Consider the following 52,729-nt stretch of genomic DNA (forward strand, 5'->3'; position numbering starts at 1 on the left):
GGCCCCAGGTGCGACGGCCGTTCTCGTGGCGGCCGCCCTGCGCCGGCGCCAGCACGACGCACTGGTTCTCGACCGCGCGGGCGCGCAGCAGCAGCTCCCAGTGCGCCTGCCCGGTCGGGTGGGTGAAGGCGGCCGGCACGAGCAGCAGGTCGCAGGGCGGGGTCATCAGCGCGCGGTAGAGCTCGGGGAAGCGCAGGTCGTAGCAGATGCTCAGACCGACGCGCCAGCTGCGGCCGCTCCGGTCGGTGAGCGCAAAGGCCACGGGCTCGCTGCCGGCCTGCAGCGTGGCCGCCTCGTCGTAGCGCCGCTCGCCGTCGTCGAAGCGAAAGAGGTGGACCTTGTCGTAGCGCGCGACGCGGCCGCCGTGCGGCCCGAACACCAGCGTGGTGTTCAGCACGCGGTCGCTGCGGCCGGCGATGCGCAGCGGCAGCGTGCCGCCGGCCAGCCAGACGCGGTGCTCGCGCGCCATCGCGGCGAGCGCCTGCTGGATCGGGCCGTCGCCCTCGGCTTCGGCGTGGGCCAGCTTGTCGGTGTCGCGCAGGCCCATCAGGCAAAAGTACTCGGGCAGCGCGACCAGCTCCGCGCCGCCGGCGGCGGCCTCGCCGACCAGCGCGCGGGCGCGCGCCAGGTTCTGCGCCACCTCGGGCGTGGACACCATCTGCACGGCGGCGATCTTCATCGGTTCTCCTTCACGGGCGCGGCGGGCGCGGCGCTGGCCGCATCCGCGTTCGGCATCGCGTCGCCGAGTTTGCGCTCGACCCGGTCGACCTTGGGGTGCGCCCAGGGGCCGGTGACGCGGAACTCGCGCGTCCCGGCCTCGATCAGCGGCCGGCGCAGGAACAGCTGCGCGAGGAAGGAGCCGATGCCGACCGCCGGGTTGATCGCGGCCACGGCCAGCGAGGCAGTGCCGGCATTGATCTCCGGCACGACCCAGACGCGCAGGTCCTGGGTCTCGCGGGCGATGTCGGCGCTGCCTTCCATCAGGACGACCGCCTGCACGCCGCGCATGCGCAGGTGGCGGGTGCTGGCCACGCCATCGGCGATGGCGACGTCGCCGCCGATGCCGTCGAACACGAAGCCCTGCTCGAACACGTCGCGGAAGTCCAGCAGCAGCCGGCGCGGCAGCGCCTGCAGGCTCAGCACGCCCAGCAGCTTGGCGATGCCCGGCTCGGCCTGCAGGAACTGCCCGCCCTCGAGCTCCACGTTGACCTGCCCGCCCAGGCTGGGCAGGTCGATCGACAGCGGCGATCCCAGCCAGCCGATCTGCCCGGACAGCCGCCCCTTGCCGCCGCGCACCACGCCGGCGTAGCCCAGCCGCGTCAGCAGCGCACCGCTGTCGGCGATGTCGAGGCCGAAGTCCATCACCGCGCGGCGACGCGCGCCGCCGCCGGCCGTCGCCGGCGCCCATTGGCCGGTGGCGTTGAACTGGGCCTCGGGCGTGACGAGCCGGAACTTGCCGAGTCGCCACTCGCGCGCCGACTCCGCACCCGGATCGGCCGCGCGGTTCTGCGCCTCGATCTCGACGCGGCCCAGGCGCTTGCCGTTCAGGTCGAGGTCCTCGACGACGATGTCGAGCGCCGGCACGCTGGTCGGCGAGGCCTGCTCGAGCAGGCTGCTGACCGCGTCGGCCTCGCTCTTGGGCAGCGACAGCCGCGCGAGCCGCGCATAGACGCGGCCGGCCGCCTCGCCGCTGCGCGTGCCGGGCGGCCGGTATTCGGCATAGCCGTTCAGCTCCGCGGCGTCGAGGTTGGCGCGCCACAGGCCTTCGTCGCCGGGACCGCCGCGCGACAGGCCGACCACGACCCGGTTCAGGCGCCGCCCGCCGCCGATGAACTCCTGCACGCGCAGCGCCAGCGTGCCCGGCGCGTAGCCGCTGTCGCCGCCGGGCCCGCCCCAGCTTTCGGCGATGCGCTGCCAGGCATCGACGTCGAGCCGGGCGAGATTGACGTTCGCCGCGACGCCCTCGGCGGGCTGCGGCATGCTGTCCTGCACGCCGATGCCGCCGCGGAGCACGCGCGCACCGTCGGCGGTCAGCTCGCGCGTCCATGTGGCCTGCAGCAGGCGAGCGCCGTCGGCGCCGAGCTCGACGCGCAGCTGGTCGCGCGCCGGCCCGACGCCCCCGTCGGCCAGCAGGCTGGCCTGCACGCGCAGCGGCAGCGGCTGCTCGGCGGTCTTGCGCAGCGGTGCCGGCAGGTCGAGCCCCAGGCCGACGAGGTTGCTGCTGAACTGCCACTCGGCCTGGCCACGCACGAAGCCGAGCGCGAGCCGGTAGGTCGTCTGTCCGCTGAACTGCGCGGCCGCCCGCGACAGCGCGCCCAGCTCGCCGGCACGGCGCAGGCCCTCGGCGCTGGCGCTGCCCTGCACGTTGAAGCGCAGGTTGCCGTCGGCCTGGCTGCCGCCGTCGAAGGCGGCCTCGCCGCCCAGCACGCGGGCGCTGCCGCCGGCGAGCGTGAAGCTGCGCTCGGTGAAGGCGATGCGCGCCTTCGCGCCCGCGAGCATCGGCAGCTCCGGCCGCAGCTTCAGGTCGTTGCCGGCCAACGCCAGGCTGCCGCGCACTGTGGTGTCGCGGCTGTGGTGCAGAGGGATGCTCAGGGCCAGCTGCAGGTCGACCGGCGCCTGGGCCGGGCCCGTGCCGACCTGGGACAGTGCGCCGCCGATCCAGCCGCCGATCGGCGTGGCGTCGACGAAGCGCAGCGCATCGGCCAGCGGGCCGCGGCCCCCGCCCTCGATCGTCAGCGCGGCCTCGTGCCCCAGCTCGCGGATCCCGCCCTGCACGCGCTGGACCTCGAAGCTGCCGCTGCCGACGCTGCCGAGCCGCCCCTGGACCTTGTTGAGCGCCATCGAGCGCCGGTCGAACACCAGCTCGCCCTTGACGTCGGTGAAGGCCGGCCAGGGGCGCCCGCGCGCCTCGGGCTCGCCGTTCCAGTCGGGGTCGCCCGGCACGAAGGCGAAGCGCACGCCTTCCAGCTGCGCGGCGATGCGGAACTCGCCCGAGGGCGGCGGCTTGAGGCCGGGCTTGGCATTCGCCTTTGGGTCGCCGGCCTTGTCGCCCGCCTTGTCACCGAACGGAAAGTCGCGCAGGTTGCCCCGCACCTTGAAGTCGACCGCGCTCGCGTGGCCGGCCTGCACGGCACGCTCCACGTAGCGACGCGCGTCGGCCGACACGCCCAGCGGCAGGTAGCGCGCGACGCGGGTCGCCTCGGCGCGGTCGAGCCGGCCGCTCAGGTCCAGCGTGCCGGGCAGGCGGCCGCTGCCATCGGCGCGCGGCGGCGCGGTCGACCAGGTGGCGTCGAACTGGCCGGCCGTGTCGGCGTTGGCGAAGCGCAGCTCCCGGGCGCGCAGCTCGACCCGCGGCGGCGCACCGTCGCCGCCGGCGTCGATGCGCCAGGCCAGGTTGCCGCCCAGGCTGTCGAGCGCGATGCGCGGCAGCTCGAACACGCCGGGGAAGTCGAGGGCCCCGTCCTTCATCGCGACGCGGGCTTCGCCACCGGCCTCGGTCGCGTTGAAGTCGATGTCGACGCCCTGCACGCCCGGGCGACCGATCGGCGGCGACGAGGCCGTGGCCTCGGGCGCACTCGCCGCCGCGGACTGCGGCGCGAGGCTGAGGCCGCGCAGGCTCGCCTGCACGCGATAGCGCCGCGGCTGCGCCGGCGGGCCCTCCCAGCGCGCCTCGACCTGGCTGGCGATGCCGCCCGGGGCCAGGTCCGCGACCCGCGTCCTCAACGGCGCGCCGATCCAGGCCGCCGGCAGTCGTTCGGTCACCTGGGCCAGCAAGGCGAGGTCGAGCCGCCCGGCCTTGAACTCGCCGCCCGCCGCCGCGCCGTCGGCGCCGACGCGCCAGCGCAGGTCGGCGTCGCCGGCCGGCCAGCCGAGGCCATCGGCGGTGGTGAAGCTGAAGCCGCGGGCCTGCAGTTCGCCGCCGTCGCGGGCGTCGAAGCGGCCGCTGAGGCGACCGCCGATCTGCGAGAACGCGAGCGGCTCGGTGTCCGCGGCCAGCTTGAGAACGACGTCGCGCAGCGCCATGTCCACCGTCGCGGCGACCGGCTCGGCGTCGCGGACCTCGACCCAGGCACGCAGCGCGCCGGCGCCGCGGCTCAGGTCATAGGGCAGGTCGATCGCCTGGCGCAGGGGTTCGATGTCGGTGTCCGGCAAGTCGGCGTAGAGCGTGCCGCGCCAGCGCCGCCACTCGCCCGGCCGGGCCAGCAGGCCGCTGGCGCGCTCGCCGGCCGCGCCCAGCAGCGGCTGCACGAAGCGACCGCGCAGCGAGATGCGCTCGCCCCAGGCCGCCGGCGGCGTGGCGTCGAGCCGCAGCTCGTGCCGGCGCACGCCGTTGCGCACGACCAGGTCGACGGCGCTCAGCGCCAGCGGCGGCGCGCCGCGCAACTCGTCGGTCCACACCAGCGTGCCGTTGCGGATCGCGAACTCGTGCTGGCTGAAGAACCAGTCGGCCGCACTGCCGTCGCCGGGCCCGGCCGAGGTCGCGAGGCCCGCGACCCAGATCCGGCCGGCCGCGTCGCGGCGCAGCTCGAGCCGCGCGCCGTCGATCAGCAGCTGCTCGAAGCGCAGGCGCCAGCGACCGTCCCAGCCGGGCAGCAGCGACGCCGGCGACAACGCCACCTGAACGGTGGGCAGGCGCAGCGCTTCGCGCGCTGCGGCGTCGGCGGGTTCGCCAGGCCGCGGCGCCTCGAGCAGCACCACGTCGTGCAGGGTCAGCCCGCGCGCCCAGTGCCACGCAGCGCCGCCGTTCGTGACTTCGATCGCACCGATGCGCACCGGCACCCCCAATGCCTGAGTGGCGCGCTTCTCCAAGTCGGGGCGCCAGTGCTCGATCCGCGGCAGAATCGCGGCCACGAGAAGGAGCCAGGCCGCGACCACGATGCTCGCGACGAGCAGCAGACCCGCCAGGGACCACCGCCACACCCTGCCCCAGCCGCTGCGTCGGCGCGGCATGCCGGCGGCCAGGCCGGCGGGGGCCACGGTGACTGGAGGTGGGATGGACGGCATCGGTCGGTGGGATATCGGTAACGCAGCGCAGCCGCAGGCGCCGGGAGAACGCCGGCCCGGGCCGCAGGGTCGAGCGCTCGGCGTCGACTCGCAGCGTCGGCGCGCGGCACCCTAGCACAGACTGGAACGGCCGCGATGCGTTCCCCCGTTGACACGGCCTGCACGAACGGCGCGCTGCACTCGCGCTTCGTGCAGCGCATCCGCCGCCGCTATGCCGATGCGCTGACGCTGCTCGGGCCCGGCGTGCCGGCCCGCGAAGCGATCGACGCGCTGATCGACGCGCTGGTCGCCGGCGGCCAGCCACTGCCGGCCGCGCTGCGCGTCGCGCGGCACGTGGTGATCGAGCGCCTGGCGGTGCTGGACGTTGAGCAGCAGGCGCCGCTCGAGGCCGTGACGCGCACGATGAGCGAGCTGGCCGAAGTGACGCTCGACCGCGCCCTGGCCGCCGCCTTCGCCGAGCAGGACGCGAGGCACGGCGCTCCCTTGAAGCCGGACGGACGGCGCTCGGCCTTCTGGGTCGTCGGCATGGGCAAGCTGGGCGCGCACGAGCTCAACGTGTCGTCCGACATCGACCTGATCTACGTCTACGAGGACGACGTGCCGACCGCCGGTCGCGCCGACGGCCAGGGCGTGATCAGCGCGCACGAGTACTTCAGCCAGGTCGCGCGCTCGCTGTACGCGCTGATCGGCGACGTCACCGACGACGGCCAGGTGTTCCGCGTCGACCTGGCGCTGCGACCCAACGGCAACTCCGGGCCGGCGGTCGTGAGCCTGGCGATGCTCGAGGAGTACTTCCTCGTGCAGGGCCGCGAGTGGGAACGCTTCGCATGGCTCAAGAGCCGCGTCGTCGCGCCCGCCGCGGCGATGACCAGCGGCGAGGCGCTGCCGCTGCGCGACCTCGTCGTTGCCTTCGTTTACCGCCGTTACCTCGACTACGGCGTGTTCGAGGGCCTGCGTCAGCTGCACCGCAAGATCCGCGAAGAGGCGGCGAAGCGCGCCGCCGGGCGGCCCGAGCGCGCCAACGACGTGAAGCTCTCGCGCGGCGGCATCCGCGAGATCGAGTTCATCGTGCAGCTGCTGCAGGTCGTGCGGGGCGGCCAGTTCCCCGAGCTGCGCACGCGCTCGACGCTGAAGGCGCTGGACCGGCTCGTCGCCGTCGGCGTGATGAAGCCCGAGACCGCCGTGCGGCTGGCCGAGGCCTACCGCTTCCTGCGCCAGGTCGAGCACCGCATCCAGTACCTCGACGACCGCCAGACCCACCTGCTGCCGACCGAGGACGCCGACCTGGCGTGGATCGGCCGGTCGATGCGTCTGGAATGCAACGCCGACGCCTGCGAGCTGCTGGACCGCCTGTGCGGGCACCGCGAGTTCGTCGCCACCGAGTTCGACGCGCTGCTCCACGACGGCCGCAGTGGCAGTGCCCCCGAGGGTTGCCGCAACTGCGGCGGGCCGCCGCCGGCACTGGACAGCGAAGCCTTCCTCGAGCGGCTGCCGCCCGAAGTCGCCGAACGCGTGCGCCACTTCGCGGCCGGCCCCAAGGTGGCGATGCTGCGCGACGAGACGCGCACGCGGCTGGCCAAGCTGATCGGTCGCGCGGCGATGCTGTCGGACGAGCTGCCGGCCGGGCCGGCCGAGCCGCAGCAGGCGGTGCTGCGCTTCATCGACTGGATCGAGCCGCTGCTGCGCCGCGAGAGCTACCTCGCGCTGCTGGCCGAGCGGCCCGAGGTGCTGGGGCGCCTGCTGCGTCTGCTGGGGCTGGCCAAGTGGCCGATGCGCTACCTGATGCGCCACCCCGGCGTGATCGACGAACTGGCCGACGCCCGCGCGCTGCAGGGCCGCTTCGACCGCGTCGCCTTCCTGCGCGACCTGAACGAGCGCCACAGCGCCTGGACGCGCGGCGGCCAGGCCGACGAGGAGGCGCTGCTCGACACGCTGCGCCGCGCCCACCACGCCGAGGTCTTCCGCACGCTGGTGCGCGACGTCGAGGGCCAGCTGACGGTCGAGCAGGTCGCCGACGACCTGTCGGCGCTGGCCGACGCCACGCTGGACTGCACGATCCGCTGGGCGTGGCAGCACCTGAAGCAGCGCCACCGCGAGGCCCCGCGCCTGGCCGTCGTGGCCTACGGCAAGCTGGGCGGCAAGGAACTGGGCTACGGCTCGGACCTGGACGTCGTCTTCCTCTACGACGATGCCGACGAGGCCGATCCCGACAAGGCGGCCGAGGTCTATGCCGCCTTCGTACGCAAGCTGATCACCTGGCTGACCCTGCGCACGGCCGCGGGCGACCTGTTCGACATCGACACGGCGCTGCGACCCAACGGCAACTCGGGGCTGCTGGTCACCTCGATCGGCGCGTTCGAGCGCTACCAGGCCGGCCGCGGCAGCAACACGGCGTGGACCTGGGAGCACCAGGCCATCACGCGGGCCCGCTGGTGCGCGGGCGATGCCACGCTGGCGCCGCGCGTCGAGGCGGCGCGCCGCGGCGTACTGGCGGCGGTGCGGGATCCCGATGCACTGCGCCAGGAAGTGAGCGCGATGCGCGAGCGCGTCCGCGCGGCGCACCCCGCGCCGCGTCGCGACGGGCAGCTGCTGTTCGACGTGAAGCACGGCGAGGGCGGCATGATGGATGTCGAGTTCGCGGTGCAGGTCCTGGTGCTGGCGCACAGCGCACGGCACGCCGGGCTGCGCGACGACATCGGCAACATCGCGCTGCTGCGCCTGGCCGAGCAGCTGTCGCTGCTGCCGGCGGGCGTCGGCAATGCCGCCGCCGACGCCTACCGCGAGCTGCGCCGGGCCCAGCACCGCGCACGGCTCGACGAGGCGCCGACGCAGTTCGACGTGCAGGCCTTCGCCGCCGAGCGCGCGGCGGTGCAGGCGCTGAGCCGTGCCGTCTTCGGCTGAGTCGCGACGGCTCGGAAGCATCGCCTGGTGCGCGGTCGGCGCCCTGCTGGCACTGCCGGCCCTGGGGGTCTTCGACAGCGCGACCGCGGCCCGCACGCTGTCTTGGGATCCGGCGCTCTGGTGGGATCAGCCGTGGCGCTGGTGGAGTGCCGCCTGGGTGCACCTGAGCAGGTTGCACCTGCTGGCCAACCTGAGCGGTGCGGTGCTGGTGGTCGCACTCGGCGTGACCGCCCGGCTGCCGGTGCGCGCCGCGGTCGCCTGGGCGCTGGCCTGGCCGGCGACGCACCTGGGCCTGCTGGCGATGCCGGAGCTGACGCGCTACGGCGGACTGTCGGGCGTGCTGCACGCCGGCGTCGCGGTGGCGGCCACGGCGATGCTGCTGCGGTCCGCGCGCGGCGAGCGCCTGCTCGGCGGAGCGATCGCCGCCGTGGTGGTCGTCAAGCTGCTCGCTGAAGCGCCGTGGCGCGGCCCGCTGCAGCAGCCCGACGGCTGGGACATCGCGGTGGCGCCGCTGGCGCATGCGACCGGCGCGCTGGCCGGCACCGCGCTGGCACTGGTCTGCCTGCTGCCCGGCCGGCGCCGCTAATGGCGGATGCGTCGCACCAGCGCGGTGGTCGAGTAGCCGTCGACGAAGGGCAGCGCCAGCGAGCGGCCGCCCCAGCTGCGCACCAGCGCGGTCTCGGCCAGCGTCTCCATGTCGTAGTCGCCGCCCTTCACGTAGATGTCGGGGCGCACGAGACGCAGCAGCTCGACCGGCGTCGCCTCATCGAAGAGCGTGACCAGGCTGACGCTCTCGAGCGCCGCGAGCACCACGGCGCGATCGGCCTCGGCATTGAGCGGCCGGTCCGGGCCCTTGCCGAGACCACGCGCCGAGGTGTCGCTGTTCAGGCCGATCACCAGGCTCGCGCCCAGCGCGCGCGCCTGGGCGAGATAGCTGACGTGGCCGCGGTGCAGCAGGTCGAACACCCCGTTGGTGAAGACCAGCGGCCGCGGCAGCACCGCCAGCCGCGCCGCCAGCGCCTCGCGCGGGCAGAGCTTGTCGTAGAAGGCCGGCCACTCCATGTCACGCATTGTCGCGTCTGCGGCAGCCAGCGAGCGCCCCGGCCTTCTAGACTGCGGCACCCGACGAAGGAGCGCTCTCGATGATCACGCTGTGCGGCTTTGCGCTGTCCAACTACTACAACAAGGTCAAGCTGGTCCTGCTGGAGAAGGGCGTTCCCTTCGAGGAGAAGCTGGTCAAGACCGGTGGCGGCGCCGACGTGCTGGCCTGCTCGCCGCTCGGCAAGATCCCCTACCTGGAGACGCCCGACGGGCCGCTCGCCGAGAGCGCGGTGATCATCGACTGGCTCGAACTCACCTACCCGAACCCGCCGCTGGTGCCGGCCGACCCGTGGCAGGCGGCGAAGGTCCGGGAACTGAACACCTTCCTGGAACTGCACCTGGAGTTGTCGGTGCGCCAGCTCTATCCGCAGGCCTTCTTCAACTCGCCGCTGCCGGAGAAGTACCTCGAGCGCGTGCGGCCGCAGGTCGAGAAGGCGATCGCTGCCACGAAGCAGCTGTCGCGCTTCGCGCCGTACGTGGCCGGCGAGCAGTTCACGCTGGCGGACTGCGCGGCCTACGTGCACCTGCCGCTGGCCGCGCTGGCCACGCGGGCGATCTACGGGCAGGACCTGGTCGCCGAGGCAGGTATCGACTGGAAGTCCTACGTGCGCCTGATCGAGCAGCGCCCGAGCGCCCAGCGCGTCGCGGCCGACCGCAAGGCCAACCAGGTGCCGCTCAAGTCGGTCTGATCGGCGGGCGGATCAGGCCGGCTGGGCGCCGGGCTGTTGCCCACCCTGCGCAGCTGCAGCGAGCTGCTGCGCCAGTTCCTTGCGGTAGCGATTGAGCTCCTGCACGCTGGCGAAGCTGCGCTCCATCAGCAGGCTGAGGTTGTGCAGGATGCGCTCGACGACCTTGTTCTCCCAGACCGCGTCGAACTGGATCTGCTTGTCCAGCCAGGCCTCGAGCCACTCGGGGTTGGGCAGGCGCGACTGGATGGTGTCGCGCGGGAACAGCTTGGTGTTGACGTGCAGGTTGGTCGGGTGCAGTGCCTGCGCCGTGCGGCGCGCGCTGGCCATCAGCACGCCGACCTTGGTGAAGGCGGCCTTGGCCTCGTCGCCGAACTTCTGCATCGCGCGCTTCATGTAGCGCAGGTAGGCGCCGCCGTGGCGGGCCTCGTCGCGGGCCAGGGTCTCGTAGATCGCCTTGATGACCGGCTCGGTGTGCCATTCGGCCGCGCGGCGGTACCAGTGGTTGAGGCGGATCTCGCCGCAGAAATGCAGCATCAGGGTCTCGAGCGCGGGCGCAGGGTCGAACTCGAAGCGCACTTCGTGCAGCTCGGCTTCGGTCGGCACGAACTCGGGCCGGAAGCGACGCAGGTACTCCATCAGCACGAGCGAATGCTTCTGCTCCTCGAAGAACCAGACGCTCATGAAGGCCGAGAAGTCGCTGTCGTCCTTGTTGTCACGCAGGAACATCTCGGTGGCCGGCAACGCCGCCCACTCGGTGATGGCGTTCATCTTGATCGTCGTCGCCTGCTCGTCGGACAGGCGATCGCCGTCGAACGCGGCCCAAGGAATGTCCTTGTCCATGTTCCAGCGCACCGATTCGAGTTGCTTGAAGAGTTCGGGGTAAAGCATGACGGCCCCTCGTTGAGCTGAAATGATTGTAGGTGGCGGTCGTGACAGCACCGTCACGAATTCGCCGGCGGCCCTTCGGTACGCGCGAGCACGAGGCACAGATGCGGCGAGCCGGCCTCGCAGCGCCTCAGCTGCGCTCGGTCCGCCAGCGCTGCACCTCGTCCCCGATCTGCTCGAGCGACGCCAGGGCGGTCACCCCCGGGACCGGCCGGCGATGCAGCACCGGCGCACTGCCACCGGCCCAGATCTCGACCGATCGCGGCAGCTTCTCGCGCAGTTCCATCAGGCCTTCGGTCACGGCCCCCGGCGACAGCACCGAGGTGAAGCTCAGCGCCACGATGTCGGCGCGCTGTGCCGTGGCGGCCAGCACGATGTCCCAGGCCGGCGTCTGGACGCCGAGGCTGATGCTGCGGCAGCCCTCGAGAAGCAGCAACGACTCGGCCATCAGCAGGCCGATGCCGTGCGGCTCGCTCGGGAAGGTCGTCAGCAGCACCCGCGGCCGGTTCGCCGCGGCCGGCAAGGGGATGCTGGCGATGGCATTGCGCAGCAGCGCCTGGATCGACTCCGTGTACAGGTGCTCCTCGAAGATCTCGAGATGGCCGCGCATCCACGTGTCGCCGACCAGCGTATTCAAGGGCGAGACGAGGTCGATCACGAACCGTCCGAGGCCCAGCTGCAACTGGGCCTGCTGCAACTGGCGACGCAGGGCCTCCACATCATGAGCACGGATCAGGTCGATGTAGGGACGCAGGTCGGGCTTGGCCCGGTTGCTGCCGACCACCGCGTCGGCGACGCCGAGGCTGCTGTCGCGCAGGCGCTCCAGCTCGGCGATCGACTGCGACACGATGCGGCCCGGCCGGTGGCCGGCGTCCATCAGTCGCTTGATGATGCGCAGCTTCTCGACCTGCTCCAGCGGATAGGCCCGCTCGGTCAGGCCGTCGCGTTGCGGCACCGGGAAGCCGTAGCGGCGTTCCCAGACCCGCAGCGTGTCCTTGGTCAGGCCGGTGTCGCGCTCGACGGCAGCGATCGACAAGGTGATCGGTCGCATCTGGTTCGACTCGCTCACGGCAGACCTCGCTCGAAACGATACGGACAAACCATTGGCGCCTAACCTCGATCTGTGGACAAACAGTTGAACATCAACGATTTGAAGACTAGCATTCATGTTAGTCCATCTTTTGACCCAGACAAATACCCGGAGTCCGCCACCATGAATCCGAGCCTTTGCCGTGTCTCGCCTGCCAGCTGGCTGCGACTGCTGTGTCTCGCGGCGTTTGCGCTGGGCGCGCCGGCCGCGCAGGCCGCCGGTTGCCCGACCCTGCTCGACCGCACCGTGCCCCGGCTGCAGGACGAGAAGCCCCAGAACCTGTGTCAGTACGCCGGCAAGGTGGTCGTCATCGTCAACACCGCCAGCTATTGCGGCTTCACCTCGCAGTACAAGGGCCTGGAAGCGCTGCACGCGCGCTATCAGCCACGTGGCCTGGTCGTGCTGGGCTTCCCGTCGAACGACTTCGGCTCGCAGGAGCCCGGGAGCAACCAGGACATTGCGGCGTTCTGCGAGAACACCTTCGGCGTCAAGTTCCCGATGTTCGCCAAGAGCACGGTCAAGGGCAGCGCCAGCAGCCCGCTCTACGCCGAACTGGCCAAACGCACCGGCAAGACACCCGGCTGGAACTTCCACAAGTACATCGTCAGCCGTGACGGCCAGACCGTGCTCAGCTTCCCGAGCAACGTCGACCCGCAGGATCAGCGCCTGGTCAGCGAGCTTGAAAAACTGCTTGATTCAAAGTAGAACTTGTCGGTATATTAAAGACTGATTAGTTCACATCGCGCCATGCATCCGGTTCCCCTTCGGCTCAAGGCCCATCGTCCCGTCGCACCGGATTGCAAGCCGTTGCATTCGCGAAGGGAACAAGTTGTGAGCCGTTCGGTCAGACCTGTCGTCAGCATCGAGGAAGGCCCGGCAAGCTCGGTCTGCCACCCCTTCCAAGACGGCCGACAACAGTTTCTGCAGCGAAGCCTCCCCGTTCTGCGGGCTGCAATCCCGGAGCGGCTTTCCTCCTCCTCCCTCCCTCCCTCCTTCGTTCCGGGGCGCTTCGCTGCACTTCCTTTGCCGCCCACCGCGGGCCTCGAGCCGGCCGGCTCGGTCGGGCGATGACGATGCGGCGCGTCGCTGTCATCGGATCGGGCATTTCGGGGCTGTCCGCCGCCTACGCGCTCAGCGCGCCGGCAGAGCGTGACGCCTTCGACGTCACGCTGTTCGAAGCGGCCGACTACTTCGGTGGCCATACCCACACCGTCGACGTGACGCTGCCCGGTCCACGCGGCCAGGTGACTCACGGTGTCGACACCGGCTTCCTCGTCTTCAACCACCGCACCTATCCGCAGCTGCTGCGGTTGTTCGGCGAGCTGTCGGTCGACACCGCGGCGTCGGACATGTCGTTCTCGGTCAAGCTGCCGGACGAAGACCTCGAGTGGAGCGGCAGCGACCTCAACACGGTGTTCGCGCAGCGCGGCAACGTGCTGCGGCCGCGCTTCTGGCGGATGCTGGGCGACATCCTGCGCTTCAACCGCATCACCTCGGCGATCGCCGCGCGCGGCGAGGAGACGCAACTGTCGCAGCCGATCGCCGACTTCCTGGCCGAGCGAGGCTTCGGCAACGAATTCCGCGACTGGTACTTCCTGCCGATGATCGGCTGCATCTGGTCGTGCCCGACCGACCAGATGCTGCGCTTTCCGGTCGCGACGATGATCCGCTTCTGCCACAACCATGGCCTGATCCAGATCACGAACCGGCCGCAGTGGCACACCGTTCGCGGCGGCGCCCGTCACTACGTCGACAAGATGCTGGCGCGCCTGCCCGGCGCGCGCCTGTCGACCCCGGTGCGCCGCGTCAGCCGCGGCCCCGGCGGCGCCACGGTCACCACCGACCACGGGAGCCAGCACTTCGACGAAGTCGTGTTCGCCTGCCACAGCGACCAGGCGCTGGCGTTGCTGGCCGACCCCTCGCCGCGCGAGGCCGAGCTGCTGGGCGCGATCCGCTACCACGCGAACCGCGCCGTGCTGCACACCGACGCGTCGGTGCTGCCGAAGCGCAAGCTCGCCTGGGCTGCGTGGAACTACGAGCGCGCGAGCAGCGACTCCCGCGAGCAGGCGGCGGTGTGCCTGCACTACCTGATGAACCGGCTGCAGCCGCTGCCCTTCGAGCAGGCGGTCGTGGTCTCGCTGAATCCGACGCGCGAGCCGGCTGCCGGCTCGGTGCTCGGCGACTACGACTACGCCCACCCGGTATTCGATCTGGCAGCCACGCGCGCCCAGCAGCAGCTGCCGCAGATCCAGGGACAGCACCACAGCTGGTTCTGCGGTGCCTGGACCGGCTACGGCTTCCACGAGGACGGCATGAAGTCCGGCCTCGCGGTCGCGCAGGCCCTGCGCGCCACCGCCCCGGCCGAGCGCCGCGCCGCATGAGTGCCACCCCGGCACGGCCGCTGATCGGCTTCGGCACGGTGCGCCACACGCGCCTGCGGCCGGCGCGTCATGCCTTCGCGTACCCGACCTATTTCCTGATGCTGCCGCTGCGCAGCCTGCGGCGGCAACCCTCGCCCGCGCTCACTCGCAATCGCTTTGGACTGATCGCCTTCCACGACGTCGATCACGGCGATGGCCGCGCCGATGCGCTGGCCTGGCTCGACGAGCTGCTGGCCGGCGAAGGTATCGCCGACGCGCGCGGCGAGGTCTGGCTCCAGACCTACCCGCGCGTGCTGGGCTATGTCTTCAAGCCGGTGAGCTTCTGGTACGCGCACCGCGAGGACGGCTCGCTCGCCGCCATCGTCGCCGAAGTCAACAACACCTTCGGCGAGCGCCACTGCTACCTGCTGCACGGCGACGGCGTGGCCTGGGGCCGCGAGCTGCTGGCCGCCAAGGTGTTCCACGTCTCGCCGTTCTGCGCGATCGAGGGTCGCTACCGCTTCCGCTTCCTGCGCACCGCGCATCCGTCGGCGGCCGCGCTGCGTAGCCACCCGCAGGCGATCGAGCAGGTGATCGCCCGCGTCGACCACGACGACCGGCTCGGCCCGCTGCTGCAGACCAGCGTCGGCGGCGCGCTGCAACCGCTGACCGCGGCCAGCGTGCGGCGGGCCTTCTGGGGCATGCCGCTGATGAGCTTCGGCGTGGTCGCGCGCATCCACTGGCAGGCGCTTCGGCTGTGGCTCAAGCGCGTGCCGTTCTTCAACAAGCCGCTCGCACCGCACACCTTCGTCAGCCGCTGAACCCTCGACGACCGACCGATGAACACCAGCACCCCCTCCGCCCTCGCCCGCGGTTTCGAGCGCGCGGCGCTGCCCCCTTCGGCCCCGCCGGCCGCCCGCGCGGTGTTCGGTCTGCTGGGCCGCCTGCGGCACGGCCAGCTCGACGTGCAGTTGCCCGACGGCAGCACCGCCCGCTTCGGTCAGCTGCACGAGGGCAGCGACGTGCGCGCCGCCATCCGCCTGCGCAACTGGAAGGTCTGCGGCGCCGCACTGCGCAGCGGCGACATCGGCTTCGCGGAGACCTACATCGACGGCGACTGGAGCACGCCGGACCTGTCGGCGCTGCTGAAGCTCTTCGTGGCCAACCGCGACGAGATCGAGTCGGTCGTCTACGGCAGCTGGTGGGGCGCGCTGCTGTACCGCGCCCGCCACCTGCTGAACCGCAACTCGCGCACGGGCAGCCGCAAGAACATCCATGCGCATTACGACCTCGGCAACGCGTTCTACCGGCTCTGGCTCGACGAGACGATGAGCTACTCCAGCGCCTGGTTCGATGGTGACCTCGCGCGCGACACCGCCGCCGGCCAGCACGCCAAGATCCGGCGCGCGCTGGACGAGGCCGGCGTGGCGCCAGGCAGCCGCGTGCTCGAGATCGGCTGCGGCTGGGGCGGCGTGGCCGAGGTGGCGGCCCGCGAGCGGCGCGCCCATGTCACCGGCGTCACGCTCTCGGCCGAGCAGCTCGAGTACGCCCGCCGCCGCTTGCAGGACGCCGGGCTCGCCGACCTGGCCGACCTGCGCTTCCAGGACTACCGCGACATCGCCGACGAGCCCTACGATGCGATCGTCTCGATCGAGATGTTCGAGGCCGTGGGACGCGAGTACTGGGACGGCTTCTTCGACACGCTGCGGACCCGCCTCAAGCCGGGCGGCCGCGCGTGCGTCCAGAGCATCACCATCCGCGACGACCTCTTCGAGCGCTACGTCCGCAGCACCGACTTCATCCAGCAGTACATCTTCCCGGGCGGCCTGCTGCCGAGCATCGGCGCGTTCGAGGCGGCCGCGCGCAAGGCCGGGCTCGAGGTCGAGCGACGCCTGTGCTTCGGCCCCGACTATGCCGAGACCCTGCGCCGCTGGCGCGATCGCTTCATGGGCGAGGAGGCGCAGGTGCGCAAGCTCGGCTTCGACACCCGCTTCATCCGCATCTGGGAGTTCTACCTCGCGTACTGCGAGGCTGCCTTCGCGGCGGGCAACACCGACGTCGTGCAGTTCACGCTGCGCCGACCCTGAGGTCCGCCATGCGCCGCCGCGACGGGCTGGGCCTCCTGGCAGCGACGGCGCTGGCCGCGGCGCTGCCTGCTGCGCGCGCGCAGTCGGCGGCCAGGCCGCCCGCCGAGGTGCTGGCCGAGCTGCCCGAGGCGCGGCTGCAGGGCAGCGGCCGCCTGCGCTACTTCGGACTGCACATCTACGACGCGCGGCTCTGGGTCGGACCGGGCTACCCGCGCGAGGCGCCGGCCCGCGAGGACTACGCGGCGCATCCGCTGGCGCTGGAGCTCGAGTACGCGCGATCGCTGGACGGCGCCAAGATCGCCGAGCGCTCGATCGAGGAGATGGACCGCGCCGGCAAGCTGGCGGCCGCACAGGCCCAGGCCTGGCTGGACTTCATGAAGGCCGCCTTTCCGGACGTGCGCGCCGGCACCCGCCTGACCGGCGTGCAGCGCCCTGGCGAATCGGCGCGCTTCCATGTCGACGGCAAGCCGGGCCGCGAACTGCGCGATGCGGAGTTCGCGCGGCGCTTCTTCGGCATCTGGCTCGGGCCGCAGACCTCGCAGCCGGCGCTGCGGCTGGCCTTGCTCGGGGGCGGCGCTTGAAGACCGCGACCACGGGCGGCCTGGCGTCGGCTTCGGCGGGCTTGCGCTATGGCGCGCTCGGGCTGCCGCTGGCCTTCGTCGCGCTGCCGCTCTACGTCGTGCTGCCCAACCACTACGCGGCGCAGTTCGGCGTGCCGCTGGCGGCCCTCGGGGCCGTGCTGCTGGGCGCGCGGCTGCTCGACGCCTTCGCCGATCCGCTGATCGGCCGCTGGGTCGACCGGCTGTTCGCGCGCGGCGCGCTGGGCGTGTGGTGGGCGGCGGCCATCGCCGCGCTGGCGCTGGCGCTGGGCTTTCGCGCCTTGTTCTTCCCGTGCGTCAGCGGCAGCGCGGCGCTGCTGTGGTGGTGCGCCATCGGCCTGGCCTTCACCTACCTCGCCTACAGCGTGATGTCGGTCGTGCACCAGGCCTGGGGCGCGCGCCTGGGCGGCGACGAAGGCGGCCGCGCGCGCGTGGTCGCGTGGCGCGAGGGCGCCGCGCTGGTCGGCGTGCTGGTCGCGAGCGTGCTGCCTTCGCTCGCCGGCCTGCAAGTGGCCACGCTGGTCTTCGCGGGGCTGCTGGCGCTGGGCTTATGGCTGCTGCGCGGCGCGCCGCGGCCGGCCGTCGAGCCCGGCCCGGGCGGGGACGCGGCGCTGTGGCTGCCCTTCGAGGTCAGCGCATTCCGACGCCTGCTGGCGATCTTCGTCGTCAACGGCATCGCCAGTGCCGTGCCGGCCACGCTGGTCCTGTTCTTCATCCGCGATCGCCTGCAGGCGCCGAACTGGGAGCCGGCCTTCCTGGCGGCCTACTTCGCCGCCGGCGCGGCATCGATTCCGCTGTGGGTGCGCGCCGTGTCGCGCTTCGGTCTTGCCGCCAGCTGGCTGGCAGGCATGGCGCTGGCGATCGTCACCTTCGGCTGGGCTGCGACGCTCGGCGCGGGCGACACGCTGGGCTTCCTGGCGGTGTGCATCGCCAGCGGCACGGCGCTCGGGGCCGATCTGGCACTGCCCGGTGCCCTGCTCGCCGGCGTGATCCAGCGCGCCGGCCACGGCGGTCGCAGCGAGGGCGCCTACTTCGGCTGGTGGAACTTCGCCACCAAGCTCAATCTCGCGATCGCCGCCGGGCTGGCCCTGCCGCTGCTGTCGGCCATCGGCTACGAGAGCGGGGCTCGCGACGCCGACGCCCTGCGTGCCCTGACGATCGGCTACTGCCTGCTGCCCTGCGTGCTCAAGCTCTTCGCCGCACTGCTGCTCTGGGTCCTGTGGCTGCGGCCACCCACGCTGGAAGGACGATGATGAAACGACGCCTGCTGCTGGCTGCGACGGCCACCGCCACCCTCGGCGCCCTGGCCGGCTGCGCCTCACCGACGGTGGCCGACTACGCCACCGAGAAGCCGACCCTCGACCTGGCGCGCTACTTCAACGGCACGCTCGACGCGCACGGCGTCTTCACCGACCGCTCCGGCAAGGTCGTCAAGCGCTTCACCGTCGTGATGAAGTGCAGCTGGCAGGGCAACGAGGGCGTGCTCGACGAGGACTTCCTCTACAGCGACGGCAGCACGCAGAAGCGCGTCTGGCGCCTGAAGAAGCTGGGCAACGGCCGCTACAGCGGCACCGCCGACGACGTCGCAGGCGTCGCCGAAGGCCAGGAGGCCGGCAACGCCTTCAACTGGCGCTACACCCTCAAGCTGCCGGTCGACGGCAAGGTCTACGACGTGCAGTTCGACGACTGGATGTACCTGATGGACGATCGCGTGATGCTGAACAAGGCCACGATGAGCAAGTTCGGCGTGCGGCTCGGCGAGGTCACGCTGTCCTTCTACAGGCGCTGAGCGATGGCCCTGAATCCCAAGCTCGACGACTGGAGCGGCCGCGTGGCCTGGCTGGTCGGTGCGTCCACCGGCATCGGCCGTGCCACCGCGTCGGCGCTGCATGCACGCGGTGCCAGCGTCGTCGTGTCGGCCCGCAACACCCGGGCGCTCGACGCCTTCGTGCAGGCCCACCCCGGCAGCCGTGCCGTGCCCATCGATGCCGGCGATCGCGAGTCGGTGCGCGCCGCCGCGCTGCAGGCCCTGGCCGTCGGCGGGCGGCTGGACCTGGTCGTCTACAGCGCGGGCCGCTACAAGGCGCAGAGGGCGACCGCCTTCGACCTGGACGAGATGCTGCGCCACCAGCAGGTCAACTACGTTGGCGCGCTGCACGTGATCGACGCCGTGCTGCCGACCCTGCTGAAGCAGCAGGCCGGGCACCTGAGCCTGATCGGCAGCGTGGCCGGCTACCGCGGCTTGCCGAACTCGCTGGCCTACGGACCGACCAAGGCGGCATTGATCAACCTAGCGCAAACGCTCTACCTCGATCTCAGCGAACGCGGGCTCGGCGTGTCCATCGTCAACCCGGGCTTCGTCGAGACACCGCTGACGGCACAGAACGAGTTCCACATGCCGGCGCTGCTGACGCCGGAGCAGGCGGCCGACGCCATCCTCGCCGGCTGGCGCAAGGGCGAGTTCGAGATCCACTTCCCGAAGCGCTTCACCCTGTGGCTCAAGGCGCTCGGCCACCTCAACGACGCGCTCTACTTCCGTGCCGTGCGACGCGCGACGGGACTGTGATGCCCGCGACCACGAGCCACGACGCGCGCGTGCGACGCGTCATCGAGCGCTTCGAGACGCTGCAGCGCGACGACGTGGCGCGGCTCGGCGAGATCTACGCCGAGGATGCGCGCTTCAAGGATCCGTTCAACGAGGTGCAGGGGCTGGCGGCGGTACAGCGGGTGTTCACCCACATGTTCGATGCGCTGGACGATCCGCGCTTCGTCGTGAACGAAGCCCTCGTTCAGGGCGATCAGTGCTTCCTCGTCTGGGACTTCCTGTTCCGCTTCAAGCGCCATTCGCGCGAACCGCAGACGATCCGAGGCGGCTCGCACCTGCGCTTCGCGGCCGACGGCCGCATCGCCCTGCACCGCGACTATTGGGACGCCGCCGAGGAGCTGTACGAGAAGCTGCCGGCCATCGGCGCGCTGATGCGCTGGCTCAAGCGCCGCGCCAACGACTGAGCCTGGCGGGGCGGCTCAGAGCCAGCCCTTGCGCCGGAAGTACCAGAACGGCGTTGCGACACTGACGACCATCAGGCCGATCGCGAACGGATAGCCCAGGCCCCAGTCGAGTTCGGGCATCACCTTGAAGTTCATGCCGTAGATGCTGGCGATCAGCGTCGGCGGCAGCAGCGCCACGCTGGCCACCGAGAAGAGCTTGATGATCTTGTTCTGGTTGATGTTGATGAAGCCGACCGTGGCGTCCATCAGGAAGTTGATTTTCTCGAAGAGGAAGGCGGTGTGCGAATCCAGGGAGTCGATGTCGCGCAGGATCTGGCGCGCCTCCTCGAACTGCTCGGCGGCCAGCAGGCGGCTGCGCATCATGAAGCTGACCGCGCGCCGTGTGTCCATCACGTTGCGGCGGATGCGGCCGTTCAGGTCCTCCTGCCGCGCGATCGCGGCCAGCACCTCGGCGGCCGTCTGGTCGTTGACCTCGGCCTGCAGCACCTGCGTGGAGACTTTCTCGAGCTCGTCGTAGATGCCCTCGAGCGAGTCGGCCGAATACTCGGCGTCGGCGTCGTAGAGCTTGAGCAGCACGTCCTTCGCATCCTCGATCAACGCCGGCGTGCGGCGCGCCCGCAGTCGCAGCAGGCGAAACACCGGCAGGTCCTCGGCGTGCACCGAATACAGCACCTTGTCACGCAGCACGAAGGCCACGCGCACGTTGCGCGGCGTCGCGTCGTCGTGGATCAGAAAGTCCGACCGGATATGCAGCTCGCCGTTGTCTTCCTCGTAGAAGCGGGCCGACTCTTCCAGATCATCGTCGACGATGTTGTCCGGGATCGCCAGGCCGAAGCGTCCGCTGATCCACCCGATCTCCTCGGGCGTCGGCGCTTCGAGGTCGACCCACACCGGCAGGGCGTGAGCCAAGGCGGCCGCGCTGGTGATCTCTTCCTGGAAGAGCCGCCCGTTGACGAGCGTGAAGACATTCAGCATGCGAACTCCGACAACCGGGCGGGCGCACGGCACCGCGAGGGCGGACTCGGGATCGATCGGCGAGGCCGCTGGAAAGTGAGATCGGGGACCGTCTCACTCCCGGCGAGGCGCGCGTCAGGCCGACGCGGCGGGCAGTTGGAGTGGACGGTCACCGAGAGGGGGTGCTGTCCAACAGGGACTCCGTCTATGCAACCAAAACATTATGGCACCCGGACCCGCGAGCCGGCGGCCCGCAGGCCCCCGGACGAGGTCGGTCATCGGCTTGTCAGGCCGGGTGCGGGGGCGCACACTGGCTCGCACGCCGGGCGGTCCGCGACCGTGGTGGGCGCCGGCGGCGGCCCCTCCCCTCTACCCAGTGAAAGGCGGAACCATGAATCTGACGATCAGCGGACACCATCTCGAAGTGACGCCTTCCCTGCGAGAGTATGTGCTTACAAAACTGGACCGCGTCACCCGACATTTCGATCAGGTGGTCGACATCAACGTGCTGCTGAGCGTCGAGAAGCAGAAGGAGAAGGAGCGGCGACAGAAGGCCGAAGTGAACCTGCATGTGAAGGGCAAGGACATCTTCGTCGAGTCGGCCCACGAAGACCTGTACGCGGCGATCGATGAGCTGATGGACAAGCTCGATCGCCAGGTGTGCCGGCACAAGGACCGGCTCCAGGATCACCACCACGCGTCGGCCAAACGACTCGACGCGACAGACCTGCAGTGAATCGGCCCCCGGTCGATGGGAACGAGCGGCCTTCGGGCCGCTTTTTCGTGCCTCCCGACGGTGCGTCGTTGCCAGACTGCAACCCGAGCCACCGTATTGCGGGGAATGGAGTCCACGCTCGACTCGCGGTGGCAAGGCCCTTCCTATAATTTTGGGACTCCCGAAGCGAAGCGTCGGCCAAGGCTTTGCCGAAACCGGCGCGCAGATGCGATGAATCGTCTCTCCGCCATCCTGCCCGTCGACAACGTGATGGTGGACGCGGATGCCACCAGCAAGAAGCGGGTCTTCGAGCAGGCGGGCCTGCTGTTCGAGAACCGCCACGCGATCGCGCGAGCCACGGTCACGGACAACCTGTTCGCCCGCGAGCGGCTCGGCTCCACCGGGCTGGGGCACGGCGTCGCGATCCCGCACGGCCGCATCAAGGGTCTCAAGAATCCGCTGGCAGCGGTGATCCGGCTGCAGCAGCCGATCGGCTTCGATGCGCCGGACGACGAGCCGGTGTCGCTGCTGATCTTCCTGCTGGTGCCGGAAGCGGCGACCCAACGCCACCTCGAGATCCTGTCCGAGATCGCCGAACTGCTGAGCGACCGCAGCCTGCGCGACAAGCTCAAGACCGAGCCGTCCGCCACGAAGCTGCACGAACTGATCGCCAGCTGGGAACCGCTGAAGTCGGTCGCTTGAGCGCCGCGGCGCCCGCGCGTGCGTCGCTGCATAACGGCTAGCGCGATCCGAAGCGACCCATGAAGCCCACCGTCATCAGCGCCGAGGCGCTGTTCGAGGCGCACCGCAGCGCGCTCAACTGGGAGTGGCTGGCCGGTCATGCCCATCCCGAGCGCCGCTTCGACGAGATCGCGGTGCGCGACGCCCAGTCGGCGGCCGATCTGGTCGGCTACCTCAACTACATCCACCCCTACCGGGTGCAGATCGTCGGCCGGCGCGAGGTGCGCTACCTCACCGACTCGTCGCCCGAGGATCAGGAACGCCGCATCTCGCGCATCGTGACACTCGAGCCGCCGGTGCTGATCGTCGCCGACCAGCAGACGCCACCGGACCGGCTGGTCGCGATGTGCGAGCGCGCCGACATTCCGCTGTTCGTCACCGAGGAATCCGCCGGCCACGTGATCGACGTGCTGCGTGCCCACCTGAGCCAGCACTTCGCCGACCGCACGACGCGCCACGGCGTCTTCATGGACATCCTCGGCCTGGGCGTGCTGCTCACCGGCGAGTCCGGTCTCGGCAAGAGCGAACTCGGCCTCGAGCTGATTTCGCGCGGGCACGGCCTGGTGGCCGACGACGCGGTGGATCTCTACCGCGTCTCGCAGACCGCGATCGAGGGCCGCTGCCCTGATCTGCTGCTGAACCTGCTGGAAGTGCGCGGCATCGGCCTGCTCGACATCAAGGCCATCTTCGGCGAGACGGCCGTACGCCGGAAGATGCGCCTGAAGCTCATCGTCCACCTGGTGCGCAAGGAGACGATGGAGCGCGAGTTCGAGCGCCTGCCCTACGAGCCGCTCTATGAAGACGTGCTCGACGTCCCGGTGCGCAAGGCGGTGATCGCGGTCGATGCCGGCCGCAACCTGGCGGTGCTGGTCGAAGCAGCGGTGCGCAACACCATCCTGCAGCTGCGCGGCATCGACACCTACAAGGAGTTCATCGCGCGCCACCGCGTCGCGATGGAAGGCGACGAGCCGGCCTGACCCGACGGCCGGGCCGCGCTACTTGCGCGCCGGCCGATGCGGGCAGTCCTTCTTGATGCAGTTGGCGTACAGCGACAGCGCGTGCTCCTGCAGCGAGAAGCCGCGCGTCTGGGCCACCAGGCGCTGACGCGCCTCGATCTCGGCGTCGAAGAACTCCTCGACCCGCCCACAGTCCAGGCACACCAGATGGTCGTGGTGCTGGCCCTCGTTGAGCTCGAACACCGACTTGCCGGACTCGAAGTGGTTGCGCGACAGGATGCCCGCCTGCTCGAACTGCATCAGCACACGGTAGACCGTCGCCAGACCGATGTCCGAGTGCTCGGCCAGCAGGGTCTTGTAGACATCCTCGGCCGTCAGGTGTCGCACGGCCGACGTCTGGAACACCTCCAGGATCTTGATGCGCGGCAGCGTGGCCTTCAATCCGCTGCTCTTCAGGTCGTCGGCATGGCTCATCGGCGGGTCCTCGGGGCCCGAGGGGCTCCACTAGAATTGCACCGATCATATCGAGCCCGGGCTGCCCGCCGCGGGTGTTCGCCGCGCCAGGCGCGGCAGCCAGCCCCGCCCCCCGACCCGCCATGCGTCCCGTGCACCTCGTCCGCTTCCTGGCCTTGACGGCCGCCGGGCTGCTCGCTGGCTGCGGCTCGCTGCAGTCGACCGACAGCCTGTTCGGCCTCGTCACCCCGTACCGCATCGAGGTCGTCCAGGGCAACGTGGTGACCAAGGAGATGGCGGCCGTCATCAAGCCCGGCATGAGCCGCGCCGAGGTGCGCGACGTGCTGGGCTCGCCGCTGCTGACCGACATCTTCCATGCCGACCGCTGGGACTACGTCTTCACGATCCGGCGCCAGGGCGCGGCCTACCAGCAGCGCCGCGTGACCGTGCTGTTCGAGGGCGAAGGCCTCAAGTCCTTCGAGGCCGACGAGTTGCCGAGCGAGCGCGAGTTCGTGGTCTCCATCGACACCCGCAAGACCCAGGCTCGCAGCGTCCCCACGCTGGCGCTGAACGACGAGCAGCTCAAGGCCCTGCCGCTGCCCGCCAAGCCCGCGACGGCGACCCCCGCCGCCACGAGCGAACCCCAGGGTCCGGCGCGCAGCTACCCGCCGCTGGAGCCGCAGTGACGACCGCCGTGGGCGGCGCGGCTCGCCGACGCGTGGCCATCACCGGCGCCTCGGGTCGCATGGGGCGCATGCTGATCGAGGCCATCCTCGCGACGGACGACTGCGTGCTGGCCGCCGCGCTGGACCTGCCCGGCAACCCGGCCCTCGGCCAGGATGCCGCGGCCTTCCTGGGCCAGACCAGCGGCGTGGCGATCAGCGCCGACCTGCACGCTGCGCTGTCGCAGGCCGACGTGCTCATCGATTTCACGCGGCCCGAGGGCACGCTCGCCCACCTGCGTGCCTGCCGCGAACTCGGCGTTCAGCTCGTGATCGGCACGACCGGCTTCGACGCCGCCGGCAAGGCCGAGATCGCCGCCGCCGCCGAGCAGGTCGCGATCGTGATGGCGCCCAACATGAGCGTCGGGGTCAATGTCGTGCTGCAGCTGCTGTCGACGGCCGCCAAGGCGCTGGCGGAGGGCTACGACATCGAGATCATCGAAGCTCACCACCGCCACAAGGTCGATGCGCCGAGCGGCACCGCGCTGAAGATGGGCGAGGTCGTCGCCGCCGCGCTCGGCCGCGACCTGAAGGACTGCGCGGTCTACGGTCGCGACGGCGTGACCGGCGAGCGCGATCCGTCGACCATCGGCTTCGCCACCGTGCGCGGCGGCGACATCGTCGGCGACCACACGGTGCTGTTCGCCGGCACCGGCGAGCGCATCGAGATCACGCACAAGTCCTCGAGCCGTGCGACCTACGCGCAAGGCAGCCTGCGCGCCGTGCGCTTCCTCGCCGGTCGTCGGACCGGCCTGTACGGCATGGACGCCGTGCTGGGTCTGCCGGCGGCGCAGCCGGCCTGAGCGCTCGCCGTGACCGGCCTGAGCCAGATCTGGGCCGAAGGCGACGCCGTCACGCGCTTCGTCGCGCTGCTGCTGCTGGCGATGTCGGTCAGCGCCTGGGTGCTGATCCTCTGGAAGACCCGGCTGCTGCGGCGCGTGCGGCACGACCTCGCGCACGCCGTCCCGGCTTTCTGGGCCGCGCCGGATCTCGACACGGCCCGCCGGCAGCTGGCCGCACTCGACCGCGAGGCCGCCCTGACCCCGCTGCTCGATGCCGGCCTGCAGGACGCCCGCGGCGGCACGCTCGAGGCGCGCGGGGCCCGCGCGTCGCAGCTGACACGGCGCCTGCGCGACGCCCTGCACGGCGTCCTGGCGCAGCTGCAGTTCGGCCAGGTGCTGCTGGCCTCGATCGGAGCCACCGCGCCCTTCATCGGCCTGTTCGGCACCGTCTGGGGCATCTACCACGCGCTGATCGGCATCGCCGCGTCCGGCAGCATGACGATCGACCGCATCGCCGGCCCGGTCGGCGAAGCGCTCATCATGACGGCGGCGGGCCTGGCGGTCGCGATCCCGGCGGTACTGGCCTACAACGTGTTCGGCAAGCTCGTCGCCGGCAGCGAGGCAGAGCTGGAAGGCTTTGCGCACGACCTGCGCGAGATGCTGCTCGACGCGCCGGCGGCCGGCGCCGGCGAGGACTGAGCATGGCCTTCGGCCGGCTCGAACGCGCGGCACTGCCGCAACCGATGAGCGACATCAACATGACGCCGCTGATCGACGTGATGCTGGTGCTGCTGGTGATCTTCATGATCACCGCGCCGCTGATGACCTCGGCGCTGCGCCTCGACCTCCCCCGGGCCGAGGGCGCGGCGCCCGGCGATGCACCGGCCTTCATCAGCGTCGCGCTGACGCCGGACGGTCGCCTGCACCTGGGCGACGAAGCGCTGGTCGACACCGACTTCGACACGCGCATCGCCGAGGCCGCGCGCCGCCAGCCGGGCCTCGAGGTGCAGCTGCGCGCCGACCGCAGCGTGCCCTACGGCGAGGTCGCGGCGCTGATCGGCCGGCTGCAGGCCGCGGGCCTGAACCGCATCGCGTTCGTCGCCCAGCCGGGCGAGGCCGCCGCCTCGCGCTGAGCCCGCGCGCCCGCGGGCCGCACCCTAGAATCCGGCCAGCCTTTCGAGACGGCAGTTCCACTGCCGCAGCCTGCATGAGCGCCCCGAACCCCGCCCCTTCCTACGACCCCAGCGCCGTCGAAGCCGCGGCCCACGCGCACTGGCGCGCCCGCGACGCGCACCGCGTGGTCGAAGACCCGAACAAGCCCAAGTTCTACGCCTGCTCGATGCTGCCCTACCCCAGCGGCAAGCTGCACATGGGGCACGTGCGCAACTACACCATCAACGACATGATGGCGCGCTACCTGCGCATGAAGGGCATGAACGTGCTGATGCCGATGGGCTGGGACGCCTTCGGCCTGCCGGCCGAGAACGCCGCCATCGACAAGAAGGTCGCGCCGGCCCAGTGGACGCGCGAGAACATCGCCGACATGAAGTCGCAGATGCAGCCGCTCGGGCTGGCCTTCGACTGGTCGCGCGAGATCGCCACCTGCGACCCCGACTACTACCGCTGGAACCAGTGGTTCTTCCTGAAGATGCTCGAGCGCGGCATCGCCTACAAGAAGACCCAGGTCGTCAACTGGGACCCGGTCGACCAGACCGTGCTGGCCAACGAGCAGGTCGAGAACGGCCGCGGCTGGCGCAGCGGCGCCATCGTCGAGAAGCGCGAGATCCCCGGCTACTACCTCGCGATCACGCAGTACGCCGACGAACTGCTGGCCAATGTCGCCGACCCCTCGGTGCCCGGCTACCTGCACGGCTGGCCCGAGCGCGTGCGCCTGATGCAGGAGCACTGGATCGGCAAGAGCGAGGGCGTGCGCTTCGCCTTCCCGCACGAGATCCGCGACGCCACCGGTGCGCTGATCGGCAACGGCCGGATGCACGTGTTCACCACGCGCGCCGACACCATCATGGGCGTGACCTTCTGCGCCGTCGCGCCCGAGCATCCGATCGCCACGCACGCCGCCGCCGCCAACCCGGCGCTGGCCGCCTTCATCGAGGCCTGCAAGGCCGGCGGCACCACCGAGGCCGAGCTGGCCACCCGGGAGAAGGAGGGCCTGCGCACCGGCCTCACGGTGCAGCACCCGCTGACCGGGCTGCCGGTCGAGGTCTGGGTCGGCAACTACGTGCTGATGACCTACGGCGACGGCGCCGTGATGGGCGTGCCGGCCCACGACGAGCGCGACTTCGCCTTCGCCAGGAAGTACGGCATCGACATCCTGCAGGTCGTCCATGTCGATGGCGAGCACTTCAGCTACGACCACTGGCAGGACTGGTACGCCGACAAGCAGCGCGGCGTGACGATCAACTCCGACAACTTCAGCGGCCTGAGCTACCAGCTCGCGGTCGACGCGGTCGCCGCTGCGCTCGCCCACAAGGGCCTGGGCGAGAAGAAGACCACCTGGCGCCTGCGCGACTGGGGCATCAGCCGCCAGCGCTACTGGGGCACGCCGATCCCGATCATCCACTGCGACGCCTGCGGTTCGGTGCCGGTGCCCGAGAAGGACCTGCCGGTGCTGCTGCCCGAGGACCTGATCCCCGACGGCAGCGGCAACCCGCTGAACAAGAGCGCGAACTTCCTCGACGTCGCCTGCCCGCAGTGCGGCGCGCCGTCGCGGCGCGAGACCGACACGATGGACACCTTCGTGGACTCGGCCTGGTACTACATGCGCTATTGCTGCCCCGACAGCGACGGTGCGATGGTCGACGCGCGCAACGATTACTGGATGGCTATGGACCAGTACATCGGCGGCATCGAGCACGCGGTGCTGCACCTGCTGTACGCACGCTTCTGGACCAAGGCGATGCGCGACCTGGGCCTGGTGAAGTTCGACGAGCCGTTCACGAAGCTCTTCACCCAGGGCATGCTGCTCAACGAGTGCTACTACCGCGAGGGCACCGACGGCAAGAAGCGCTGGTTCTACCCCAGCGAAGTCGAGATCACCTACGACGACAAGGGCGCGCCGGTATCGGCGAAGGCCCGCGACGACGGCCAGCCGGTGATGCTGGGCGGCATCGAGAAGATGTCGAAGTCCAAGAACAACGTGGTCGAGCCGCGCGACATCATCGCGAAATTCGGCGCCGACACGGCGCGGCTGTTCACGATGTTCGCCGGACCGCCGGACCAGAGCGCGGCATGGTCGGACAGCGGTGCCGAGGGCAGCTTCCGCTACCTGCGGCGGCTGTGGTCGTTCGCGGTGAAGCAGGGCGCCGCCGTGTCTGCCGGCGATGGAGCGGGCGCGGGCGCCTCGCGTGCCGCCACCGACCTGCGCCGCGACGTCCATCTGCTGCTCAAGCAGATCACCCACGACTACGACCGCCTGCAGTACAACACCGTGGTCTCGGGCGCGATGAAGCTGCTGAACGCACTGGAAGGCGCGGCGCTGGCCGAGACGCCGGCCGATCGCGCGGTGCTCCGCGAGGCGCTCGGCATCCTGCTGCGCACCCTCTACCCGGCCGCCCCGCACATCACCCACGCGCTGTGGACCGAGCTCGGCTACGCCGCCCGGCTGGGCGACCTGGTCGACGCGCCCTGGCCGGCCGTCGACGAGGCCGCGCTGGTGCAGGACGAGATCGAGTACGTGCTGCAGGTCAACGGCAAGCTGCGTGGTGCGGTCACCGTGCCGGCCTCGGCCGACAAGGCGGCGATCGAGGCCGCCGCGCTGGCCAGCCCGGAGTTCGCCAGGTTCGCCGAGGGCCGCGCGCCCAAGAAGATCGTGATCGTGCCGGGCCGGCTGGTCAACGTGGTCGTCTGATGCCGCTGCACCGCCGCCGCGCCCTGCAGCTCGCGGCCGCGGCATGGGTTGCGCAGCTGGCGGCCTGCGGCTTCCAGCTGCGCCGCCCGCCGACGCTCGCCTTCGCGAGCGTGCAGCTGGTCGGTTTTCCGCAGCGCTCGCCCTTCACCGAGCAGTTGAAGCGCGCCATCGAGGCCAGCGGCAGCACCCGCGTCGTCGAGTCGCCGGCGCAGGCCCAGGTGGTGCTCGAGGCGCTGGAGGACGTGCGCGACAAGTCGGTCGCCGCGCAGACTGCCGCCGGGCAGGTGCGCGAGTTCACGCTGCGCACGCGGCTCCGGTTCCGGCTGCGCACGCCGGCCGGCCGGGTGCTGATCCGCGACACCGAGTTGCTGCTGAGCCGCGACATGAGCTACAACGAGAGCAACGCCCTCGCCAAGGAGCAGGAGGAAGCGATGCTCTACCGCGGCATGCAGAGCGACATCGTCGACCAGGTGATGCGCCAGCTGGCGGCCGTGCCGCCGCTCTGAGCCCTGCCGCCACCGCATGCAGCTCAAGCCCGACCAGCTCGCCGCGCACCTGCAGAAGGGCCTGAAGCCGCTTTACACGCTGCACGGCGACGAGCCGCTGCTGGCCCTGGAGGCCGCCGATGCGATCCGTGCCGCCGCACGCAGCGCCGGCCACACCGAGCGCGAGGTCCATCACGTCGCCGGCGCGCACTTCGACTGGAGCTCCCTGCTGGGCGCCGCCAGCTCGATGAGCCTGTTCGCCGAGGCCAAGATCGTCGAGATCCGCATCCCTTCGGGCAAGCCCGGCAAGGACGGCTCGCAGGCGCTGCAGCACTACTGCGAGCACCTGCCCGAAGGCGTCGTCACGCTGGTCACGCTGCCGCGGCTGGACCGCCAGCAGTCCACCAGTGCCTGGTTCGGTGCGCTCGATGTCGCCGGGGTGACACTGCGGCTCGATCCGGTCGAGCGCGCTGCGCTGCCGCAGTGGCTGGCGCAGCGCCTCAAGGCCCAGGGGCAGCGCGTCGCCGAGGGCGAGGAAGGGCAGCGCACGCTGGCCTTCTTCGCCGACCGCGTCGAGGGCAACCTGCTCGCGGCCCAGCAGGAACTGACCAAGCTCGGCCTGCTCTACCCGCCCGGCGCGCTGAGCCTCGAGCAGGTCGAGGCCGCGGTGCTGAACGTGGCGCGCTACAGCGTCTTCAAGCTCGGCGAGGCGGTGCTGGCCGGCCAGGTGCCGCGGGTGCTGCGCATGCTGGAGGGCCTGCGCGCCGAGGGCGAGGCGGCCGTGCTCGTGCACTGGACGCTGGCCGAGGACATCCGGGCGCTCAAGCGCTGCAAGGATGCCGTCGCCGGAGGCAAGCCGCTGCCGATGGCGCTGCGCGAAAACCGAATCTGGGGCGCGAAGGAAAGGCTGTTCGAGCGCGCCCTGCCGCTGCTGACGGCCGGCACGCTGGAGCATCTGCTCGCCGCCGCGCATGTCTGCGACGGCCTGGTGAAGGGCCTGAAGCACCCGCAGTGGCCGACCGACCCCTGGGCCGGGCTGCAGCGCCTGGCCTTGCAGCTTGCCGCGCCGATGCAGCCGGCCGGCGGCGGGAGCCGTCGCCTCGTGCTGCAGGCCTAGGGCCCGTCGACGCGACCCGACGGGACGGGGAAGGCACGAGTGTGCGATTTGCGCGTGGTATTCGTGCAGGAATGCGGGCCGCCGCGGATCCCCCTGATCGACACTGCGTGGAGATTGCCGCGATCATCGCGTTCATGCGGGCCGCTACAGCGGCCCGTCTCCTTGTCATGAGACCCATGCAGCTGATCCTGCCCCGTCCCCGTCGTTTCGGCCTGCTCGCCGCGCTGTGTGCGCTGGGCGGGTCGGCCATTCCGGCGATCCCGTCGCAGGCGGTGCCGCTGACGGTGATCGTCAACGACGAGAACGGCCAGCCGCTCGCCAATGCCGTCGTCAGCATCCAGGTGCAGGGCGCCGCGGCCCGGGCCGCCACCAGCGCGCGTGCCGAGCTGGCCCAGCGCGGCAAGCGTTTCGTCCCCTCGGTGCTGGTGGTGCAGACCGGCACGGCCGTGCAGTTCCCGAACTTCGACACGGTGCGCCACCACGTCTATTCGTTCTCGCAGGTGAAGACCTTCGAGCTCAAGCTCTATGCCGGCACGCCTACGGCGCCGATCGTGTTCGACAAGGCGGGGACCGCCATCCTCGGCTGCAACATCCACGACAAGATGTCCGCCCACGTGCGCGTGGTCGACACGCCCTACTTCGCCACCACCGACGCCAATGGCCGCGCACAGATCGACCTGCCGCCCGGCGAGCACACGCTCTCGACCTGGCATCCGGGCCTGGCGGCCGAACTGCCGGCGCCGAGCCAGCCGGTTCGCATCGGCAGCGACGCGGCCAAGTTGACAGTCCGCCTGAAGGCCTCGTGACATGGCCTTGCCGGCCTTCCTGTCGCCGAAGAGCCTGCAGTTCCGGATCGTCGCGCTCTTCCTCGGCCTGCTGCTGGTGGTGCAGGTCGCCAGCCTGCTGCTGATCGGCAACAGCATCAACGTCAACGCGCGCGCCTCGGTGAACGCCGAACTGCGCACCGGCGAGCGCGTGTTCGAGCGCCTGCTGGCACAGAACGCCAGCCAGCTGACCGACGCCTCGCGCCTGCTGGCCGCCGACTTCGGCTTCCGCGCGGCGGTGGCCAGCAACGACGGCGCCACGCTGGTGTCGGCCCTGGCCAACCAGGGCGAGCGCATCGGCGCCAACCTCGCCCTCTTCACCGACGCGCAGTTCCGCCTGAAGGCGGCGACGCGCGAGGGGGCCGACCGCTTCCTGCCGGCGCTGACGCGCGCGGCCACCGCCCCCGCCACCGACACCGCGCCGAAGCTGGTGCTGCAGGACGGCCAGGCCTACCAGCTGGTCGCCGTGCCGGTGAAGGCGCCGTTGACGATCGGCTGGGTCGGTATGGGGTTCCGCGTCGAGGCGCCGCTGCTGCGCGAGATGCGGCAGCTGTCGTCGATCGAGGTCGCCCTGATCCGCCAGCGCGAGGACTCGGGACGCTGGGAAGTCATCCAGTCCACGCTCGGCGCCGACGCCGTCGAGGCCTTCACCGCCAGCTGGCTGCGCGCTCGCACCGCTGCGGGCGCCGGCGACGCCGCCGTCAGCGATCGCAACCTCAAGCTGGACCTCGTGGCCACCGGCCCGAACGCGCTGAGCGGCCAGGTGCTGGCGCGCGAGATGCTGCTCGGGCGCGACGGCGACCGGCAGACCGTCGCGGTGCTGATGCGCTCGCTCGACGAGGCCACCGCGCCCTACCAGCGCCTGCAGTACATCCTGCTGGCCTTCACGCTTCTGGCGATCGCCGTGTTCGCGGTCGGCAGCGTGCTGACCGCCCAGCGCATCACGACGCCGCTGCGCGCGCTGACGCGTTCGGCCGGCCGGCTGGGCCAGGGCCACTACGAGGCGCCGGTGCGCGTCAAGGGCGGCGGCGACGAGATCGACGAACTGGCGCGGACCTTCGAGGCCATGCGCCAGGCGGTGCGCGAGCGCGAACGCGAGGTCAACCGCCTGGCCTACGAGGACGGCCTGACCCAGCTGCCCAATCGCGAGCGCTTCCGCGCCGACCTGCGCGAGGCGCTCGACGAAGCACGGGAAGAGCGAACCCAGTTCGCCGTGCTGATGCTGGACCTCGACCGCTTCAAGCATGTCAACGACGTGCTCGGCCACCGCTTCGGCGACCGCCTGCTGCGCCAGGTGGCGTTGCGGCTGGCGCGTGAGGTGCGCCCCAGCAGCGACGTGCTGGCCCGCCTCGGCGGCGACGAGTTCGCGCTGCTGCTGCCCGGTGCCGACACCGACATGGCGCGCGATGTGGCGCAACGCATCCTGCGGTCCTTCGAGCAGCCGATCACGCTGGACGACCACACGGTCGACCTCGGGGCCGGCATCGGCATCGCCTGCCACCCGGCGCACGGCCGCGAGGCCGACCTGCTGCTGGCCCATGCCGAAGTCGCGATGTACGCTGCCAAGCAGCGCCAGCTCGGTGTCGTCGTCTACGACCCGGTGCTCGACAGCGCCAGCGATGCCTCGCTCTCGCTGCTGAGCGAGCTGCGCGTCGCGGTCGAGCAGCAGCAGCTGCGCCTCTACCTGCAGCCCAAGATCGCCCTGGCCTCCGGCGCGGTGATCGGTGCCGAGGCGCTGGTGCGCTGGCAGCACCCGACGCGCGGCTTGGTGCCGCCCGCCAAGTTCATCCCCTTCGCCGAGCAGACCGGCTTCATCCGCGTGCTGAGCGCCTGGATGGTGGAGCGCAGCGCGCAGTTGCTGCGCCAGCTCAACGGCGGCGGCACGACGCTGAAGCTGTCGGTCAACCTGTCGACGCGCGACCTGCTCGACCAGGACCTGCCGGGCAAGCTGCAGCGCCTGCTCGAGACCCAGGCCATCGACCCGCGCACGCTGTGCCTCGAGATCACCGAGAGCGCGATCATGGACGACCCGCAGCGCGCCTTGCAGACGCTGGAGCGCCTGCACGGCCAGGGCCTGCGCCTGTCGATCGACGACTTCGGCACCGGCTACTCGTCGCTGGCCTACCTGAAGCGCCTGCCGGTGCACGAGCTGAAGATCGACCAGAGCTTCGTGATGAACATGGAGCGCGATCTGGACGACGCGAAGATCGTGCGGTCCACGGTCGACCTCGCGCACAACCTGGGCCTCAACGTCGTGGCCGAGGGCATCGAGACGCCCAAGGCCTGGAAGATGCTGCAGGCGCTCGGCTGCGACGAGGCGCAGGGCTACTACGTCGCCAAGCCCATGCCCGAGGCGCTGTTCGCCGGCTGGATCCGCGACTGGACGGCGCCGCAGCTGCAGTCGGTGCGGCTGGACTCGGGCTTCAGCCGGCTCGCGACCTGACCGGCCGCGCCGCCGTGCCGCCATGACTTGCCGGGTCATGGACCCGCTGCAGGTCGCTCCCGATGATGGCGGCGTGGGTCGATGAAGGCAGCGTCGCTGCCCGGGCCCGCGACCGTAGGAAGGACCTCACCATGAACGGCACCACCGAACTCCTGCCGCTCGCCGTCGGCCACCTGATCGGCCTGGCCGCCATCGGCTCGTGCATCGGCATCGGCGTGATGGGCAGCAAGTACCTCGAGGCCTCGGCGCGCCAGCCCGAGCTGATGGACAAGCTGCAGGGCAAGATGTTCCTGCTGGCCGGTGTCACCGACGGTGCCTTCATCATCAGCACCGGCATCGGCCTGTGGTTCGCGACCGCGAACCCGTTCCGCTGAGGCGGCGTCAGTAGCCGCGCGCGCGATCCACCAGGTGCGCGAGCGGGCGCCCGTCGCGCAGCGCGCGCAGGTTGTCGGCCACGACCCGGGCGGCGCTGCGTGGATCGGTCTGCGCAGCGGCATGCGGCAGCACCACCACGCGCGGATGCGACCAGAACGGGTGGCCGGGCGGCAGCGGTTCGGTCGCGAACACGTCGAGGACCGCCTGCCGCAGGTGGCCCGCATCGAGCGCCGCCAGCAGGTCGGCCTCGACCACATGCGCGCCGCGCGCGAGGTTGACGAAGCCGGCCCGCGGCTTCATGCGGGCCAGGCGCGCCGCATCGAAGAGCCGGTGCGTCGCCGGCGTCAGTGGCAGCAGGTTCACGACCACGTCGGCCTGCGCCAGCACGCCGTCGAGGGTTGCGTCGCCCGCGTGGGTCTCGACGCCGTCCAGCGCCTGCGGCCGCGCACTCCAGCCCAGCACGCGATAGCCCTGGGCCGCGATGCGCAGCGCCGCGGTCCGCCCCATCTGGCCGAGGCCCAGCACGGCGACGGTCGTCTCATCGGCGCGTCGCTGCGCATGCGGCGACCAGCGCCCTTCGCGCTGCAGACGGGCATAGCGGAAGCTGCCGCGGTGCAGGGACAGCACCGCCCACAGCGCGGTCTCGGCCATCGCCGCGTTCATCGCCGGATCGACCATGCGGGCGACCGGCACGCCCGGCGGCAGGGCCGGGTCGGCCAGCAGGCGCTCGACCCCGGCCCACAGCGACTGGACCAGCCGCAGGCGCGGCAGTCCGGCCAGGGCCCCGGCCGACGGGTTGGCCACGATGGCGACATCGACCTCGCCGTCGTCGGCCTCGACGAGGCGCTCGCCCGGCAAGGCCTGCAAGAGCGCCGGGCGCCACTGCGCCCAGTCCGAGGTGTCGAAGTCGCAGGCGAGCAGGACGCTCACGGTGCTTCGGCGGCCTCGATCAGGCGCTGCAGCGCGTGCCGCACCGTCTGGCCGCGCACCGCGGCGCGGTCGCCGCCGAACTGCAGGCGCTCGGCCAGTGTCGGCCGGCCCGCCACCGCCAGCCCGACCCACACGGTGCCGACCGGCTTGTCGGCGCTGCCGCCGCCGGGGCCGGCGATGCCGGTGACGCTGAGCGAGATCTCGGCATGCGCGTGGCGCAGCGCCCCCTCGGCCATCGCGCGCGCGACCTCGTCGCTGACGGCGCCGTGCGCCGCGATCAGCGGCTCGGGCACGCCCAGCAGCTCGGACTTGGCTTCGTTGCTGTAGGTGACGAAGCCGCGCTCGAACCAGTCGCTCGAGCCGGCGATGCCGGTGCAGGCCGCCGCCAGCAGGCCGCCGGTGCAGCTCTCGGCGGTGGCGAGCCGCCACCCCCGCGTGCGCAAGGCCGCAGCCAGGCGGGCCACCAGGGGTTCGTTCATGCGCCGCGCTCCCTCGTCAGCCGCCCGAGCGCCACAGCGCGATCAGCAGCAGCACGCACAGCGCCGCGACCGCGTCGTCGAACAGGATGCCGAAGCCCTGGGCCCAGCCGATGCTGCTGCCGGGCCGGCGACGCTTGAAGAGCGCGTCGGCCCAGGCGACCGGGCCGGGCTTGGCGGCGTCGAAGCAGCGGAACAGCACGAAGGCCAGCAGCTGCCCGAAGAAGCCGGTCGGCATCACCAGCCACAGCACGGCCCAGAAGGCCAGCACCTCGTCCCAGACGATGGCGCCCGGATCGGCGGTGGCGAGGTGGCGCGCGGTGACGGTGCAGGCCCACCAGCCGACGGCCGTGCCGGCGAGCAGCAGCAGGCCCCATTGCGCGTCGTCGAGCCAGCGGTCGAGCACGATGAAGCTGAGCCAGGCCCACAGCGTGCCGACCGTGCCCGGTGCGACCGGGCTCAGGCCGGCGCCGAAGCCGAGCGCGATCGCGTGCGCCGGATGAGCCAGCAGGAAGCGCGCGCTGACGCGGCGCGGCGCGCCGGCGGCAAGCGGCGACGGGGCGGGCGTGGCGTCCATGGCCTCAATCACGGAAATGGTCGAACGAGGTCCAGGCGTCGTCGAGACGCCGGCCGCTGCCGTCCGTGACCTGCAGCGCGGCACCGGCCTCGACGCGGCCGATGCGCGTCACCGCGACACCGGCGCCGCGCGCGGCGGCCAGCACCACGTCGCGATTCGCGGGCGGCGCGGTGAAGACCAGCTCGTAGTCGTCGCCACCCGACAGCGTGCACAGTCGTTGCAGCGGCGCCGGCTGGGCCGCGAGGTCGGCACTGCGCGGGATCGCGTCGGCGTCGATGACGACACCGACGCCGGACCGGCGCAGCAGGTGCGACAGGTCGCCGAGCAGGCCGTCGGACACGTCGATGGCGGCGCTGGCGACGCCGCGCAGCGCCAGGCCCAGCGCGACGCGCGGCTCGGGGCATTCCATCGCCCGGCGCACGCGCTCGAGGGCCTCGCCCGGCAGCGCGATGCGGCCGCGGAAGACCTCGAGGGCCAGCCGCGCGTCGCCGACACCCCCACCGATCGCGTGACTCACCCACACGTCGTCGCCGGGCTGCGCGCCGCTGCGCAGGATCGCCCCACCGGCCGGGACCTCGCCGAACACGGTGATCGACAGGTTCAGCGGGCCGGCGGTCGTGTCGCCGCCGACCAGCCGGCAGCCGTGCGCATCGGCCAGCGCGTAGAGACCGCTCGACAAGCCCTCGAGCCAGGCCTCGTCGACGCGCGGCAGCGACAGCGCCAGCACGCACGCCAGCGGCCGGGCGCCGCAGGCCGCGAGATCGCTCAGGTTGACGGCCAGCGCCTTGTGCCCGAGCCGCGCCGGATCGACGGTCGGGAGGAAGTGCCGCCCCTCGACCAGCATGTCCGTCGACACCGCGAGCTGCATGCCGGGCCGCGTCGCCAGCACCGCGCAATCGTCGCCGGGCCCGACCGCCACGCCCTCACTCGTGCCGCGGTGGCGCGAGAAGTAGCGTGCGATCAGGTCGAACTCGCCCAGGCCCATGCGGTCGATTGTCGCCGCCGGTGGCGTCAGCCGATGTGTCGCAGCACGTTGGCCAGCTCGACGGCCGACTTGACGCCCATCTTCTCGAAGACGCGCGCGCGGTGGACCTCGACCGTGCGCACGCTGATCGCCAGCGCATCGGCGATCAGCTTGTTCGGGCGCCCGTCGACGACCAGCTGCATCACCTCGCGTTCGCGCTCGGTCAGCTCGGCCAGGCGGCGCTGCAGCAGCTTGCGCTCGCGGCGCGCCTCGAGAGCCGCGCGACTGGCCGCCAGCGCGCGCTCGATCCGGTCGACCAGCGCGTTGTCGGAGAAGGGCTTCTCGACGAAGTCGAAGGCGCCGCGCTGGATCGCCGCGACCGCGGTCGGCACGTCGCCGTGGCCGGTGAGGAAGATCACCGGCAGCACCGGCAGCACGCGCCGCTCGACCAGGCGCTCGAAGAGCTGCAGGCCGCTCATGCCGCCGGGCATGCGCATGTCCAGCAGCACGCAGCCCGGCGCCCCGAGGATCGCGTCGCCGGACGCGTCGAGCATGGCCTCGAAGGCCTCGGCCGATGCGTGCGGCTCGGCCAGCAAGCGGCGCGTGCGCAGCAGCCAGGCCAGCGCCTCGCGCACCGGCGCCTCGTCGTCGACGACGTGGACCACCGGCAAACCCAGCGGAGCAGTGCTCATGACGCAGCCTCCCGATCGACGATCGCGGCGAGCTCGGCGGGCGCGCGCGGCAGGCTGAAGTCGAAGCGCGTGCCGAGGACCTGCCCCTTCGCGTCGCGCAGGGTGCTGAAGTCGAGCGCACCGCCATGCTGCTCGATCACCGTGCGGCACAGGCTGAGTCCCAGGCCCATGCCTTCGCTCTTGGTCGTGAAGAAGGGCGTGAACAGCTTGGTCGCGACCTCGGGCGCGATGCCCGGCCCGCGGTCGGTGACGCTCAGGTGCACCCAGGCGCCGCGCGCGCTGGCGCCCAGGGTCACGACGCGTTCGGACGGCGGCACGCCCTCCATCGCCTGGATGGCGTTGCGCGTCAGGTTCAGCAGCACCTGCTCGACCATCGTGCGGTCGCAGGCCACCCGGGGCGCCGGGTCGCCGAGCAGCAGCTCGATGCGCGCCGCGCTCTTGCGGGCTTGCAGTCGCAGCAGCGGCAGCACGCCTTCGACGAGCTGGTCGCAGCCGAGCTGCTCGCGGCTCTGCTCGCGGCGCCGCACGAAGTCGTGGACGCTCTTGATGACGCGGCCGGCACGCTCGGCCTGCTCGGCGATGCGCCGGGTGGCGTCGCGGATCATCGCGATGCTGGGGCTCGCGTCGGACAGCAGGTTCAGCGAGCCGCTGGCGTAGCTGGCGATCGCGGCCAGCGGCTGGTTGAGCTCGTGGCTGAGCAGCGAGGCCATCTCGCCGACCGAGGCCAGGCGCGCGGTGGCCTGGAGCTGCTCCTGCTGCTGGCGCGACAGCTCCTCGACACGGCGTTGCGCGCTCAGGTCGAGCACGGCGCTCATCCAGCCGCTCTGGCGGCCGTCGGCGGCGATCAGCGGCGCCTCGAAGATGAGCACCGGGAAGCGTTCGCCGCCGGCGCGCATGAAGGTGGTCTCGTGGCCCTCGCGCTGCTCGTGCGCCGGGACGCCGCGCTCCAGCCGCTGCGCATGGCGCGCCTCGTAGGCCGCGCGCATCTCGGGCGGCCAGTAGGGCGGCACGGTCTGGCCGACCAGCTGCTCGGCGCCGAAGCCGACCATCGCACAGAAGGCCGGGTTCACGTAGGTGATGCGGCCCTGCAGGTCGCGCGCGCGCAGGCCGGTGACCAGCGAGTCCTCCATCGCCCGGCGCAGCGCCAGCTCGTCGGCCAGGCGGGACTCGGCGGCGGCCCGGCGGCGCACGTCGTGCACCAGCAGCGCCACCACCGCCGCGAGCGCCAGCGACAGGCCCAGCACCAGCGCGGTGGTCAGGTTGGGGATGAGCCGCGGCGCCTGGCCGGCGCTGTCGACGCGCAGCGCCAGCGTGACGCCCGGCAGGTCGACCAGGCGCTCGGCGACGTAGACGCCGGCGCCGCGCGGCAGGCCGGCGCGGACCAGGCGCGTGCCGTCGCCCTCGACGAAGGACAGTTCATGGGTGCGCGCCAGCTCGGGCGACACGGCCTCCTCGATCACCAGGCCGAGCGCCAGCGTTGCGGCCATCGTGCCCTGCCCACCGCCGACGGGGCCGATCGGCAGGCACACGTCGATCACCTCGACGCCCAGGCCGCCGGGCTGGGGCACGAAATAGCTGCGCGACCAGGTCGGCGACGCGGTGCGCTGCGCGGCGGCACAGGCGACCTGGGTGTCGAGCTCGATCTGGTCGCGCGGCAGGCTGCTGAACAGCGGCCCGCCGTAGGGCGACTCGGCCGCGGTCTCGATCGTGCCGGCGGCGCGGCGCCATTCGATGCGCAGCAGCTCGCGGCGCGCCCGCAGCAGGTCGGCGGCGTCGCTGCGCCATTGCGCCGGCGGCGGGTCGTTCCACAGCAGGGCCTGCAGGCGCTGCTGGTCCCGCGCGAACAGCTGGCGCACGTCGGCGGCGGCCGAGGCGGCGGCCAGCTCGGCGCGCTCCTGCTCCTGGCCGTGCTCGTAGCGCAGCGTGAAGACCAGCAGCAGCGTCTGCGCAACGCCCAGCAGCATCACCAGCAGCGCCCAGGGCAGCACGCGGCGCCAGGGCGTCGCGGGCGATCCGGGCATCGGCGTGCGGGGAGCGTCGGCCATGGTCGGAGTATTGGGACCCTGCGCGCAAAGGAGATACGCAGTTTCGCGCATGGCCGCCGCGCTGCGGCTTTGAAACACTGCCCGCCTGCGCGAAACTCATCGCGTCGGCGCGGTGCCCGCGCCCGTCACCGAAGGTCAGACCATGCCCACCTACGAAGAGAGACGTGCCGAGCTGCGCAAGCAGGCGCTCGAGTACCACGAGTTCCCGACCCCGGGCAAGATCGCGATCGCGGCGACCAAGCAGCTGATCAACCAGCGCGACCTGGCCCTGGCCTATTCGCCCGGCGTGGCCGCCGCTTGCGAAGAGATCGTTGCCGACCCCGTCAACGCCTACCGCTACACCTCGCGCGGCAACCTGGTGGCCGTGGTCACCAACGGCACGGCAGTGCTGGGCCTGGGCAACATCGGCCCGCTGGCCTCCAAGCCGGTGATGGAAGGCAAGGGGGTGCTGTTCAAGAAGTTCGCCGGGATCGACGTCTTCGACCTCGAGCTCAACGAAAACGACCTCGACAAGCTGGTCGACTGCATCGCCGCGCTGGAGCCGACCTTCGGCGGCATCAACCTCGAGGACATCAAGGCGCCGGACTGCTTCTACGTCGAGCGCAAGCTGCGCGAGCGGATGAAGATCCCGGTCTTCCACGACGACCAGCACGGCACGGCCATCGTCGTCGGCGCGGCGCTGATCAATGGACTCAAGGTCGTCGGCAAGGACATCCGCGAGGTCAAGCTCGTGACGTCGGGCGCCGGCGCCGCCGCCCTGGCCTGCCTGAACCTGCTGATCAAGCTGGGCCTGCCGCGCCAGAACATCTGGGTCACCGACCTGGCCGGCGTGGTCTACGAGGGCCGCACCGAGCTGATGGACCCGGACAAGGCCGAGTTCGCCCAGCCCACCGCGCACCGCACCCTGGCCGAGGCGGTGGCCGGCGCCGACGTGTTCCTGGGCCTGTCGGCGGGCGGCGTGCTGCGGCCCGAGATGGTCGCGAAGATGGCGAAGAAGCCGCTGATCTTCGCGCTGGCCAACCCGACGCCGGAGATCATGCCCGAGGAGGTGAAGTCGGTGCGCGACGACGCCGTCATGGCGACCGGCCGCACGGACTACCCGAACCAGGTCAACAACGTCCTGTGCTTCCCCTACATCTTCCGCGGGGCGCTGGATTCGGGCGCGACCACGATCACGGTGGAGATGGAGATCGCCGCGGTGCACGCGATCGCCGAGCTGGCGCAGGCCGAGCAGAGCGAGGTGGTCGCTGCCGCCTATGCCGGGGCGACGCTGTCCTTCGGCGCCGAGTACCTGATCCCCAAGCCCTTCGATCCGCGCTTGATGATGAAGATCGCGCCAGCGGTGGCCCGCGCCGCCGCCGAGTCGGGCGTGGCCACGCGGCCGGTCAAGGACTTCGACCTCTACCGCGAGAAGCTGCAGGCCTTCGTCTATGCGTCCGGCACGACGATGAAGCCGATCTTCAACGTCGCCAAGCGCGCCAAGAACAAGCGCGTCGCCTTCGCCGAGGGCGAGGAAGAGCGCGTGCTGCGCGCGGTGCAGGTGGTGGTCGACGAGGGGCTGGCGCATCCGACCCTGGTCGGGCGGCCCGCGGTGATCGCCCAGCGCGCCGAGCGTTTCGGCCTGCGGCTGGTGGCAGGGCGCGACTACGAGGTCGTCAACGTCGAGAACGACCACCGCTATCGCGACTACTGGCAGACCTACCACCGGCTGATGGCCCGCAAGGGCGTCACCCAGCAGTTCGCCAAGATCGAGATGCGGCGTCGCCTGACGCTGATCGGCGCCATGCTGCTGCACAAGGGCGAGGTCGACGGCATGCTGTGCGGCACCTGGGGCACGACCAGCACGCACCTGGCCTTCGTCGACCAGGTGATCGGCTTGCGCCCCGGCGCGAAAACCTACGCCTGCATGAACGGCCTGATCCTGCCCGGCCGCCAGGTCATGCTGGTCGACACCCACGTCAACTACGACCCGAGCGCCGAGCAGCTCGCAGAGATCACGGTCATGGCCGCCGAGGAGATGAAGCGCTTCGGGCTGGTGCCCAAGGCCGCGCTGCTGAGCCACTCCAATTTCGGCTCCAGCAACCAGCCGTCGGCGCTGAAGATGCGCGACGCGCTGGCATTGGTGAAGGAGCGCGCGCCCTGGCTCGAGGTCGACGGCGAGATGCACGGCGACACGGCGCTGGACCCGGCTCAGCGGGCGTCGCAGATCCCGGACAGCAGCCTGACCGGCGAGGCCAACCTGCTGGTGCTGCCGAACATCGACGCCGCCAACATCTCGTACAACCTGTTGAAAACCGCCGCCGGCGGCGGTATCGCGATCGGCCCGGTGCTGCTGGGGGCCGCCAAGCCCGTCCACATCCTGACCCCGTCGGCGACGGTTCGGCGGATCGTCAACATGACAGCGCTGACGGTGGCCGACATCAACGCCTTGCGCTAGCCCCGCGCCATGGCACGAGTCCACGGATGTCGCCGACCAAGGTCCAAGAAAAGCCAGTCCTTCTGGCGGAGTTTGCGCACGCAAACTTGAGGCTTAAAGCCCTGCCGGGTTGCTGAAATTTGAGGCAAACCCTTGAGGTTTGCGCCCCGTCTCGGTACCATACGGGCTTCGAATTTCAGGGATAACCCGTGGTCTTCACCGGTCGGTCACACCGGGGTTCTGCCTGGCGTCTCGGGACTGTCACCTTGCTGGCAGCGACTGTCGCAGTCGCTGCCCTGTGGGGCCCGACAGCCTCGGCGAAGGACAGCAACCGAGCGGCCGGCACGGTGTCGTTGTCGACACTGCCGCAGGAGGCTCAGGCCACCCAGCGGCTGATCCAGGTCGGCGGGCCCTTCCCCTATTCGAAAGACGGCACCGTGTTCGGGAATCGGGAGCGCCTGCTCCCGAATCGCAGCCGCGGCTACTACCGCGAGTACACGGTCCGCACGCCAGGGTCTCGCGATCGGGGGGCCCGGCGGATCGTGTGTGGTGGGGCACAGCGCACCACACCCGATGCCTGTTATTACACCGACGATCACTACGCGAGCTTCCGCCTCATCGCGCAGTGAGATCCGCCACCAACAAGGAACGAGGGGGAACTCGACCATGATGCCGCTGCAGACAGTCCGCCCCAACATCGTGCAGGCCATCCGCGCGTTCCGCGTGGAGGACCTGCAACTCGCCGCGCAAGACCTCGGCCAGCACTTCCTGTATGCGAACCTGGGCAATGCCCAGTCCAAGCAGGACGTGCTCGAGGGCATTGCCGATGCCTTCATGTTCCCCAGCCACTTCGGCAAGAACCTCGACGCCCTGTTCGACTGCATGACCGACCTCGTGCACAAGTCGGGCAGCCAGCCGGGTTTCGTCGTCGTGCTGGAGCAGTTGCCCGACAACCCCAAGTTCGATCGCGAAGCCCGCGAGCAGTTGCTCGACGTCTTCCGTGACGCTGCAGACTTCTGGGGGGAACGAAAGATACCCTTCAGGTGCTTCTATTCTTTTCAGTAGCCCGCTCCCCGGAACTCGGGCAGGGAGAGCGGGTAGTGGAAGCCCAGAACGACACCAAGCCGGCCAAGGTGCCAGCCGGCACGATCAGCGTGCAGCTGCCCTTCATGAGCAGCGCCTTCGACACCGCCGGCTGGCTGGTCGCGGCCTGACGACGTCGCGCTGACGGAACGACGGGCCCTGCGGGGCCCGTTTTTCATGCGGCGTCGGCTGCCAGTGCGACGTACTCCGCGACCGGCACCTCCTCGGCACGCCGCTGGACGTCGAAGGCGCCGCCGTAGCCGCGTGCCTCGAGCCAGCGCCCGAGCGTGTGCCGCAGCAGCTTGCGTCGCTGCGAGAAGGCGACGGTCACCAGTTCCCCCAGCAGCAGCGGATCGATCGCCGGGCCGCCCGCGGCGGGTAGCGGCTGCATGCGAACCACCGCCGAGTCGACCCGCGGCGGCGGCTCGAAGGCCTCGGGCGGTACGTCCAGCACCGACTCGATGTCGTAGCGCCACTGCAGCATCACCGACAGCCGCCCGTAGTCCTTGCAGCCCGGCGATGCCGCCATGCGCTCGACCACTTCCTTCTGCAGCATGAAGTGCTGGTCCTCGACCTGCCCGGCCACCGGCAGCAGGTGAAAGAGGATGGGCGTGGAAATGTTGTACGGCAGGTTGCCGACCACCCGCAGCGGCGCGCCGGCCGACGTGGCCAGCGCCGCGAAGTCGACCTGCAGCACGTCGGCCTCGATGACCTGGAGCTCGGGCCGCTTGCGCAGCCGCGCGGCGAGGTCGCGGTCGAGCTCGATGACGGTCAGACGCCCGCAGCGGGCCACCAGGGGATCGGTCATCGCGCCGAGGCCGGGCCCGATCTCCACGAGCGGCTGGCCGGGCCGGGGATCGATCGCCGAGACGATGCGCTCGACCAGGGCGGTGTCGGTCAGGAAATGCTGCCCGAACCGCTTGCGCGGGGCGTGATGCCCCCCGGCCTTCGTCACTGCGGCGGCTCGCGCATCTCGACGTAGGCCCGCGCCCGCACTTCGCGCGCCCAGTCGGCATAGGCGCCCTCGAACCGCTGTTCGCGCAGTACGTTGCGGGCGATCTCGCGTTGCTGCTTGCGGTCGACCGGGATGTTGCGACGTTCCAGCACCTGGATCAGGTGCACGCCGAAGCGCGACACCACCGGCTCGGACAGCTGGTTCAGCGCCAGCGCCTTCATCGCCGTCTCGAACTCGGGCACGAACTGCCCGGGCGAGGCCCAACCCAGCTCGCCGCCCTGCGGCGCGCTGCCGTCCTCGGAGTTCTCGCGCGCCAACTGGCCGAAGCTGGCGCGGCCGGACTCGACCTGCTGCCGCAGCTCGCGCAGCCGTGCGATCGCCGCCTGCTGGCTCAGCTGGGCCGACGGCCGCAGCAGGATGTGGCGCGCGCGGGTCTGCTGCACCAGCATGCCGCCGTCGCGACGCTCCAGCACCTTCAGCACGTGGAAGCCGGCCCCGGAGCGCAGCACCTGCGGCACGACCGTGCCGCCGCGCAGGTCGCGCACCGACTCGGCGAACAGGTCGGGCAGGCGGTCCAGCGACCTCATCCCGAGCGCCCCGCCCTGCTCCTTGGGGCCGTTCGACAGCTCGGCGACGATGCGCGCGAAGTCCTCGCCACCGCGCGCCCGCTCGAGCGCCTTCTCGGCCACCTGCCGGCGCTGGGCCACGTCGGCGTCGCTGGCGCCCTCGGGCACCGCGACCAGCACCTGCGCGACGTTGAACTCGGCTGGCGCGATGCCGCTGGCCCGGCTGGCCAGCAGCGACTCGACCTCGGCATCGCTGATCTTGATCCGGCTCTGCACCTCGCGCTCGCGGATGCGTTCGACCAGCATCTGGTCGCGCAGGTTGTTGCGGAAGCGCGCGAAGTCGATGCCGTCGGCCTGCAGGCGCTGCCGCAGCTCGGCCAGCGAGATGCGGTTCTGCAGCGCGACGTTGTTGACGGTGCGGTCAAGCTCGGGGTCCTCGATGCGCAGGCCGCTGTCGCGTGCCGCGCTGAGCTGGGCGCGCTCCTCGATCATCGTGTCGAGCACCTGGCGGCGCAGCTCGTCCTCGGCCGGCAGCGTGCGCCCGCTCTGGGCCGCTTCGCGCCGCACCGACACCAGCCGCTGCTGCACCTCGGCGTTGGTCACCAGCTCGCGATCGACGACGGCGACGATGTAGTCGGCCGAGCGCGGCAGGCTGCGGGCGGCCTGGGCCAGCGCAGCAGTAGCCGGCACGGCCAGGGACAGGCACAGGGCCAGGCGGCCACAGGCTCGCAGGGGACGGGCGATCGACGGCATCTTGGGGCGGCTCAGGGGCTCGACAGGGCCGGGGCGACGACGGGACTGTCGTCGCGCAGCAGGCGGTAACCGGGGATATTGTCCCTCAGCACCCTCAGGGGGTTGGAACCGAGGCGCGAGAGCCCGACCAGTTCCAGTTGCAGCAGCAGTCGGGTGGTCGCCTCGCTGCGGCCGGTGGACAGCCGCTCGGCGACGATGCGACCGATCCAGCAGCCGCTGTCGTACTCGAAGCCGACGATGGAGTCGGTGATGCGCGAGTCGCGCCGGCTGTAGTTGATGCGCCCCACGCTGTACCAGGCGCCGGGGCAGCCGGTCGGGGCCGCGGCGCGCCCGCCGCGCGACACGCCGTCCAGCGCCAGCGCGTCGCGGGCCTCGACGGCCGCCGCGTTCTCGCGCGCCGCGCCATTGAGCGGCCACTGCCAGCCGAGCTCGAGCTGCTCGCTGGCGTTGCGCGTGTAGCGGTAGGTCGCGTTGATGGTGCGGAAGGGACCGGGCGAGTAGCGCGCGCCGAGGATGGAGCGCACCGTGCGGCTGATGTCGGCGTTGTACTGCAGCGTGCCGTCCAGCGACCAGTGCGGGATCAGGCTGGTGCCGCCCAGCAGCAGCAGGTCCGACCAGCGCTGCGTCACCGGCATGCCGTCGGGCGTGATGCGCTGCGGCCGCAGCAGCAGCCGCTGCGCCAGGCCCAGCCGCAGCGCCTCGGCACCGGTCCGGCGATCGAGGAAGCGCGTCGTCACGCCGGCGGTCAGCTGGTTCGCGTCGGAGACGCGATCGACGCCCGAGAAGGCGTTGTCCGCGTAGATCGACGTGAAGTTGAAGTCGTTGCCGGCGCTGTCGAAGTTGGGCAGGCCGGTCTGGTCGCGGTAGGGCGTGTTGACGTAGAGCAGCCGCGGCTCCAGGGTCTGCGTCAGCGCGCGACCGAAGGCCGTGCTGTCGCGCTCGAAGATCCACGCGCTGTCCAGCGCCACCGTGGGGATCACGCGCGTGCTGCGCGTGCGCCCGTCGGCGAGCGGCTGCTCGAGGTCGTAGCTGGCCGCGTTGAACGACAGCCGCGGCGTCAGCGTCCAGCCCTCGGCGCCGATCGGCGACCACGGGCGCGCCAGCGAGCCCAGCGCGTGCACGCGGTCGCCGCGCTGCAGGCTGCGATCGTCGTTGGTGAAGCGGTTGGCTTCGGTCTCCCAGGACCACTCGAACCCGCCCTGCGCGCCGCGCTGGCGCACGCCGACCTGGGGCTCGCGCTGGTAGGGCGCGACGATGCGACTGGTCGGGTCGATGTCCTGCAGCACCTGCCAGCGCCGCACGCCCCCGTAGACCAGCGTGTCGCCCCAGTGGCTGTCGAAGCGCCGCCGAACGTAGCCGTCGGTCGGCAGCAGGCGCGGTGTGAGGCTCGGCAGGCGGTGCGAGAAGTCCTTCCAGTAGTCGTCGTCGGACGCCCGCTGCAGCGCCAGCCCGTAGTCGACGAGGCCGACGCCGGGGCCGTCCCAGCGCGCCTCGTGGCCGAGGTTCAGCGACCAGCGCGAGCGGTTCGCCACGCGATCGTCGGGCAGCATGTAGGTCTGCACCACGCCCTGGTAGCCGGGCTCGAGGTAGCGGAACTCGGTGCCGAGCGCCGCGCCGCGCCGCGTCAGCACGGTGGGCGTCAGCGTGGCGTCGCGGTTGGGTGCGATGTCCCAGTAGTAAGGCGCCGCCACTTCGACGCCGCTCTTGTTGTCGATGTTGAAGCTGGGCGGCAGCCAGCCGGACTTGCGCTTGTCCGACAGCGGGAAGCTCAACGTCGGTGCCGCGAGGATGGGCACGCCATAGAAGCGCAGCACCGCGCCTTCGGCCCGGCCTTCGTCGGCGGCGGTGTCGAGGACGACGCGGTCGGTGCTCAGGAACCAGGCCGGATCGGGCGCCGGGCAGCTGGTGTAGGTCGCGCCGTAGGCGATGCCGCGGGACTCGTCGAGGAAGTCGAAGCGCTGCGCGCTGCCGCCGGCGTTGGTGCGGCCGAAGTGGTAGCTCGGCTCGAGGAAGTAGCCCTCGAAGCGCTGCACCTTCAGCTGCAGTTCCGGACCACGGAAGGTGTTGCCGCCGCGCTCGATCTCGACGTTGCCGGTAGCGCGGGCGATGTCGCCGGCCTGACGGTACTCGATGCGATCGGCCTTCATCGTCAGCGGCCCGCGCTTGAAGCGCACCGAGCCCTCGGCGATGGTCTCGAGGTCGGGGCGGCCGAACAGGCGATCGGCCTCGATGACCACGGGCTCGCCGGACTCGTCGCCCTTGAGCGTCGGGACGAAGCGCGCTGCGGCATCGGGCGGCAGTCGCAGACCCGGGCCTTCGGCGCCGGCCTGCGCCAGCGCGCTCGCGGACCAGGCCCCCGCATGCGCCGCGAACAAGGCCCCCACCACCGGTCGCAAGGGCCACGTGCGGCCCCGGGGCGGGGCGGGCAGGGCGCGATCGTAGGTCGGCACGGGCGTGGCGGGATGAGGAGGGACGCGCCGTGCGGTCACTGCCGCAGGCAGCGCCACCGCGGCGCCGGCAGGCAGATGCGGTTTGTAGAATCGATTATTCCACGCGGTCCCGCGTCCGCTGCTGCGGCCAACCCCGGTGCCGCCGCCTTCCTCCCCTCTGTCGCCCGCCATCTTGAACGCCACGATCCGCTGGGCCGACCCGGCCCGCGAGCAGGCCTTCGTCGCCTGGCTCGCCGCGCAGAGTGCGCGCCACGCGCTCGATCCCGGCAGCCTCCGTCCGGCCAGCGCCGATGCGAGCTTTCGCCGCTACTTCCGCATCGACGGCCGCGACGGCTCGCGCATCGTGATGGACGCGCCGCCGACGCACGAGGACTGCCGCCCCTTCGTGCAGGTCGCGGGCCTGCTGCGCGGCGCAGGACTGAACGCGCCCGCACTGCTGGACTGGGACGAGGCGCACGGCTTCCTGCTGCTGGGCGACCTCGGCGCGACGACCTACCTGCAAGCCCTGACCGGCGGGCCGGCGGCGCTGACGCCGGCCGAGGCCTCGCCGCTCTACCTGGCGGCGCTCGACACGCTGGTCCGGCTGCAGGGCATCGCCGCGGCCGGCCAGGTGCCGGCCTACGATCGCGCGCTGCTGCAGCGCGAGCTCGACCTCTTTCCCGACTGGTACGTCGCGCGCCATTGTGGTCAGGTGCTGGACGATGCCGAGCGCACGCAGCTCGCGCGCAGCTTCGACCGCATCCTCGACGTCTGCACGGCACAGTCCGCCGTGCTGGTGCATCGCGACTACCACTCGCGCAACCTGATGGTGGCCGCCGACGGCGGCCCGCCCGGCGTGCTCGACTTCCAGGACGCGGTCTGGGGCCCGGTCGCCTACGACCTCGTCTCGCTGCTGCGCGATGCCTACATCGAGTGGGACGAGGAAGTGCAGATCGACTGGGCCGTGCGCTACTGGGAGCGTGCCCGCAAGGCCGGCGTGCCGGTGGCAGCGGACTTCGGCGACTTCTGGCGCGACTTCGAGTGGATGGGCCTGCAGCGCCACCTGAAGGTGCTGGGCATCTTCGCGCGCCTGTACCACCGCGACGGCAAGGACGGCTACCTGAAGGACCTGCCGCTGGTGTGGCGCTACGCGCACCGCGTCGCCACGCGCTACAACGGCCTGGGCGGGCTGGCGCAGCTGCTCGAGCGCCTGGCCGGCACGCAGCGCGAGGCCGGCTACACGTTCTGAGGCGCCCCCGGGCAGGCCGGCGTCGCGCAACCGGCGGCCTGCAGCCACGGGTCCTGGTCCTCGCCGCCGAAGGTCTCGATCAGGAAGTCGACGAAAGCGCGAGTGCGCGTCGGGATGTGCTTGCGCGTCGGCATCGCCGCCCACAGCGTCGCGCTCCACAGGTGCCACTCCGGCAGCACGCGCTCGAGCGCATGCTCGAGCAGCGCGTCCTCGATGACGAAGCTCGGCAGCCCGGCGATGCCCAGACCGGCCAGCGCGGCCGCGTACATCGTGTCGATGTGCGAGGTGCTCAGCAGCGGATGCGGCCGGTCGGTGGTGTAGGTCTCGCCGCCCGGCTCGTCGTCGCCCCAGGGGCCGCGGAAGAACTCGATGCCGCGCTGCAGCTCGGCGAAGGGCGGCAGGATGGGCCGGTGCGTGGCGAGGTCGCGCGGATGCTGCGGCCGGCCGTGGCGCTCCAGGTATTCAGGCGCCGCACAGGTGATCACTTCCGACCGCGCCAGACGCCGCGCGACGAACTCGCCCTCCAGCGGCTTGCGCACCGACAGGATGGACACGTCGTAGCTCTCGTCGACGGTCTCGACGGCACCGGGCGCAGCGATCTCGATCGACACCTGCGGGTACTTGGCGAAGAAGCGCGGCAGGTGCTTGGCCAGCTGGTGCACGGCCAGCGCCGGCGAGGTCAGCACCCGCAGGTGGCCGCGCGGTTCCTGCACGGCCGAGCTGGTCAGCGCCTCGGACTCGTCGATGTCGGCCAGGATGCGCCGCACCTTGTCGAGATAGGCCTCGCCGATCTCGGTCAGCGCGAGACGGCGCGTCGTGCGGTTGATGAGGCGCGCGCCTAGGTGGTCCTCGAGCTCGGCGACGAGCCGCGTCACCGCCGCCGGCGACAGGCGCAGGGCGGTGGCCGCGCCGTTGAAGCTGCCGGCGTCGATCACGCCGGCGAACACCCGCATCGCTCGCAACTGGTCCATGCCGCGATGATGCCGCGAAGCGGCGTGCCCGGCGGCCTGGGGCACACTCGGATGTCCTCGCCGCCCCTGCCGCCCGTGCCCCGTTTCCACGTCGACCTGCCGCTCGCCCCCGGGCTCGAGGCGGCGCTGCCCCCGCCGGTCGCGCGCCATGTCCAGGTGCTGCGGCTGCAGCCCGGCGCCGCGATCACGCTGTTCGACGGACGCGGCAGCGACTGGGCGGCCGACGTGCTGCGCATCGGCCGCAGCGAGGTGACGGTGCGCGTCGGCGAGGCCTCGCCGGCCAGCCAGGTCGAGCTGCCGCTGGCCGTCACGCTGGCGGTCGGCATGCCGGCCAACGAACGCATGGACTGGCTGGTCGAGAAGGCCACCGAACTGGGCGTGCACGCGATCCAGCCGCTGGTCTGCGAGCGGTCGGTGCTGCGCCTGAGCGGCGAGCGCGCCGAGCGCAAGCTCGCGCACTGGCGCGGCGTTGCGGCGGCTGCCTGCGAGCAGTGCGGCCGCAGCCGCTTGCCATTGCTGGAGCCCGTGCTGCCCTTCGATGCCTGGCACACCGCCTTCGCGAGCGGGTCCGTCGCCACCGGCTTCGTCCTGAGCCTGGGGGCCGCCACGCAGCCCTACTGCGAGGCGCTCAAGCCGGCGTTGCACGCGGGCCGTGGCCTGCTCTTCCTCAGCGGTCCCGAAGGCGGGCTCAGCCCCGCCGAGGACGCCGCAGCCCGCACGGCCGGCCTGCTGCCGGTGACGCTGGGCCCGCGCATCCTGCGCGCCGAGACCGCCCCGCTGACGGCGCTGGCGGCGATCGCGGCGCTGTTCGCCTGAGCCGCGCTGGCCCGCGACCCTGTCAGGGCTGACAGTGGTGACCGTCACACGCGGCCCGCACAATGGGCTGCTCGGATCCCCCTTCTAGGAGACTGCCATGGGCTTGTTGGACTCGGTCATCGGCGCCCTCGGGGGCGCCCAGGGAGGCCAGGGTGGCGGCCAGGGCGACGCCCTGCAAGCCATCATCGCGATGCTGGCGCAGGGCAACGGGCCAGGCGGCGGCGGGCTCGGCGGCCTGATGCAGCAGTTCCAGCAGGGCGGGCTGGGCGACCTGGTCGCCTCATGGGTCGGCACAGGCCAGAACCTGCCGGTCTCGCCCGGTCAATTGCAGGACGTGCTGGGCAGCGACATGCTGGCGCAGTTCGCGCAGCAGCTGGGGCTGTCGCAAGGCCAGGCTGCTGACCAGTTGTCGCAGCTGCTGCCGCAGGTGGTGGACCGGCTCACGCCCAACGGCCAGCTGCCCGATGCCGGCGGGCTGGGCGATCTGGGCAGCGTGCTCGAGCGCTTCAGCAGACCCTGATGCCCCACCCCCGTTGCGGCTGCGCCGCTCCCCCTCCAGGGGGCGCCGCTGGCGGACCGGCGAAGCCGGTTCCGCGGCGGCTGCTGGGTTGACCCTCGCCGCCTACTTCTTGCGGAACTTGCGCAGCGCCGCCAGTTGCGCCGCCAGCGACAGCAACTCGTTCTGGATCGCGGCCTGGTCGAGTTCGCTCTTGGCGTTCTTGAGCGCCTCTTCGGCCGCCTTCTTCGCCTCCATCGCCTTGGCCTCGTCGAGGTCGGCGCCGCGGATCGCGGTGTCGGCCAGCACCGTCACGCGATCCGGCTGGACCTCGAGGATGCCGCCGGCCACGAACACGAACTCTTCCTGGCCGTTGTCGGCGCGCTCGACGCGCACCGCGCCCGGCTTGATGCGCGTGATCAGCGGCGTGTGACGCGGATAGATGCCGAGCTCACCCATCTCGCCGGGCAGCGCAACGAACTTCGCCTCGCCCGAGAAGATCGAGGCTTCGGCCGAGACGACGTCGACGTGGATGGTTGCCATCAGGATGCTCCGCGCCGCTTACTGCAGCTTCTTGGCCTTCTCGAAGGCCTCGTCGATGGTGCCGACCATGTAGAAGGCCTGCTCGGGCAGCGAGTCGCACTCGCCGGCCACGATCATCTTGAAGCCGCGGATGGTTTCCTTCAGCGGCACGTACTTGCCCGGCGAGCCCGTGAAGACCTCGGCCACGTGGAAGGGCTGCGACAGGAAGCGCTGGATCTTGCGCGCGCGCGACACCGCGAGCTTGTCCTCCGGCGCCAGCTCGTCCATGCCCAGGATCGCGATGATGTCGCGCAGTTCCTTGTAGCGCTGCAGCACGGCCTGCACGTCGCGGGTCGTCTTGTAGTGCTCTTCGCCGACGACGTTGGGGTCGATCTGGCGCGAGGTGCTGTCCAGCGGGTCGACCGCCGGGTAGATGCCCAGCGAGGCGATGTCGCGCGACAGCACCACGGTCGCGTCCAGGTGCGCGAAGGTGGTCGCGGGCGACGGGTCGGTCAGGTCGTCCGCCGGCACGTAGACGGCCTGGATCGAGGTGATCGAGCCGACCTTCGTGGACGTGATGCGCTCCTGCAGGCGGCCCATTTCCTCGGCCAGCGTCGGCTGGTAGCCCA

At 71.4% G+C, this 52,729-nt stretch carries 49 protein-coding genes and 1 pseudogene (1 of these 50 only partly in view); 31 read left to right on the forward strand and 19 right to left on the reverse strand.

The annotated features are described in order from the left end of the window. Window positions 1–679 carry the 5' portion of a carbon-nitrogen hydrolase family protein gene (locus QZV97_RS05225; protein ID WP_295639545.1) on the reverse strand. 143 nt of this gene lie to the left of the window's left edge, so only the first 679 of its 822 coding nucleotides appear in the window; the start codon lies at window positions 677–679; the stop codon falls past the left edge of the window. Next, entirely contained in the window at window positions 676–5,004 is a 4,329-nt protein-coding gene (locus QZV97_RS05230; protein ID WP_295639548.1) for a YhdP family protein, read from the reverse strand. The genes QZV97_RS05225 and QZV97_RS05230 overlap by 4 nt, the downstream gene beginning before the upstream one ends. A gap of 135 nt (window positions 5,005–5,139) precedes the next feature. On the opposite strand from QZV97_RS05230, the gene glnE reads away from it, so the two are divergent. Then, window positions 5,140–7,905 carry a bifunctional [glutamate--ammonia ligase]-adenylyl-L-tyrosine phosphorylase/[glutamate--ammonia-ligase] adenylyltransferase gene (glnE, locus tag QZV97_RS05235; RefSeq protein ID WP_295639555.1) on the forward strand — a complete coding sequence of 922 codons (2,766 nt, stop codon included), beginning with the start codon at window positions 5,140–5,142 and terminating at the stop codon, window positions 7,903–7,905. Then, window positions 7,889–8,491 (forward strand): rhombosortase, encoded by a 603-nt coding sequence (rrtA, locus tag QZV97_RS05240; protein ID WP_295639558.1) that lies wholly within the window; start codon window positions 7,889–7,891, stop codon window positions 8,489–8,491. The genes glnE and rrtA overlap by 17 nt, the downstream gene beginning before the upstream one ends. On the opposite strand, the gene rfaE2 is transcribed toward rrtA, so the two are convergent. Then, complete coding sequence (rfaE2, locus tag QZV97_RS05245; protein WP_295639561.1) at window positions 8,488–8,967, reverse strand: D-glycero-beta-D-manno-heptose 1-phosphate adenylyltransferase; 480 nt, start codon at window positions 8,965–8,967, stop codon at window positions 8,488–8,490. The two genes, rrtA and rfaE2, sit on opposite strands and share 4 nt — an antisense overlap. 80 nt (window positions 8,968–9,047) lie before the next feature. Between rfaE2 and QZV97_RS05250 the strand changes: the two genes are divergently transcribed. Then, entirely contained in the window at window positions 9,048–9,695 is a 648-nt protein-coding gene (locus QZV97_RS05250) for a glutathione S-transferase (protein WP_295639564.1), read from the forward strand. A gap of 12 nt (window positions 9,696–9,707) precedes the next feature. Here the strand turns inward: QZV97_RS05250 and QZV97_RS05255 are convergent, their stop codons facing one another. Then, window positions 9,708–10,583, reverse strand: coding sequence for a diiron oxygenase (locus QZV97_RS05255; protein WP_295639567.1), 876 nt, complete (start codon window positions 10,581–10,583; stop codon window positions 9,708–9,710). A 127-nt stretch (window positions 10,584–10,710) separates the two neighbouring features. Continuing rightward, on the reverse strand, window positions 10,711–11,649 hold the full coding sequence (locus tag QZV97_RS05260; protein ID WP_295639570.1) for a MerR family transcriptional regulator: 939 nt from the start codon (window positions 11,647–11,649) through the stop codon (window positions 10,711–10,713). Between the two features lie 144 nt (window positions 11,650–11,793). On the opposite strand from QZV97_RS05260, the gene QZV97_RS05265 reads away from it, so the two are divergent. The 9 genes from QZV97_RS05265 (at window position 11,794) to QZV97_RS05305 (ending at window position 19,725) form a co-directional block, all read left to right on the forward strand. Beyond that, on the forward strand, window positions 11,794–12,375 hold the full coding sequence (locus tag QZV97_RS05265) for a glutathione peroxidase (RefSeq protein ID WP_295639572.1): 582 nt from the start codon (window positions 11,794–11,796) through the stop codon (window positions 12,373–12,375). Between the two features lie 368 nt (window positions 12,376–12,743). Next, the gene (locus QZV97_RS05270; RefSeq protein WP_295639575.1) at window positions 12,744–14,051 is read left to right on the forward strand and encodes an FAD-dependent oxidoreductase; all 1,308 of its coding nucleotides are present in this window, start codon (window positions 12,744–12,746) and stop codon (window positions 14,049–14,051) included. Next, on the forward strand, window positions 14,048–14,851 hold the full coding sequence (locus QZV97_RS05275) for a DUF1365 domain-containing protein (protein ID WP_295639578.1): 804 nt from the start codon (window positions 14,048–14,050) through the stop codon (window positions 14,849–14,851). The genes QZV97_RS05270 and QZV97_RS05275 overlap by 4 nt, the downstream gene beginning before the upstream one ends. 18 nt (window positions 14,852–14,869) lie before the next feature. Next, entirely contained in the window at window positions 14,870–16,117 is a 1,248-nt protein-coding gene (locus tag QZV97_RS05280) for a cyclopropane-fatty-acyl-phospholipid synthase family protein (RefSeq protein WP_295639581.1), read from the forward strand. 8 nt (window positions 16,118–16,125) lie between these two features. Then, on the forward strand, window positions 16,126–16,698 hold the full coding sequence (locus tag QZV97_RS05285) for a chalcone isomerase family protein (protein ID WP_295639584.1): 573 nt from the start codon (window positions 16,126–16,128) through the stop codon (window positions 16,696–16,698). Then, the gene (locus tag QZV97_RS05290; protein ID WP_295639587.1) at window positions 16,695–17,969 is read left to right on the forward strand and encodes an MFS transporter; all 1,275 of its coding nucleotides are present in this window, start codon (window positions 16,695–16,697) and stop codon (window positions 17,967–17,969) included. The genes QZV97_RS05285 and QZV97_RS05290 overlap by 4 nt, the downstream gene beginning before the upstream one ends. Beyond that, window positions 17,969–18,505, forward strand: a complete 537-nt coding sequence (locus QZV97_RS05295) for a DUF3833 domain-containing protein (RefSeq protein ID WP_295639695.1) — start codon at window positions 17,969–17,971, stop codon at window positions 18,503–18,505. Before QZV97_RS05290 ends, QZV97_RS05295 begins: the two co-directional genes overlap by 1 nt. Before the next feature lie 3 nt (window positions 18,506–18,508). Further along, on the forward strand, window positions 18,509–19,282 hold the full coding sequence (locus QZV97_RS05300; RefSeq protein WP_295639589.1) for an SDR family NAD(P)-dependent oxidoreductase: 774 nt from the start codon (window positions 18,509–18,511) through the stop codon (window positions 19,280–19,282). Next, window positions 19,282–19,725 (forward strand): nuclear transport factor 2 family protein, encoded by a 444-nt coding sequence (locus tag QZV97_RS05305; protein WP_295639592.1) that lies wholly within the window; start codon window positions 19,282–19,284, stop codon window positions 19,723–19,725. Before QZV97_RS05300 ends, QZV97_RS05305 begins: the two co-directional genes overlap by 1 nt. 15 nt (window positions 19,726–19,740) lie before the next feature. Here QZV97_RS05305 and corA read toward each other — a convergent pair whose 3' ends face one another. Continuing rightward, on the reverse strand, window positions 19,741–20,700 hold the full coding sequence (gene corA / locus QZV97_RS05310; RefSeq protein ID WP_295639595.1) for a magnesium/cobalt transporter CorA: 960 nt from the start codon (window positions 20,698–20,700) through the stop codon (window positions 19,741–19,743). A 370-nt stretch (window positions 20,701–21,070) separates the two neighbouring features. Between corA and raiA the strand changes: the two genes are divergently transcribed. The 3 genes from raiA to hprK all read left to right on the forward strand — a co-directional run bounded on the left by raiA (window position 21,071) and on the right by hprK (window position 23,112). Next, a complete protein-coding gene (raiA, locus tag QZV97_RS05315; RefSeq protein ID WP_295639598.1) occupies window positions 21,071–21,415 on the forward strand; it encodes a ribosome-associated translation inhibitor RaiA in 345 nt (114 codons plus the stop codon). A 210-nt stretch (window positions 21,416–21,625) separates the two neighbouring features. After that, a complete protein-coding gene (ptsN, locus tag QZV97_RS05320; protein ID WP_295639601.1) occupies window positions 21,626–22,096 on the forward strand; it encodes a PTS IIA-like nitrogen regulatory protein PtsN in 471 nt (156 codons plus the stop codon). Between the two features lie 59 nt (window positions 22,097–22,155). Continuing rightward, window positions 22,156–23,112 carry an HPr(Ser) kinase/phosphatase gene (gene hprK, locus QZV97_RS05325; protein ID WP_295639605.1) on the forward strand — a complete coding sequence of 319 codons (957 nt, stop codon included), beginning with the start codon at window positions 22,156–22,158 and terminating at the stop codon, window positions 23,110–23,112. A gap of 18 nt (window positions 23,113–23,130) precedes the next feature. On the opposite strand, the gene fur is transcribed toward hprK, so the two are convergent. After that, window positions 23,131–23,565, reverse strand: a complete 435-nt coding sequence (fur, locus tag QZV97_RS05330; protein WP_295639608.1) for a ferric iron uptake transcriptional regulator — start codon at window positions 23,563–23,565, stop codon at window positions 23,131–23,133. 122 nt (window positions 23,566–23,687) lie between these two features. Here fur and QZV97_RS05335 point away from each other — a divergent pair, with 122 nt between their 5' ends. From QZV97_RS05335 to atpE, 10 genes are all read left to right on the forward strand, one after another. After that, window positions 23,688–24,230, forward strand: coding sequence for an outer membrane protein assembly factor BamE (locus QZV97_RS05335; protein WP_295639611.1), 543 nt, complete (start codon window positions 23,688–23,690; stop codon window positions 24,228–24,230). Continuing rightward, window positions 24,227–25,069, forward strand: coding sequence for a 4-hydroxy-tetrahydrodipicolinate reductase (gene dapB, locus QZV97_RS05340; RefSeq protein WP_295639614.1), 843 nt, complete (start codon window positions 24,227–24,229; stop codon window positions 25,067–25,069). The genes QZV97_RS05335 and dapB overlap by 4 nt, the downstream gene beginning before the upstream one ends. Before the next feature lie 9 nt (window positions 25,070–25,078). After that, a complete protein-coding gene (locus QZV97_RS05345; RefSeq protein WP_295639617.1) occupies window positions 25,079–25,747 on the forward strand; it encodes a MotA/TolQ/ExbB proton channel family protein in 669 nt (222 codons plus the stop codon). Window positions 25,748–25,749: 2 nt separating this feature from the next. Next, window positions 25,750–26,181, forward strand: coding sequence for a biopolymer transporter ExbD (locus QZV97_RS05350; protein WP_295639620.1), 432 nt, complete (start codon window positions 25,750–25,752; stop codon window positions 26,179–26,181). Between the two features lie 74 nt (window positions 26,182–26,255). Then, complete coding sequence (leuS, locus tag QZV97_RS05355) at window positions 26,256–28,916, forward strand: leucine--tRNA ligase (protein ID WP_295639623.1); 2,661 nt, start codon at window positions 26,256–26,258, stop codon at window positions 28,914–28,916. Further along, window positions 28,916–29,422 carry an LPS assembly lipoprotein LptE gene (gene lptE, locus QZV97_RS05360; protein ID WP_295639626.1) on the forward strand — a complete coding sequence of 169 codons (507 nt, stop codon included), beginning with the start codon at window positions 28,916–28,918 and terminating at the stop codon, window positions 29,420–29,422. The genes leuS and lptE overlap by 1 nt, the downstream gene beginning before the upstream one ends. A gap of 16 nt (window positions 29,423–29,438) precedes the next feature. After that, a complete protein-coding gene (gene holA, locus QZV97_RS05365) occupies window positions 29,439–30,518 on the forward strand; it encodes a DNA polymerase III subunit delta (protein WP_295639631.1) in 1,080 nt (359 codons plus the stop codon). A gap of 176 nt (window positions 30,519–30,694) precedes the next feature. After that, the gene (locus QZV97_RS05370; protein ID WP_295639634.1) at window positions 30,695–31,324 is read left to right on the forward strand and encodes a methylamine utilization protein; all 630 of its coding nucleotides are present in this window, start codon (window positions 30,695–30,697) and stop codon (window positions 31,322–31,324) included. 1 nt (window position 31,325) lies between these two features. Then, the gene (locus QZV97_RS05375; protein ID WP_295639637.1) at window positions 31,326–33,785 is read left to right on the forward strand and encodes an EAL domain-containing protein; all 2,460 of its coding nucleotides are present in this window, start codon (window positions 31,326–31,328) and stop codon (window positions 33,783–33,785) included. Between the two features lie 131 nt (window positions 33,786–33,916). Further along, on the forward strand, window positions 33,917–34,159 hold the full coding sequence (gene atpE / locus QZV97_RS05380) for a F0F1 ATP synthase subunit C (protein WP_295639641.1): 243 nt from the start codon (window positions 33,917–33,919) through the stop codon (window positions 34,157–34,159). A 7-nt stretch (window positions 34,160–34,166) separates the two neighbouring features. Here the strand turns inward: atpE and QZV97_RS05385 are convergent, their stop codons facing one another. The 6 genes from QZV97_RS05385 to QZV97_RS05410 are packed head-to-tail and all read right to left on the reverse strand — an operon-like array spanning window position 34,167 to window position 39,844. Continuing rightward, a complete protein-coding gene (locus QZV97_RS05385; RefSeq protein WP_295639644.1) occupies window positions 34,167–35,090 on the reverse strand; it encodes a glyoxylate/hydroxypyruvate reductase A in 924 nt (307 codons plus the stop codon). Further along, window positions 35,087–35,569, reverse strand: coding sequence for a CinA family protein (locus tag QZV97_RS05390; protein ID WP_295639647.1), 483 nt, complete (start codon window positions 35,567–35,569; stop codon window positions 35,087–35,089). The genes QZV97_RS05385 and QZV97_RS05390 overlap by 4 nt, the downstream gene beginning before the upstream one ends. A 16-nt stretch (window positions 35,570–35,585) precedes the next feature. Then, window positions 35,586–36,143, reverse strand: a complete 558-nt coding sequence (locus QZV97_RS05395; protein ID WP_295639649.1) for a phosphatidylglycerophosphatase A — start codon at window positions 36,141–36,143, stop codon at window positions 35,586–35,588. Window positions 36,144–36,147: 4 nt separating this feature from the next. Then, window positions 36,148–37,122: a thiamine-phosphate kinase gene (gene thiL / locus QZV97_RS05400; protein ID WP_295639698.1), complete on the reverse strand. Its 975-nt coding sequence runs from the start codon at window positions 37,120–37,122 to the stop codon at window positions 36,148–36,150. 32 nt (window positions 37,123–37,154) lie between these two features. Then, on the reverse strand, window positions 37,155–37,799 hold the full coding sequence (locus QZV97_RS05405; protein WP_295639652.1) for a response regulator: 645 nt from the start codon (window positions 37,797–37,799) through the stop codon (window positions 37,155–37,157). Further along, entirely contained in the window at window positions 37,796–39,844 is a 2,049-nt protein-coding gene (locus QZV97_RS05410) for an ATP-binding protein (protein ID WP_295639655.1), read from the reverse strand. The genes QZV97_RS05405 and QZV97_RS05410 overlap by 4 nt, the downstream gene beginning before the upstream one ends. A gap of 142 nt (window positions 39,845–39,986) precedes the next feature. On the opposite strand from QZV97_RS05410, the gene QZV97_RS05415 reads away from it, so the two are divergent. The 3 genes from QZV97_RS05415 to QZV97_RS05425 all read left to right on the forward strand — a co-directional run bounded on the left by QZV97_RS05415 (window position 39,987) and on the right by QZV97_RS05425 (window position 43,325). Further along, window positions 39,987–42,281, forward strand: coding sequence for an NADP-dependent malic enzyme (locus QZV97_RS05415; RefSeq protein WP_295639658.1), 2,295 nt, complete (start codon window positions 39,987–39,989; stop codon window positions 42,279–42,281). Window positions 42,282–42,556: 275 nt separating this feature from the next. After that, the gene (locus QZV97_RS05420; protein WP_295639701.1) at window positions 42,557–42,889 is read left to right on the forward strand and encodes a ribonuclease; all 333 of its coding nucleotides are present in this window, start codon (window positions 42,557–42,559) and stop codon (window positions 42,887–42,889) included. 37 nt (window positions 42,890–42,926) lie between these two features. Continuing rightward, entirely contained in the window at window positions 42,927–43,325 is a 399-nt protein-coding gene (locus QZV97_RS05425; RefSeq protein WP_366558891.1) for a barstar family protein, read from the forward strand. Between the two features lie 193 nt (window positions 43,326–43,518). On the opposite strand, the gene rsmA is transcribed toward QZV97_RS05425, so the two are convergent. From rsmA to lptD, 3 genes are read right to left on the reverse strand one after another with little or no spacing between them, the layout of a single operon-like run. After that, window positions 43,519–44,298, reverse strand: coding sequence for a 16S rRNA (adenine(1518)-N(6)/adenine(1519)-N(6))-dimethyltransferase RsmA (gene rsmA, locus QZV97_RS05430; RefSeq protein WP_295639661.1), 780 nt, complete (start codon window positions 44,296–44,298; stop codon window positions 43,519–43,521). Continuing rightward, entirely contained in the window at window positions 44,295–45,617 is a 1,323-nt protein-coding gene (locus QZV97_RS05435) for a peptidylprolyl isomerase (RefSeq protein ID WP_295639664.1), read from the reverse strand. The genes rsmA and QZV97_RS05435 overlap by 4 nt, the downstream gene beginning before the upstream one ends. 11 nt (window positions 45,618–45,628) lie before the next feature. Next, window positions 45,629–48,067, reverse strand: coding sequence for an LPS assembly protein LptD (gene lptD, locus QZV97_RS05440; RefSeq protein ID WP_295639668.1), 2,439 nt, complete (start codon window positions 48,065–48,067; stop codon window positions 45,629–45,631). A 172-nt stretch (window positions 48,068–48,239) separates the two neighbouring features. Between lptD and QZV97_RS05445 the strand changes: the two genes are divergently transcribed. Continuing rightward, window positions 48,240–49,295 (forward strand): phosphotransferase, encoded by a 1,056-nt coding sequence (locus QZV97_RS05445; protein ID WP_295639672.1) that lies wholly within the window; start codon window positions 48,240–48,242, stop codon window positions 49,293–49,295. Here QZV97_RS05445 and QZV97_RS05450 read toward each other — a convergent pair. Further along, on the reverse strand, window positions 49,283–50,266 hold the full coding sequence (locus tag QZV97_RS05450; protein WP_295639675.1) for a LysR family transcriptional regulator: 984 nt from the start codon (window positions 50,264–50,266) through the stop codon (window positions 49,283–49,285). The two genes, QZV97_RS05445 and QZV97_RS05450, sit on opposite strands and share 13 nt — an antisense overlap. A gap of 51 nt (window positions 50,267–50,317) precedes the next feature. Here QZV97_RS05450 and QZV97_RS05455 point away from each other — a divergent pair, with 51 nt between their 5' ends. Further along, window positions 50,318–51,082 carry a 16S rRNA (uracil(1498)-N(3))-methyltransferase gene (locus QZV97_RS05455; RefSeq protein ID WP_295639678.1) on the forward strand — a complete coding sequence of 255 codons (765 nt, stop codon included), beginning with the start codon at window positions 50,318–50,320 and terminating at the stop codon, window positions 51,080–51,082. Between the two features lie 97 nt (window positions 51,083–51,179). Then, on the forward strand, window positions 51,180–51,602 hold the full coding sequence (locus QZV97_RS05460) for a YidB family protein (RefSeq protein ID WP_295639682.1): 423 nt from the start codon (window positions 51,180–51,182) through the stop codon (window positions 51,600–51,602). Between the two features lie 102 nt (window positions 51,603–51,704). Here QZV97_RS05460 and QZV97_RS05465 read toward each other — a convergent pair whose 3' ends face one another. Then, the gene (locus tag QZV97_RS05465; protein ID WP_295639686.1) at window positions 51,705–52,121 is read right to left on the reverse strand and encodes a F0F1 ATP synthase subunit epsilon; all 417 of its coding nucleotides are present in this window, start codon (window positions 52,119–52,121) and stop codon (window positions 51,705–51,707) included. 18 nt (window positions 52,122–52,139) lie between these two features. Beyond that, window positions 52,140–52,729, reverse strand: a pseudogene (locus QZV97_RS05470) (F0F1 ATP synthase subunit beta); the annotation flags it as partial.

Origin of the sequence: uncultured Methylibium sp., assembly GCF_902826655.1 — a bacterium.
GTDB lineage: Bacteria > Pseudomonadota > Gammaproteobacteria > Burkholderiales > Burkholderiaceae_C > Methylibium.

What these genes read in the sequence shown, in the direction of transcription:
- QZV97_RS05465 (WP_295639686.1), bottom strand. Translation starts at nt 52,121, where the DNA reads ATGGCAACCATCCACGTCGACGTCGTCTCGGCCGAAGCCTCGATCTTC.
- QZV97_RS05285 (WP_295639584.1), top strand. Translation starts at nt 16,126, where the DNA reads ATGCGCCGCCGCGACGGGCTGGGCCTCCTGGCAGCGACGGCGCTGGCC.
- QZV97_RS05295 (WP_295639695.1), top strand. Translation starts at nt 17,969, where the DNA reads ATGAAACGACGCCTGCTGCTGGCTGCGACGGCCACCGCCACCCTCGGC.
- holA (WP_295639631.1), top strand. Translation starts at nt 29,439, where the DNA reads ATGCAGCTCAAGCCCGACCAGCTCGCCGCGCACCTGCAGAAGGGCCTG.
- rfaE2 (WP_295639561.1), bottom strand. Translation starts at nt 8,967, where the DNA reads ATGGAGTGGCCGGCCTTCTACGACAAGCTCTGCCCGCGCGAGGCGCTG.
- QZV97_RS05395 (WP_295639649.1), bottom strand. Translation starts at nt 36,143, where the DNA reads ATGGACGCCACGCCCGCCCCGTCGCCGCTTGCCGCCGGCGCGCCGCGC.
- QZV97_RS05415 (WP_295639658.1), top strand. Translation starts at nt 39,987, where the DNA reads ATGCCCACCTACGAAGAGAGACGTGCCGAGCTGCGCAAGCAGGCGCTC.
- ptsN (WP_295639601.1), top strand. Translation starts at nt 21,626, where the DNA reads ATGAATCGTCTCTCCGCCATCCTGCCCGTCGACAACGTGATGGTGGAC.
- QZV97_RS05335 (WP_295639611.1), top strand. Translation starts at nt 23,688, where the DNA reads ATGCGTCCCGTGCACCTCGTCCGCTTCCTGGCCTTGACGGCCGCCGGG.
- QZV97_RS05425 (WP_366558891.1), top strand. Translation starts at nt 42,927, where the DNA reads ATGATGCCGCTGCAGACAGTCCGCCCCAACATCGTGCAGGCCATCCGC.
- QZV97_RS05390 (WP_295639647.1), bottom strand. Translation starts at nt 35,569, where the DNA reads ATGAACGAACCCCTGGTGGCCCGCCTGGCTGCGGCCTTGCGCACGCGG.
- QZV97_RS05375 (WP_295639637.1), top strand. Translation starts at nt 31,326, where the DNA reads ATGGCCTTGCCGGCCTTCCTGTCGCCGAAGAGCCTGCAGTTCCGGATC.
- QZV97_RS05455 (WP_295639678.1), top strand. Translation starts at nt 50,318, where the DNA reads ATGTCCTCGCCGCCCCTGCCGCCCGTGCCCCGTTTCCACGTCGACCTG.
- QZV97_RS05270 (WP_295639575.1), top strand. Translation starts at nt 12,744, where the DNA reads ATGCGGCGCGTCGCTGTCATCGGATCGGGCATTTCGGGGCTGTCCGCC.
- corA (WP_295639595.1), bottom strand. Translation starts at nt 20,700, where the DNA reads ATGCTGAATGTCTTCACGCTCGTCAACGGGCGGCTCTTCCAGGAAGAG.
- fur (WP_295639608.1), bottom strand. Translation starts at nt 23,565, where the DNA reads ATGAGCCATGCCGACGACCTGAAGAGCAGCGGATTGAAGGCCACGCTG.
- QZV97_RS05300 (WP_295639589.1), top strand. Translation starts at nt 18,509, where the DNA reads ATGGCCCTGAATCCCAAGCTCGACGACTGGAGCGGCCGCGTGGCCTGG.
- QZV97_RS05410 (WP_295639655.1), bottom strand. Translation starts at nt 39,844, where the DNA reads ATGGCCGACGCTCCCCGCACGCCGATGCCCGGATCGCCCGCGACGCCC.
- QZV97_RS05460 (WP_295639682.1), top strand. Translation starts at nt 51,180, where the DNA reads ATGGGCTTGTTGGACTCGGTCATCGGCGCCCTCGGGGGCGCCCAGGGA.
- glnE (WP_295639555.1), top strand. Translation starts at nt 5,140, where the DNA reads ATGCGTTCCCCCGTTGACACGGCCTGCACGAACGGCGCGCTGCACTCG.
- QZV97_RS05255 (WP_295639567.1), bottom strand. Translation starts at nt 10,583, where the DNA reads ATGCTTTACCCCGAACTCTTCAAGCAACTCGAATCGGTGCGCTGGAAC.
- hprK (WP_295639605.1), top strand. Translation starts at nt 22,156, where the DNA reads ATGAAGCCCACCGTCATCAGCGCCGAGGCGCTGTTCGAGGCGCACCGC.
- atpE (WP_295639641.1), top strand. Translation starts at nt 33,917, where the DNA reads ATGAACGGCACCACCGAACTCCTGCCGCTCGCCGTCGGCCACCTGATC.
- QZV97_RS05370 (WP_295639634.1), top strand. Translation starts at nt 30,695, where the DNA reads ATGCAGCTGATCCTGCCCCGTCCCCGTCGTTTCGGCCTGCTCGCCGCG.
- QZV97_RS05275 (WP_295639578.1), top strand. Translation starts at nt 14,048, where the DNA reads ATGAGTGCCACCCCGGCACGGCCGCTGATCGGCTTCGGCACGGTGCGC.
- QZV97_RS05450 (WP_295639675.1), bottom strand. Translation starts at nt 50,266, where the DNA reads ATGGACCAGTTGCGAGCGATGCGGGTGTTCGCCGGCGTGATCGACGCC.
- QZV97_RS05230 (WP_295639548.1), bottom strand. Translation starts at nt 5,004, where the DNA reads ATGCCGTCCATCCCACCTCCAGTCACCGTGGCCCCCGCCGGCCTGGCC.
- QZV97_RS05250 (WP_295639564.1), top strand. Translation starts at nt 9,048, where the DNA reads ATGATCACGCTGTGCGGCTTTGCGCTGTCCAACTACTACAACAAGGTC.
- QZV97_RS05265 (WP_295639572.1), top strand. Translation starts at nt 11,794, where the DNA reads ATGAATCCGAGCCTTTGCCGTGTCTCGCCTGCCAGCTGGCTGCGACTG.
- QZV97_RS05305 (WP_295639592.1), top strand. Translation starts at nt 19,282, where the DNA reads ATGCCCGCGACCACGAGCCACGACGCGCGCGTGCGACGCGTCATCGAG.
- QZV97_RS05405 (WP_295639652.1), bottom strand. Translation starts at nt 37,799, where the DNA reads ATGAGCACTGCTCCGCTGGGTTTGCCGGTGGTCCACGTCGTCGACGAC.
- lptE (WP_295639626.1), top strand. Translation starts at nt 28,916, where the DNA reads ATGCCGCTGCACCGCCGCCGCGCCCTGCAGCTCGCGGCCGCGGCATGG.
- raiA (WP_295639598.1), top strand. Translation starts at nt 21,071, where the DNA reads ATGAATCTGACGATCAGCGGACACCATCTCGAAGTGACGCCTTCCCTG.
- QZV97_RS05350 (WP_295639620.1), top strand. Translation starts at nt 25,750, where the DNA reads ATGGCCTTCGGCCGGCTCGAACGCGCGGCACTGCCGCAACCGATGAGC.
- QZV97_RS05280 (WP_295639581.1), top strand. Translation starts at nt 14,870, where the DNA reads ATGAACACCAGCACCCCCTCCGCCCTCGCCCGCGGTTTCGAGCGCGCG.
- QZV97_RS05435 (WP_295639664.1), bottom strand. Translation starts at nt 45,617, where the DNA reads ATGCCGTCGATCGCCCGTCCCCTGCGAGCCTGTGGCCGCCTGGCCCTG.
- leuS (WP_295639623.1), top strand. Translation starts at nt 26,256, where the DNA reads ATGAGCGCCCCGAACCCCGCCCCTTCCTACGACCCCAGCGCCGTCGAA.